Genomic DNA, 57,239 nt, shown 5'->3' on the forward strand with positions numbered 1-57,239 from the left:
GACTTTTGGCACGCTGTTGAGTTCTCAAGGAACGGAAGCTTCCTTCAGACCGTTTCACCGGCCCTCCGGGCTTTCCCTTCGTCGTGTCTCCGACTTTAGCAGAAGCTATTCGGTCGGAATTACCAACCCCGTTCCGAGCACACACGTTTCCGCGGGTCTCGTCGAGGCGGTTGTGCCAACGTACTGGACTCCCCCGCTCGGAGCAAATCGACCGCGGCCGTTCCGGTCGCGGTGACAGTCACGGTGGCTGAGGGTGGCCGGATGGCAGACTTCCGATCGGGAAGGGTCATCATGTGGTCGCTTCCGCTCGGGCGGAATCCATACTTGACATGACTTAGGCTGCTCTCGCGGCCTCGCCGTCCGGTGACAGGCAGTGACGGCGTCTTGAGCTCCGCATATAGGAGGCTTCCCATGACGACCGTTTCTTCTCCGCTGGCCGGACGGGCCATCGGGCTCGCGGCAGTGCCCGACCCCGTGTTCTCCGGCGCCATGGTGGGACCGGGTACGGCCATCGACCCCGTGCGCGAGTCGACGGTGGCGGTGTCCCCGGTGGACGGAGTCGTTGTTTCTCTGCACCCGCACGCGTTCGTCGTCGTGGACGACGAAGGGCACGGAGTGCTGACGCACCTCGGCATCGACACCGTTCAGCTCAATGGCGAGGGATTCGAGTTGCTGGTGTCCAAGGGCGACACCGTCAGCCGCGGCCAGGAGGTCGTCCGGTGGAATCCGGCGGCCGTCGAGGAGGCCGGGAAGTCGCCGGTGTGCCCCGTGGTCGCGCTCGAGGCCACGGTGGAAGCGCTCGGCGAGGTCGCGGAGAGCGGCGAGATCGAAGCGGGCGGCACTCTCTTCACCTGGAAGTAGTCCCGCTCTCCGCCAGGAGTCAAGCCAGCGGGGGCACGCAACCTAAGCGGCGGCGTCATCGACCCGCCGCATCGACCGGAGACGGGTGAGATGGAGACAACGCTGCGAGGCGTCGGTGTCAGCCACGGTGTGGCGATCGGCGAGGTACGGCACATGGGCACCGCTGTTCTGGAGCCGCCCGCCAAGCAGATCCCGGCGGACGACGCTCCGCGCGAGCAGGGTCGGGCGCGGCAGGCCGTCGAGGCGGTGGCCGCCGATCTGACCGCGCGTGGTCATCTCGCGGGCGGCGAGGCGCAGGCGGTGCTTGAGGCGCAGGCGCTGATGGCGCAGGACCCGGAGCTGCTGGCCGACGCCGAGCGCCGGATCGCGGTGGGGAGTACGGCCGAGCGCGCGGTGTACGACGCTTTCGCCTCCTACCGGGCGCTGTTGGCGGGCGCTGGTGAGTATCTGGCCGGTCGGGTCGCGGATCTGGACGACGTGCGGAACCGGATCGTCGCGCGGCTGCTGGGTGTGCCGATGCCAGGTGTGCCGGACAGCGACGAGCCGTATGTGCTGATCGCGCGTGATCTGGCGCCTGCGGACACGGCGCTGCTCGACCCTGCGTTGGTGCTCGGTTTCGTCACCGAGGAGGGCGGGCCGACCAGTCACAGCGCGATTCTGGCGCGGGCGCTCGGGGTGCCGGCCGTGGTGGCGCTGCCGGGTGCGGGTGAGCTGGCCGAGGGAACGCTGATCGCGGTCGACGGCAGCACCGGTGAGGTGTTCGTCGAGCCGGACGAGGAGAAACGGACCGCGCTGTCCGAGGCGGCCGCGGCCCGGAAGGCGGCGCTGTCGGCGTCGTCGGGTCCTGGTGCGACGTCGGACGGGCACAAGGTGCCGTTGCTGGCGAATGTCGGCGGCCCGGCCGATGTGCCCGCGGCGGTGGCGGCGGGGGCGGAAGGCGTGGGTCTGTTCCGTACGGAGTTCCTGTTCCTGGACGACTCCTCGAAGGCTCCGACGGAGGACAAGCAGGTTCAGGCGTACCGCCAGGTGCTCGAGGCGTTCCCCGAGGGCCGGGTGGTGGTGCGCGTGCTCGACGCGGGCGCCGACAAGCCGCTGGAGTTCCTGACGCCCGCGGACGAGCCCAACCCGGCGCTGGGTGTGCGGGGGCTGCGATCGCTGCTCGACCACCCGGAGGTGCTGCGGACGCAGCTCACCGCGCTGGCGAAGGCGTCGGAGGGGCTTCCGGTGTATCTGGAGGTCATGGCGCCGATGGTGGCGGACCGTCAGGACGCGAAGGCGTTCGCGGACGCGTGCCGTGCGGCGGGGCTGCGGGCGAAGTTCGGTGCGATGGTGGAGATTCCGTCGGCGGCGCTGCGGGCGCGGTCGATTCTCCAGGAGGTCGAGTTCCTGTCGCTCGGCACCAATGACCTGGCGCAGTACACCTTCGCGGCGGACCGGCAGGTCGGTGCGGTGTCGCGGCTTCAGGACCCGTGGCAGCCCGCGCTGCTCGACCTGGTGGCGGCGTCCGCGGACGCGGCTCGGGCCGAGGGCAAGAGCTGTGGTGTGTGCGGTGAGGCGGCGGCGGATCCGCTGCTCGCGTGTGTGCTGACGGGTCTGGGTGTCACCAGCCTTTCGATGGGTGCGGCGTCGATTCCTTATGTGCGGGCGACGTTGGCGAAGTACACGCTGGCGCAGTGCGAGCGTGCGGCTGCCGCCGCTCGGGCGACCGACAGCGCCGATGATGCGCGGCGGGCGGCGCAGGGCGTGCTGTCCGGCGAGTGAGCCGACGGCGGCGGCGGCGGTCGGGTTGGTTGGCGGAGGGCGTTCCACCCGTGCGGGGTGGGGCGCCCTCCGCCGTTTTGTCATCGGCCCGGTGTTCCGCGCCAGCCGGTCCCGTACTGCGGCCTCTCCCTCATGTGAGGGGTCCGAAGGGACCCGTCGGGCCGATGTGGTCGACGGGCGGTGGCGGCAGGGGGAGTCCCGCGCGGTAGGCGACGCCGTGCTCGGGCGGTACGGGGTCGCCGGTGGCGGCGTCGGTGCAGTAGGCGTTGAAGACCTCCGCTTCGGTGAGCGGGTGGAGGTGGCCGTCGCGCAGGGACCAGCCGCGTACAGTGTCGGGCCGTTCGTCGTCGTGGGTGGTGCGCAGGACGACGCCTCCGGTCCGGCCGGTGGCGGTGCTGGCGGCCATGACGGTGCAGAGCACGAGGGCGTCGTTCTCCGCGAGTTCGATCGTGTCGTCGGTGTCGGCGTGTACGTGGACGGCGGCGAGCAGTGGGCCGTCGTCGGCGGGGAGGCTGCACACGACGTGGTGGGTGCCGGGGCCGACGGTCTCGATGAGGCGCAGCAGGGTGTCGGAGGCGCGGTCGAAGGCGCAGTGGGCGAGGTCCTGTCCGCAGTCGGGGCAGGTGCCGGCCCGGGTGAGGGCGTCGGTGGCGCTCTCCCAGGTGGCGCGGCGGTCGGCTTCGTGGGCGAGTTGGGCGCGCAGCAGGGTGAGGGACTGGCGGGTGTAGGCGACGGAGGGGCCCGCGGCGGTCGCCTCCGCGGTGTAGTGGGTGCGGGTGGTGGCGCTGTCCGGGGGCTGGCGGGTGGTGGTGCAGTAGTCGGCGTAGGCGTCGGGGTCGAAGAGTGTGACGGCGATGTGGTGGCCCTGGGCGTGCAGGTGGCGGAGGAAGGCGTCGACGGCGTGCAGATACTGTGCGTAGTTTTCGAAGGCGAAGCTGCGGTGGTCGGTCAGGGCCGCGAAGTCCTGGTCGTCCAGGAGCAGGGCGACGACGGTGGGGGCTTCGCGGCGCAGCGCCCTGCGGTGGGCCGCGCGGTGCCGGGGCGGGCGTTGTGCCTGGTCGGCGCGGGCGTGGCGGTTCTTGCGGTGGGTGGTGCGGTTCTTGGTGCTGGACATGCTTCCCCCTCGGTGTGGCACCGGGGTCCCGATGACCCCTAGTGCTCACTCACCGTAACCGGGGGCACTGACAACGGCGGTTCTGCGGCGGTCGGGTGCGGTCGGTCGAGGCGGCGCAGGACCAGGCGGCGTTGCAGGAGCGCGGCGGCGGCGAGTACGGCGCCGAGCGCGATCCAGCCGGTCGGTCCTGTGGCGATGACGACGGAGGTCATGAGCAGCGGGCCGACGCAGCGTGAGGTGGACTGGGCGAGGCCGTGCACGCCGACGTAGCTGCCCTGTGCGTCGTCGGGTGCGAGGGCGACGGACAGTTCCCAGGAGATGGCGGACTGGATCATCTCGACGACGGTGAAGGCGATGGCGGCGGCGAGGATCGCGGCGGTCGCGGCCCATCGCGTGTGGACGACGGCGACGGCCGTGGCGGCTCCGGAGAGCAGGAACCATACGGCGACCCGGCGCAGGGAGTCGGCGGCGACGCGTGGGGTCCTGCCGTGCCGGGAGAGCCGGACCTGGAAGGCGACCACGATGACGGTGTTGACGACGAAGATGGCGGCTGCGAGGCCGTGCGGAGCGTCGGTGCGGGTGATGATCCACAGCGGCATGCCGACGCTGAGCGCGCAGCCGTACAGGAACATCGCCGAGTCGAGGGCGGCGTAGAGGAGGTAACCGCGGTCCCGCCAGGGGTTCGAGGGGGCGCCGACTTCGCGGTGCGGTACGGGAGTTGTGGCCGTGGTGGCGGTCGGGGCGGTGTGGGCGGCGACGGTTCTGCTGGCCGAGGGGGGTTCGGCGCAGCGGGCGACCAGGGCGGCGACGAGGACGAAGGACAGGGCGTCGCCGAGGAGCAGGCCGCGGTAGACCGCGCTGGTGCCGATGGCCAGGGCGGCGGAGGCGCCGAGGCCGCCGACGGTGTAGCCGACGTTGACGACGGTGCGCTGTACGGCCTGGTAGCGGGCGCGGTCGGGTCCCGCGACGCGGGCGGCGAAGAGTTTGGTGAGGACGGAGGCGGAGCGTTCGCCGAAGCTGCCGAGGGCGACCAGGGGCAGCAGTTGCCAGAAGCCGTGGGCGAGCAGGAGCAGCAGGCTGGAGGCGCCGCGCAGGAGTTGGACGGCGAACAGCACGCGGGTGAGCGGCACGCGGTCGGCCAGGCGGCCCGCGACGGGCGCGCCCGCGATGCCGGCGGCGCCGCCGAGGCCGAGCAGCAGTCCGGCCTGGCCGGTGCTGAGTCCGCCGATGAGGACGAAGTAGAGGGCGGTGACGGCGACCCAGAGTCCTGAGCCGGTCTTGTCGATGAGGTTGATCCAGAGCATCCGCCGCCCGTCCGGGCCTCCTGGTATCGGCGGTATCCGCATCGTGTCCGCTCCCCCTCGTCACCGGGTCCGTTCGCCGCTCGTCCGCCACGTACTCGCTTGCCGTGCGGCATTGTATTGGTACATACTCATGTATGTGGCAACACAATATGCGATCAGCGGTGCGACGGCCAGGGAGATTGCCGCGTCGGCCGAACGGGCGGTGACCGAAGGGCGGTTGCGCCCGGGGGACGCGCTGCCGCCGGTGCGGACGCTGGCGGACGGACTCGGCGTCAGTCCGGGGACGGTGGCGGCGGCGTACAAGGAGCTGCGGCGGCGCGGGATCGTGGTGACGCGCGGGCGCGGCGGGACGGTGGTCGCGTCGGCGCCCTCGGTGGCCTCGCGGCGTCCGCCCCGGGTGCCAGAGGGGCTGCGGGATCTGGCGGGCGGCCATCCGGACCCGGCCTTCCTGCCGGATCTGGTGCCGCCGGGACGGCTGTCGCCCGGCGCACGTTCGCACCGCGCCTCGCCCCGGCTGCCGCAGTTGGAGGAGCTGGCGCGGGCGTGGTTCCGCCGGGACGGGGTGCCCGACGGGCAGGTCACCTTCGCGCACGGCGCGCTGGACTGCGTCGCGCGGCTGCTGTCGGTGGAGCTGCGGCCCGGCGACGCGGTGGCCGTCGAGGACCCCGGCTTCCACCATCTGCTCGATCTCGTACCGGCGTTGGGGCTGCGGACGGCCGCGGTGGCGGTGGACGACGAGGGGATGCGGCCGGAAGCGCTGCGGTCGGCGCTGCGGGCCGGCGCGCGGGCGGTGGTGCTGTGTCCGCGCGCGCAGAATCCGTACGGGTCACGGGTGTCGGAGGCGCGCCGCGAGGAGTTGCTCGCGGTGCTGGCGGGGTCGCCCGAGGTGCTGGTCGTCGAGGACGACCACAGCGCGGACACGGCGGGCGGTCCGCTGCACTCGCTGACCACGGCGGGGGCGCGGGGTCCGGGGCGATGGGCGCAGATCCGTACGGTCTCCAAGCATCTGGGCACCGATCTGCGATGGACGGCGATGGCCTGCGACCCGGTCACGCTCGCCCGGCACGACGGCCGGATGCTGCTGACGTCGGGCTGGGTCAGCCATGTGCTCCAGGAGACGGTGGTCCGGCTGATGACCGATCCGGCGACGGCGGAACTGGTCGCCGCGGCGGGGACGGCGTACACCGAGCGCCGCGAGGCGCTGATCGCGGCGCTCGCGGAGCACGGGATCACCGGGGCCGGGGTGAGCGGTCTGAATGTGTGGGTGCCGGTGCGCGACGAGGCCGCGGTCGTCAACGGCCTGCGGTCGCAGGGCTGGTGGGTGGCGGGCGGGTCGCGGTTCCGGATCGGTGCGGGTCCGGGCGTACGGATCACCGTCGCGGACCTGCGGGTGCCGGAAGCGGCCGTGCTGGCCGCCGACTTCGGTCGCGTACTCGCCGACTCCGCGAGCACGTACGGGGGTTGAGGCACCGCACCGTGACGGGGGTGGTCAGTGAGGTGCCAGCGGCGCTATTGACGGGGGCGGCGCCGGTCAAGTATCCAGATCCTGGGCGGCATTGGTACAGACCAAATGGGAGTCCGGCATGCGAAGATCCCTCACACTCCTCCTCGCGCTCTTCGGCACGCTCGTCCTGTTCCTCGTTCCGCCCACCTCGGCGGCCGGCGGCGTCGGCGCGGCCTTCGCCAAGACCTCGGACTGGGGCAGCGGCTACCAGGCGCAGTACACGATCACCAACGGCAGCGGTTCCGCGATCAGTTCCTGGAAGGTCGAGTTCGACCTGGCCTCCGGCAGCAGCGTCGGCAGCTACTGGGACGCGCTGCTGACCCAGTCCGCCACGTCCGGCGGCACGCACTACACGTTCACCAACCGCGACTACAACGGGACGCTCGCGCCGGGCGCCTCGGCCGTCTTCGGCTGGGTGGGTTCGGGAACCGCCACCCCGGCCAACTGCAAGCTCAACGGGGCTTCTTGCGACGCGGGCGGCGGTGGCGGCGGTTCCGACACCACGCCTCCGACCGTGCCCGGCGGCGTCACCGTGGGCTCGCCGACCAGCTCCTCGCTGACGGTGAAGTGGAACGCCTCGACCGACAACTCCGGTTCCGTGGCCGGTTACGAGGTCTCACGCAACGGCGGCACGCCGGTCGCCGTGACCGGCACCTCGTACACCGCGACGGGTCTCGCGGCGTCCACCGCGTACTCCTTCCAGGTCCGCGCCAAGGACGCGGCGGGCAACTACTCGGCGTACAGCGCGGCCGTCAGCGGCACCACGAGCGCGACCGGTGGCGGCGGGAATCCGAGCCCCGGCGTGATCCGTACCGCGCCGTACGTGGACATGGGCGCCTGGCCGACGCCGAGTCTCACGGCGATGTCCCAGGCGAGCGGCGTGAAGAGCTTCACGCTCGCCTTCGTCACCTCGGCGGGCTGCAAGGCGTCGTGGTTCAACGCCTATGACCCGCGCCAGGCGTGGGCGAAGGACCAGATCGACGCCATCAGGGCGGCCGGCGGGGACGTGAAGGTCTCCTTCGGCGGCGCGAGCGGCATCGAGCTGGCCCAGGCGTGCGGTTCGGCCAGTGCGCTGGCCACCGAGTACGGCGCCGTCGTCGACGCGTACAACCTGTCCTACGTCGACTTCGACATCGAGGGCTCGGCGGTCGCGGAACCCGCGTCGATCGCCCTGCGCTCACAGGCGTTGGCGCTGCTCCAGCAGTCCCACCCGAGTCTGCGGATCTCGCTGACCCTGCCGGTGCTGCCCAACGGTCTCGACGCGAACGGGCTGAACGTGGTCACCTCCGCGAAGAACGCGGGCGTCAACCTGGACATGGTCAATGTGATGGCCATGGACTACTACCAGAGCGTCGACTACGGCGACGCGGCGGTCCAGGCCGCCAACAGCCTGTTCGGACAGCTCAAGTCCCTCTATCCGACCAAGTCCGACGCGCAGCTCTGGGCGATGGTCGGCGTGACGCCGATGCTCGGCCAGAACGACGACGGACACGTCTACGACCAGGCCGACGCCCGTCAGCTCGTCGCCTTCGCGCAGAGCAAGCACCTGGGCATGCTCTCGTTCTGGGAGGAGGGCCGGGACGCCAACGCGTGCACCGGCGCCACCTACAAGTGCACCAACATCTCGCAGACGCCGTACGAGTTCTCGAAGATCTTCGCGGCGTACACCGGATGACGGCGACGCGGACGTGACCGTCGGCACCTGAAGTGACCTTCTACGAGCGGCCCTTCGCGCGTTCGGCGGCGAGCCGCTCGTAGAAGCGCAGCACCCCGAGGTCGTCCACCGAGCCCGGGTTGACGGCCTTGTCGAGCGCGGTGCCCTGGAGGAGCCGTTTGACGGGGACCTCGATGCGCTTGCCGGTGAGGGTGTGGGGGACGCCGGGGACGGCGATGACCTCGTCGGGTACGTGGCGCGGCGAGAGCTGGGCGCGGATCGCGGTGCGGATCCGGTCGCGCAGCGCGTCGTTCAGTTCCGCGCCGTCGGCGAGCTGCACGAACAGCGGCATCCAGTAGCCGCCGTCGGGCTGTTCGATCCCGATGACCAACGACTCGCGGATCTCCGGCAGGCGTTCGACGACCTCGTAGATGTCGGAGGAACCCATGCGGACGCCCTGGCGGTTGAGGGTGGAGTCGGAGCGGCCGTGGATGACGACGGTGCCGCGCGCGGTGAGGGTGATCCAGTCGCCGTGCCGCCACACGCCGGGGAACATCTCGAAGTAGCTCTCGCGGTAGCGGGCGCCGTCCGGGTCGTTCCAGAACCTGATGGGCATGGACGGCATGGGGTTGGTGACGACCAGCTCGCCGACCTCGTCGACGACCGGGCGGCCCTGCGCGTCCCACGCCTGCAAGTCGGTCCCCAGGCAGGGCGCTTGGAGCTCACCGATGTGCACGGGGAGGGTGGGGACACCGCCCGCGAAGCAACTGCACACATCGGTGCCGCCGCTGACCGACGCGATCCACAGGTCTTCCTTGACCTCGTCGTGCAGCCAGCGGAATCCGTCGGGCGGCAGCGGCGAGCCGGTGGTGGCCACGCACTTGACGGCCGACAGGTCGACGTCGCGGCCGGGGTGGATGTCCGCCTTGCGGCAGGCGATCACATACGCGGCGGAGGTGCCGAAGACGGTGGTGCCGGTCTGTTCCGCCACCCGCCACTGGGCGGCGACGTCGGGGTAGCCGGGGCTGCCGTCGTAGAGCACGACGGTGGAACCGGCCAGGAGCCCGGAGACCAGGAAATTCCACATCATCCAGCCGGTGGAGGTGTACCAGAAGAAGCGGTCGTCCGGGCCGAGGTCAAGGTGGAGGCCGGTCTGCTTGAGGTGTTCGAGCAGGATGCCGCCCTGGGACTGCACGATGGCCTTGGGCAGTCCCGTCGTGCCGGAGGAGTAGAGCACCCACAGCGGGTGGTCGAAGGGCACGGCCTCGTACGCGGGCGCGGTGTCGTCGGCGGTCAGGTCCGCCCAGTCCAGGGCGCCTTCGGGGGCGGGCGTGCCGAGCAGCGGGATGTGCACGGTCGCGCGCAACGAGGGCAGCCCGGCGCGCAGTTCGGTGACGACGTCGGTCCGTTCGTGCCGCTTGCCGCCGTAGCGGTAGCCGTCCACGGTGAACAGCACGACGGGCTCGACCTGTTGGAAGCGGTCGAGGACGCTGCGGGCACCGAAGTCCGGGGCGCAGGAGGTCCATACGCCGCCGACGGCCGCGGTGGCGAGCAGCGCGACGACGGCCTGCGGGATGTTGGGGAGGTAGCCGCTGACGCGGTCGCCGGGGGTGACGCCGAGGCGGCGCAGGGCCGCGGCGAGCGAGGCGACCTGGCGGCTGAGTTCGGCCCAGCTCACCGTGCCGGTCTCGTGGCTCTCGTCCAGGTGCAGCAGGGCGGGGGTGTCCGCGCGGGCCGGGTCGAGGGCCGGGCGCAGCGCGTGCTCCGCGTAGTTGAGGGTCCCGCCGGGGAACCAGCGGGCGCCGGGCATCGAGGCGTCGGCGAGCACCGTCTCGTACGGGGTGCTGAAGCGGACGTCGTACCACTCGGTGATCGCGCGCCAGAAGGCGTCGGGGTCGCGGACCGACCAGGCGTGCAGCGCGTGGTAGCTCGCGGCGGGGTCGCCGGGCACGGTTGCCGGGGCGCCGTACCGCTCGGCCGTCCAGTCCTGGAACCGGGTCACCTGCGCGCGGGCGATCCGCTCGGGTCCCGGCGTCCACAGGGGCTCCGGGCTGTCGGCGGGCTCGGGCGTGGTGCTCATATGGGCGGCTCCCCGGACGGTACGCGTCGTCGCGTATCTGCGGCTGGTCCCCTGCGGGCGGAATGTCCCGCCCCGGGCCTGGGCAGGACGATGCCATGTGATCGTCTTCGGCGCCAGGGCGGGGTGGCCCACGGGTCGCGCGGCGGGGGTCGGCGGGGGCTCTGACGAGGGGTTCCGAGGGGGTGGTCCGGGCGGCGGGGCGGCGACAGGGCGGCTCTGTTTCCGGCTCCCGCCGGGGTTCCCGCCAAGATCCCTGGGAAGATCACTCACCGGGCCCGCGCGGGCCCGGCCCCGCCGCCGGGAGGGCACGGGCGCGCGGGGTGCGGTCCGGGTCGGCGGCGCCGGCGACCGGCGCGGGTCGCGCACCGCCCCCTCCAGGTGAACGGTGGCTGAACGAGCGGCGCGACCGGCGGTTTCGATGGAAGGGTGGGGGCATGGACGCTCGGGACCTGCTGCGGTCGGTGCGGACGGCGGGTTCCGCCGAGGGCCGGCGTGCCACACGCTCGGCCTGGCGGCGGCAGCGCACGGACGCGCGGGATCTGCCGCGGCGCGGCGCCGAGCGCGCCCGGGTGCCGGGCGCCGCACAGGAGGTGGAGCCGCTGCCCGGCGGCGGCCGGGTGCGGTTCGCGCGCTCGGTGCTGCGGGTAAGGGTGGCGATCGGCGGCGCTGTCTTCTGCGGCTGGGACGGCGCGGATCCCGACCCGTCGTACGCGCTGGCCGGCGGGCGGCCCGAGGCGGATCTGCGGGCGATCCTCGAACCGGACAAGGACGGCTGGAGGGTGGTGTCCGAGCGCGTCACCGTCCTGGTGTCGCGGCACGGCGCGGTGGAGATCCGCACGCCCGGCGGCGTGCTGCTGCGCAGGGAGCTGCCGCCGCGCTGGTGGGAGCCGACCGGCGGTGAGCCGGGGGTGGGCGCGCGCTGGGTGCAGCGCTCGGAGACCCCGGCCGACGCGCGGGTATACGGGCTCGGCGGCCGGGCCGTGGGACCGCGGCTGCCCGCGGGCGGCTACCGGCTGTGGAACACCGACCCCGACGGCTCCTTCGAGCCGGGCGACGACCCGCTGTACATCACCATGCCGGTGCAGCTCGTGGTCGCCGACGCGGGCTGCCACCTGGTCTTCCACGACAACACGTGGGACGGCAGGGTGACGCTGCGGGACGGTGAGGAGGGCGCGGGCTCGGGCCACGACCGGCCGGGCGGCTGCGAGCTGCGGATGGACGGCGGGCCGCTGCGCTACTGGGTGATCACCGGTACACCGTCACGGGTGCTCAACGGCTGGACGGCGCTGACCGGCAGACCCGCGCTGCCGCCGAGCTGGGCGCTGGGCCACCACCACTCGCGCTGGGGCTTCGGCAGCGAGCGGGAGGTGCGGCGGGTCGTGGCGGGCTACCGCGAGCGGGAACTGCCCCTGTCGGTGCTGCATCTGGACATCGACCACTTCGACGGCCACCAGGTCTTCACCGTCGACAAGGGCCGGTTTCCCGATCTGCCCGGTCTGGCCGCGGAGTTGGCCGAGTCCGGGATCCGGATGGTGTCGATCGTGGACCCGGCGGTGAAGGCGGAGCCCGGTGTGGCGGTCTACGACAGCGGCACCGAGGAAGGCGCGTTCGTGCGGGACGCGCGGGGCCGGGAGGTCAACGGCGTGGTCTGGCCGGGCGATGCGGCCTTCCCCGACTTCACCGACCCCCAGGTGCGGGCGTGGTGGGGCCGGTTGTACGCCGAGCGCCTCGATCAGGGCTTCTCCGGGGTCTGGCACGACATGAACGAGCCGGTGTCCTTCGTGTCCTTCGGCGAGAACACCCTGCCGCGCTCGGCGCGGCACTCTTTGGAGGGCCGAGGCGGCGACCACCGCGAGGCGCACAATGTGTACGGCCTGACGATGGCCCGCGCGGGCTACGAGGGGCTGCGCGAACTGCGCCCCGAGCAGCGCCCGTTCCTCTTCTCTCGCTCCGGCTGGGCGGGCATGCAGCGGTACGGCGGCACCTGGTCGGGCGATGTGGCGACCGGCTGGCCGGGGCTGCGCGCGTCCCTGTCGCTGGTCCTCGGGCTCGGCCTGTGCGGGGTGCCGTACTCGGGCCCCGATGTGGGCGGCTTCACCGGTTCGCCGTCGCCGGAGCTGTATCTGCGCTGGTTCCAACTCGCCGCGTATCTGCCGTTCTTCCGCACCCATTCGGCGATCGACGCGGGGCGGCGCGAGCCGTGGGAGTTCGGCCCCGAGGTGCTGGAGCACGCGCGGGCCGCGCTGACCGAGCGGGTGCGGCTGCTGCCGTATCTGGAGTCGCTGGCGCACGTCGCGCACCGCACCGGCGCCCCGTACGTCCGCCCGCTGTGGTGGAACGCGCCGGGTGACCGGGCGTTGCGCGAGTGCGGTGACGCTTTCCTCCTGGGCGACGCGCTGTTGGTGGCTCCGGTGCTCGAACCGGGTTCGCTGACGCGGGCGATACGGCTGCCGCGCGGCCTGTGGTACGACACCGCGACCGGTACCGCGCACCGCGGGCCCGGTCAGGTGCTGCTCGACGCGCCGCTGGGCCGGATTCCGGTACTGGCGCGGGCGGGTGCGATCGTGCCGGTGGCCGGGGCGGACGGCGAGGTCGAACTGGAGGTGTGGGCACCGCGACTCGGCCGTACCGGGAGCGGTGTCGTCTTCAGCGGCGACCCGGAGGGCTGGGGCACGGCGCGGATAGAACGGTTCACCTCTCGGTGGGCGGACGGCGAGGTCGTGGTGGAGCGGGACGGCGCGGACGCCGGGGAGCCGGTCGGCTACCGAGTGCGGGTGCGCGGCACGGCGTCGTAGGGGCCGACCGGTTACCGGGTGTGCGGCGGCGTGTCGTAAGCGCCGTCGAACCAGCGGCGGGCGGCCAGGGTGTGCAGGGGGAAGCCCAACTCGGCCGGGCGCGGCAGGATCTGGTGCCCGTCGGTCTCGTCGGTCGGTACGGACGGCGGCAGTTCGGCCGCGTCGCGCTCCGGCAGCAGGCCGAACAGCAGCAGATATCCGCCGTCCTCGTCGGTGAGCGCGTCGGCGAGGGTGACGTCCGCCGCCGAGGCGCGGATGCCGGTCTCCTCCGACAACTCCCGGACGACGGCCTGTTCCCAGCTCTCGCCGAAGTCGATGAAGCCGCCGGGCAGGGCGAGTCGGCCCAGGCGCGGCTCGATCGTCCGGCGGATCACGACGAGCCCCGTGCCGTCGGTGTGCCGTACCGGGAGCAGGACGACGGCGACGGGCAGCGGGTTGCGGTAGCTGACGGCCCCGCAGTTTCCGCAGGTGCGCGGCCATCCGGGGTCGGCGCCGAAGGGGGCGCCGCATGACGAGCAGTGAGAGTCCTTGGCCACGGCGGGACCCTATCGGACAGCGGTCGGGCGGGTGGGGTGCCGGGCCGCTTCAGAGGCGGCCTTGCGGGTCGGGCCGGCTTCGGGGCCGCGGGGCGGCTTGCGCAGGACCTGGCGGGTCGGGGACGAGGACTCCAGCAGGACGGGGGCGCCCAGGGCCGCGCCGATCGCGTCCGACCAGCGGCGCGGGTCGCGTCCGGGCGTGTCCCACAGGGCCGGGCGGGCGCGCTGGAGGCGCGCGGTGAGGGCGGCCTGGCGGGCCAGGTCGCCGGGCGGACCCGGCGCGAGGCGTTCGACGAGGGTGCCGTCGATGCCGTAGGCGCGGCAGATGCGCAGGCCGCGGGCGCGGGCGGGCGCGTCGAGGTGGGTGACGGCGAGGGCGTCCACTCCCCCGCAGACCTCCACGGCGTACGCGTGCGCGACGGCGTCGAAGTGGCCGGTGCGGAAGGCGCCTTGCCAGCGGCCGTGGCCGTTGTGCGGCTCGGGCAGCAGCGGTGTCAGCTCCGGGTCCTCGGTGACGAGCGGGCCCGGCCCGTGCCGGGTGGTGTAGGTGCGCACGACGCCCAGCCGCCGTGCCTCGCCCGGTGTACCCGCCTCGGCCAGCAGCGTCTCGGCGTTGGCGAAGGTGGTGGTGGACCAGGTGGTGTACGGGTGGAAGCCGTGCCATTCGTCCAGCAGGACGCCCTGGGCGCCCTCGAAGACCACCGGGCCCCGTCGCAGGAGGTCGTGCAGCGCGGCCCCGTCGGTCAGGGTGACCGTACGGGCGAAGGCGGCGAGGACTTCCGCGCAGTCCTCGACCGGCGGCGCGGGAAGCGGGCCCAACTCGTCCGCCAACCGGTCGCGCAGCAGGCGCAGTTGGCGCAGCAGCCGAGGGCGTGACGCGCAGTCGCCGACGGTCGGCGCGTCACCGGGGTGGGCGAGCGCGTACGCGGCGGCCTCGCCCACGCCCATCCCGCAGGAGCCGTGCCGGTCGGCGCCGCGCGCCTGCTCCCGCAGCCGGTTGGCGGCGGCGTGGTACGGGGTGGCGATCGGCGCCGCGCGGTCGACGGACAGCAGGGCGTACGGGTCGGGGACGCCGACCGTGCGCAGGTGGTCGGCCTCGGCGGCCAGCGCGAGCGGGTCGACGGTCATGAACCGCGACAGGTGGGTGCGGACCCCGCGCAGCGTGCCGGAGCCGAACTGCGCGAAGGTGTGGTGGCGGCCGTCTGCGGTGACGACGTTGTGCGCGGCCTGGGCGCCGCCGTTGAACCGGACGACCGCCTGGACCGTACCGTCCTGGCAGAGCCGGTCCACGGCGGCGCCCTTGCCCGCGTCCCCGAATCCGAGGTCGACGACGATGGTGTGCACTACAGCCTCGTGGTGGTGGCGGGACCCGCGTCGCCGTCGGTGAGGGGCGCGTCGGAGACGGCGAGGGCGCTGCCGCGGGCCGCGCCGTCCCTGCCGCGGTCGAGTCCGGCGAGCGCCCTGCTGACGCTGTCGCCCGCCGCCGAGCCGACGTCGGCCAGGTCGGCCAGGCCCGCGGCGAGGTCGATCGCCTCCTCGCCGAGGCCGACGGTCAGCGCGATGGTCTCGCAGACCGCGTCGAGGTCGTCCAGCTCGATGACGTTCTGGCCGAGCAACTTCCGCCAGATGCCGAGCACTTCGGTATTGCCGACGTAGGAGGAGCCCGCCGGGAGGATGTAGTGGACGTGGTAGGTGCGCTGGAGTTCGGTGACGATGTCGGTGATCGGGATGTCCTGCGGGATGCGCTCGCCGAGGACGTCCCACACCTCGCGCGCCTTGACCTTGCCGTACGGCATCTCGTCGCCGATCAGGAACAGGTAGCCGCGCCGCCCGCGCTTCTCGTGGCAGTCCAGCGCGGTGTGCCGGGCCATGGTGTAGAGCGCGAGTTCGTACGACTCGCTCATCTGGCCGCCGCCCCCGCCCTCCAGGAGGATGTTGCCGAGGTCGTCGTCCATCCGGTTGTCGGACTCGAACTGCCCGATCTGGAGGGGCACCCGGTCGCAGGTGGCGTCGCCGACCGCGCCGAACATCACCTGCGGGTGCTCGGTGTAGCCCTTGCGCAGCAGCAGGCCGAACAGCTCGGGGAGCTTGGTCTGGAGCACCTGCGGCACGGTGCGCATCGAGCCGGTGACGTCGAAGAGCACGGCGATGGCGAGCGAGGTGGGGTGTTCCGCGGAGTCGCGGCTCTCCCGCAGGGTGATGTTCTTGGGGTCGAGTGACGGGTGGGCCGCCCAACTGCTGCGCGGGGACGAGCCGGTGACGTGGTCGCTGTAGGCGAAGGCGCCGGAGCCGGACGCGGCGCGGTAGCGCGCGGCGGCGTCGTAGACATTGGTGGACCAGCTTCCGCTGCCCATGGTGGTTCCCCCTTGTGTCGTGGTGGTGGTGTCGCGGTTGTCAGATGTGCGGCATGGCGAACGGGCGGAAGGTGCGCGGCCCGTAGAGCCGTTCCAGCAGGTCGTCCAGCTCGCCGAGGAGCTGCCAGGCGTCCTGCGGGCGTGCGTTCTGCGAGGGCAGTACGCACGCGCGCAGGAAGGCGCGCATCGGCGCCGGTGCCCGGTCGCCCATGAGCTGCCGCACGCAGAGCGCGGCGAGGTGGATGTCGGTGGCCGGGGAGGCCGGTCGGCGCTCCGGGACCTCGGGCGGATAGGCGTCCCTGTGCCGGTCGACGAGGACCGGCACATGGGTGTCGAAGGCGGTCGCGTAGCACCAGTCGACCAGGACCAGGCCGTGCAACTCGGGGTGGATGAGGACGTGTTCGGGGAAGACGGCGCCGTGCACCAGCCGGGCGCGGTGGGCCCAGCCGAGCGCGGTCAGCAGGCGGCGCCACATCCAGGCCGCGTCGCGCGGGTCGAGGCCGCCGGGGTGGGCGGCGGCGACCTCGGCGAGCGTGTGGAAGCCGGTGAGCGGTACGAGCGCGTTGACGTGCCGCTCGACGCCGTCGGTGTCGCGGTGCCGGAAGCTCTCGATCAGTTGCGGGGCGTACGCGCGGTGCCGCCGTTCGCCGACGGTGTCGAGGCGGCGCAGCACGTCGGCCTCGTGCTCCAACAGGTCGTTGTCGCGGGGCCGTTGCGGGATCTTCAGTAGGGCCTCGCGCCGGTCGCCGTTCTCGTCGTAGTGGGCGGTCCGCAGGACGGCGAGGTCGCCGGTGGCCAGGACCGGGCCGAGGACGTAGCGGCGGTCCGCGGTGGTGACGGTGGGAGCGGTGGCCCTTTCGTCGGTGTGGTGGTGGCGGGCGGACAGCCGGGCGAAGGCCGCGGCGGCCTCCGCGGTGCGGCCGGGTGGTGCGGCGTCGGGGTGCAGCAGCCGGGCGAGCCGCCGGTAGCGGCGGACCGCGTCGTGGGCGTCGGCCGGGAAGTCGGCGTCGAGGGCGGCGAGGGCGTCCTCGAAGGTGCGTATGTGTGCGCCCGCCGGGTCGTTGCCGGTGTCGCCGAGGGGTCCGCGACTCGCGCCACGCGTCGGGCCGTTGGTCCGGTCACCGGCCGGGTCACCGAGCGGATTCGTGGTGGCGGTCATCGGACGTCGTCCTCCCGGTCGGGGCGGAGCAGCGCCGGGTGCAGCAACCGGGCATCGCCTGCCCGGTAGAGACGGGCGCGCGGACCGCCCTTGCTGCCGGGGCGGCTGTCGGTCTCGCCGGTGGACTCCACAAAGCCCGGCACGGAGAGCACTTTGCGGTGGAAGTTGCCCGCGTGCAGCGGCGCGCCCCACACCGTCTCGTAGACCGCGCGCAATTCGCTGATGGTGAAGGTCTCGCCGAGGAAAGCCGTGGCCAGCGGGGTGTACTCGATCTTTCCGCGGGCGCGTTCCAGACCGTCCGCGAGGATGCGGTCGTGGTCGAAGGCGAGCCGGGGAGCGCTCCCGTGAGAAGCGGGCCGGCGGCCGGTACCACCCCCGTAGATTCCGGTCCGCCGACCCTGCTCGAAGGGACGCGGCGGCGCCGCGTCCGGTTGCCCTTTCGGGAGGATTGCTTCGACGGGGATCCAGGCGGCGCCCGCGGCGTCGCTTCCCGGCGTGGCATCGGGCAGTCCCGGCGCGAAGGCGAGGTACGCGATCGAGACCACGTGCATGCGCGGGTCGCGGTCGGGGACGCCGTAGGAGCCGAGCTGTTCCAGGTGGACCCGGCCGAGCGCCGTGGCGTCCAGGCCGGTCTCCTCGGCCAACTCCCGCGCCGCCGCCTCGTCCAGGGACTCGCGTCCCGCGCGGACGAATCCGCCCGGCAGTGCCCGCTCCCCCGCGAACGGCGGTCCGCCCCGCTCGACGGCCAGTACGTGCAGCCGGTCGGCGCGCAGGGTCAGCGCGACGATGTCGACGGTCACGGCGATCGGGTCGAAGGCGCGCGGATCGTAGGAGTCGAGGAAGTCCCGCTCCCGCCGCGCCGCCGACTCCCCCGCCGACTCCGGCGTGTTCACCGCGTCCGTCATGATCGCCCCCGTCTCGCGCCGAACCCACCCCGCATGTTGTTCTCAGGGTGAGTCATTCTCACTACGAGAAGACCATAGCACCGACCCCTGACACCGTCCAGCGGCGGCGCTACTCTGCGGTAATGACGAAGCAGACGTTCAGCACTTTCGAGGAGTTCTGGCCGTACTACGTGGCGATGCACTCGAAGGCCGCCACCCGCTGGGTGCACCTGGCGGGCACGCTCACCGGCCTCGCGGTCACCGGGTACGGCCTGGCGCGGGGCCGCAAGCGGTACGCGGCGGCGCTGCCGCTGATCGGGTACGGAACGGCGTGGCCCGCCCACTTCCTGATCGAGAAGAACAATCCGGCGACCTTCGGGCACCCGGCGTGGTCGCTGCGCGGCGACGTCAAGATGATCACCACCATGCTCGCCGGACGGGACGCCGAACTGGCCGAGACGGCGGACAAGTGGCTGGCGGAGCAGGGCGGCACGGGCGACGACGCCTGACACCGCCTCACGCCGGCCCTTCCGGCCCGCCGACTTCGCGCGGTCCGGCGCTGTTCCGCCGGCGGGCCGCCCGTGGCACACTTCTGACGATCCGTCAGATGACGAGCCGGGGAGGCCGCGTGGAGCAGCACAGGCGCACACCGCCGGTGGTCGAGGGCTGGTTCACCGAGGGGACGGGAACCGACTTCCGGCTGCTCGGCACCCGATGCCGCGACTGCGGAAGCGTGTTCTTCCCCCGTGAGGACTCCTTCTGCCGCAACCCCGCTTGCGCGGGTACCGACTTGGACGAGTTCCCGCTCTCCAGGACCGGGCACGTCTGGTCGTACACCGACGCCCGCTACCGGACGCCGCCGCCGTATCCCTCGGACCCCGGGCGCGCGTGGCAGCCGTACACCCTGGTCGCCGTCGAGCTGGCGGACGAGCGGATGGTCGTGCTGGGACAGGCGGCGCCCGGGGTGACCCCGGCCGATCTCGCGGTCGGGATGCCGGTCGAGCTGGTGCCCGGGGTGCTCGGGGAGACGGCAGCCGACAGTACGGGCGGCGCCGGCAACGGGCGCGGCACCTGGAACTGGCGGCCCGTGGGCGGTGCCCGATGACCGCCGACATCGCGGTGCTCGGCGCCGGCATGCACCCCTGGGGCAAGTGGGGGCGGCCGTTCACCGAGTACGGGGTCGCCGCCGCCCGCGCGGCCCTCGCGGACGCGGGCCTCGACTGGCGCGAGGTGCGGTCGGTGGTGGGCGCCGACACCGTACGCGGCGGCTATCCCGGATACGTCGCGGGCGCGACCTTCGCGCGGGCGCTCGGCTGGCAGGGCGCCCGCGTCACCAGCGTCTACGCCGCGTGCGCCTCCGGGGCGCAGGCCATCGCGACGGCCCGCGCGCAGATCCTGGCGGGCCTCACCGACGTGGCGCTCGTGGTCGGCGCCGACTCCGCGCCCAAGGGCTTCTTCGCCCCCGCGGGCGGCGAGCGGCCCGACGACCCCGACTGGCTGCGCTTCCGGGTCCTCGGCGCCACCAACCCCGGCTACTTCGGGCTGTACGCGCGCCGCAGGATGGCCGTGCACGGTGACACGCTCGACGACTTCGCACAGGTGAAGGTCAAGAACTCCCGTGCGGGCGCGGCCAATCCACTGGCCCGCTACCGCGAGCCGGTCAGCGCCGAAGAGGTCGCGGCCTCCGCGGTCGTCGCCGATCCGCTGCGGCTGCTGGACATCTGCGCCACCTCGGACGGCGGCGCCGCGCTCGTGCTGTCGAGCATGGACTTCGCCCGGCGGCACACCTCCGCCCCGGTACGGATCCGCGCGGTCTCCACCGTGACGCCCCAATACCCGCGCACCGTACCGGACTTGCCGGACATCGCGAGTGACTCCGCCGTCGCCGTGCCCCCGCCCGGACGGGAGCCGCGCGCCTCGATCGCGGCGGCGGCGTACGAGGAAGCCGGGATCGCGCCGGGAGACCTCGACCTGGCGGAGGTCTACGACCTCTCGACCGCCCTGGAACTCCAGTGGTACGAGGATCTGGGCCTGTGCGCGACGGGTGAGGGCGCCAAGCTGCTGCGGTCGGGGGCGACCGCGCTGGGCGGCGCCATCCCGGTCAACACCAGCGGCGGCCTGGCGTCCTTCGGCGAGGCCGTACCCGCCCAGGCCATCGCGCAGGTCTGCGAGCTGGTCCGCCAGATCCGCGGCCGGGCGGAAGGGCGGCAGGTCGCGGGAGCGCGGCTCGGAATCACCGCCAACCAGGGGCTGTTCGGGCACGGCTCCGCGGTGGTCGTGGTGAAGTGACCGGGCACCGGGGGGCGCGTAGCGGATCGTACGGGCCGGGCGGACGCGCACCGGGCCGCACGGGTTGGTCGGACGCGCGCCGGGCCGTACGGGCCAGGCGGACGCGTACCGGGCCGGACCGTACCGACGCGTGTCGGGTCACACGGTGGGGATCGGTCCCGGCTCCGCCGTGAAGTGACGTGATCGGTCAGGCTTCTTGACGCTCCGTCACCCCTGGAGAACACTTCCGGTGGCGCGGAGCCGGTCGGCGGGAGGGGCACCGGCCACCGGCGGTCCGCGCCGCCGCCCGTTCCCGACACGGTCCCGCGCGGACCGGGCAAGGGAGACCGACATGAGCGACCAGCCCGTGAGCTACGTAGCCGCCATCGACCAGGGCACCACATCCACCCGGTGCGTCGTCTTCGACAGCGGCGGCCGGATCGTCGCCGCCGACCGGCGCGACCACCGGCAGATCCTCCCCAGGCCCGGCTGGGTGGAGCACGACGCGACCGAGATCTGGGCGAAGACGCAGGCCGTGGCGGCGGGCGCGCTCGCCAGGGCCGGGCTGCGCCCCGACCAGCTCAGCGCCCTCGGGATCGCCAACTGGAGGGCTCGATCGCCGTCACCGGGGCACTCGTCCACTGGCTGCGCGACCAACTCGGCCTCATCCGCAGCGTGGACGAGATCGAGCCGCTGGCCGCGAGCGTGCCCGACAACGGCGGCGCCTACGTCGTGCCGGCCTTCTCCGGGCTGTTCGCGCCCTATTGGCGGTCCGACGCGCGCGGTGTGATCACCGGGCTCACCGGCTTCGTCACCAAGGCGCACCTGGCGCGGGCCGTGCTGGAGGCCACGAGTTGGCAGACCCGCGAGGTGGTCGACGCGATGCAGGAGGACTCCGGGGTACGCATCGCCGAACTGCGCGTGGACGGCGGCATGACCGTCAACAGCCTGCTGATGCAGCATCAGGCTGACGTGCTGGGCGTGCCGGTGGTCCGGCCGGTCGTCGCCGAGACCACCAGCCTCGGCGCGGCCTACGCGGCGGGTCTGGCGACCGGCGTGTGGGACGGCCTCGACACGCTCAGGGCGCAGTGGGAGCGCGACACCGAGTGGAGGCCGCGCATGGCCGAGCCGCGACGTGAACTCGGTTACCGGCGTTGGAAGATGGCCGTCGAGCGGAGCTTCGGCTGGCTGGAGGAGGACGGCGAGGACGGCTCCGCCGGATAGCGTCCGGCTCTGAACGGCGGCCGGTTGGCCGTCTCGCAGAAGAACCGGACTCAGGCGGCGGCCGGGCTGCGGAAGCGTCCGAGGCGGCGTCCGGTCTGCGGAAGCGTCCGGCCCCAGGCAGCCGCCGGGCTCAGGTGGCGGCGGGCTCCTTGCGCCCCGTCGCCATCTGCGCCGCGTGTTCCACCACGGTGATCAGGACGTTCTTCGCCGAGTCCCGCTCGCGCGCGTCGCACATCACCACCGGCACCGAGGCGTCCAGGTCGAGGGCGTCGCGCACGATGTCCGGCGCGTGCAGCTCAGCGCCGTCGAAGCAGTTGACGGCGACCGTGAAGGGGATGCCGCGCCGCTCGAAGTAGTCGACGGCCGCGAAGCAGTCCTCCAGGCGGCGGGTGTCGGCGAGCACGACCGCGCCGAGCGCGCCCTGCGCCAACTCGTCCCACAGGAACCAGAACCGGTCCTGTCCTGGCGTGCCGAACAGATACAGCACCAGGTTGTCCCTGAGCGTGATCCGCCCGAAGTCCATGGCGACGGTGGTGGTGCGCTTGCCCTCCACGCCCTCGATGTCGTCCACCGGGCGGCCCGCCTCGCTGAGCGACTCCTCGGTGCGCAGCGGCCTGATCTCGCTGACCGCGCCCACCAGCGTGGTCTTGCCCACGCCGAAGCCGCCCGCCACCAGCAGCTTGAGCGCCACCGGCTCGTCGGCGGACGGCTTGCGGCGGCGATCCGATCGCGCGAAAGCCATGTTGTGTCTACTTCCCTGCCGGCGTTGTCAGTTGTACGTCGATCTGTACGTCGGTTGCGCTTCGTCGTACGTCTGCGGAGAGCCTAGTCCTGTTCGAACATGACCGGCACGCCGCAGTGGATCACGATCCGCTACAGCGCGCGCAGCCCGTTGATGACCTCGCGCAGGATGTTCTCGTCCACCAACTCGGCCGGTGGGACCGGCTGGTGGAGTTGTACGTGCGACGCCTCCAGCAGGTCCCCGACCAGGACGCGGACCACCCCGACCGGCAGGTCGAGGTCGGCGGCCAGCTCCGCGACGGAGACGGCCTGGACCTGACAGCGTTCGACGATGTCGAGGTGCTCGGGTGACAGCGTGTGGTCGTCCTGCGCGCCTCCGTCGTCCCCGGCCTCGGTCTCCGTGATCACCAGGGCGATCAGGTCGATCTTCGTCTCAGCGGCGTTGCTGGTGCGGCCCCTTGTCATCGCATAGGGCCGCACCACCGGTCCTGCCGCGTCGTCGTACCACCGGTCCGAATCAGAAGTCATGACACCCGTCACCCCGTTGTCAGATCATCCGGTCAGCCGCTGAGTGCCGCGCCGCCGTCGTTCCGAGCCGCGGTGCCCAGGTGGGCACCGACCCGCTTGACCAGTAGCGCCATCTCGTACGCGACCTGGCCGACATCGGACTCGGCCGCGCTGAGTACGGCCAGGCAGCTTCCGTCGCCCGCCGCCGTCACGAAGAGGAAGGCGTCGTCCAGTTCGACCATGGTCTGCCGGACGCGTCCGGCCTCGAAGTGCCGCCCAACGCCCTTGGCGAGGCTGTGGAAGCCGGATGCGACGGCGGCGAGGTGCTCGGAGTCCTCGCGGGTCAGTCCGTCCGACGCGCCGATGGCCAGGCCGTCGCCGGAGAGGACCAGGGCCTTGCGGATGCTGGCCACGCGCGAGACCAGATCGTCAAGGAGCCAGCTCAGCTCGCGTGTCGGGCTCGATGGTGCGGTCATCGACCGTTCCCCTCAGGTGTCGTTCTCGGTGCGGATGCCGACGGGTCGTCTTGCGTGCCGTCGTTCTCGGTCACTTCCCGGCCGCGCTGCCAGCCGCGCTGGAGTGCCGCCATCCGGTCGCGGACCTCGTCCGCCGACCGCTCGCGGCCGGCGCCCTCGCCGGTCGCGCCGCCGCTGTCGTGGGCAGTGGTCTCCACCCTCAACTGCGGCGCCAGATTGGCCTGCCTGACCCGGCGGGGCAGTGCGCTGCCGCTCGCGCCGGACGCGGTCGTCTTCTTCGCGGCCGTCAAAGGCGGGGATCCGGACGGGGGTTCGGGCGTGGGTTCGGACGCGGGCCGAGACGGGGACCGGCGCGCGGGCAGCGGCTGGGGCTCCGCCGGAGCCGGTGCCTGCGCCGGGGTCTGCGCCTGCGGCTGGCCCTGTGGGTACAGCTCGCCGCGGGCCTGCGCCTGCGCCACGGCCCGCTCCGCGGCCTGTTCCAGCGCTCCCCGGTCGGCCTGCGAGGTCTGCGCGGAGGGTCCGCCGACCGGTCGGCCGCGGTCGGAGACCAGTACGGGCGCGGTGCGGCGGCGGCGCGGCAACGGCAGCGGCCCGTCGAGTTCCGGGTCGCCCGTCTCGCCGACCGGCGCGCCGACGGGTTCGTCCGCCGGGTGCGCCTCGTGCTCCTTCTGCGTCTCGCCGCCGATGCCGTCCAGGCCCCACTGCCGGAAGGTGTGCTCGGTGTCGGAGGGCACCCGCGCCGGGCGGGACTCGGTGAGGTCGCCGATCTTGGTCGCGCCGGTGTCGTCGCCGGTCTCGGTGAGCAGATTCGCCGGGATGAGGACGACGGCGGTGGTGCCGCCGTACGGGGACTGCCGCAGCGAGACCCTGACGCCCTGGCGCTGCGCGAGGCGGCTGACCACGAACAGGCCGAGCCGGTCGGTGTCCGACAGTTCGAATTCCGGGGTCTCGGCCAGCCGGAGGTTGGACTCCAGCAGCGCGTCGGGCGTCAGGCCGAGGCCGCGGTCGTCGATCTCCAGCACGAAGCCGTTGGCGACCGGCTCGCCGTGCAGCCGTACCGCGGTGTGCGGCGGCGAGAACACGGCGGCGTTCTCGATGAGTTCGGCGAGCAGGTGGGTGAGGTCGCCGACCGCGGAGCCGGTGACGGCCAGCCGGGGCAGACGCCGTACCTCGATCCGCTCGTAGTCCTCGACCTCGGCGACGGCGGCGCGGACCACGTCCATGAGCTGGACGGGCTTGCGCCACTGCCGGGAGGGGGCGACACCGGAGAGGATGACCAGGCCCTCGGCGTGCCGCCGCATGCGGGTGGTCATGTGGTCGAGGCGGAAGAGGTCGGCCAGTTCCTCGGCGTTCTCGGTGCGGCGCTCCATCGCGTCCAGCAAGGTGAGCTGACGGTGCAGCAGGACCTGGCTGCGGCGGGCGAGGTTGACGAAGACCTCGGAGACGCCCTTGCGCATGTCGGCCTGGCGGACGGCGGCCTCGACGGCGGCCCGCTGGAGGGTGTTGAGCGCCTTGCCGACCTGTCCGATCTCGTCGTCGGAGTACTGGAGGCGCGGCACCTCGGTCTCGACGTCGACCTGTTCGCCCGCGGCCAGCCGCCGCATGACGCGGGGCAGCCGGGTGCCGGAGACCTCCTGGGCCTCGCGGCGCAGCCCGGACAGGTCGCGGATCAGGCTGCGGCCGATCCGTACCGACACGATCAGCGAGGCGATCACCGCGACCAGACCGAGGACACCGATGACGGCGGCTTCGACGACCAGCGTGGTGGACAGCGGCCTGGCCTGCTTGCTGAACTTCGCGATGGCGTCGCCGTCGAGCTTGCCGAGGTCGGTCATCACGGTGGCGGCGGTCGCGGGCCACGCCTTCTGGGCGGCCACGACCGGCGCCTCCTCCACGCCCGCGACGATGATCGCGTTCTCGGCGGCCCGCAGCGCCTTGCCGCTGGCGCTCTGCCAGTACGTGTCGAAGGGCGCGCGCGCCTCGTCGGTGAGGGTCTTGAGGTCGACGGCGTAGTAGTTGCGCTGCTCGGCGACCGCGAAGGTGAAGGAGCGCAGTTCGTCCTTGCTGGTGTGGCCGGTGCTGATCGCGGCGGCCATCAGCGCGTCCTCGCGGCTGACCTCCTCCTGCGCCCGGTAGAGGCCGATCACCGCGCGCCGCTGGCTGTCCAGCGTGACGTCGCTGAGCGGGAGGTACTCCTCGAAGAGGTCGAAGGTGGGATCGACCAGCGAGTTGTACGCCTGGTAGGCGTCGTCGCGGGTGATCCGCTGGTTGTCGATCCGCTGGCGGAGCGAGGTGAGGCCCTCGACGGTGTTGAGGAGGTCGTCGAGGCGGTCGCGGGACCGCGCGTTGAGGTCGTCGCGGACGCCGGACGCGTCGATGGTCGTCCGCATCTTGGCGATGGACGCGTCGGTGGCGTGTTCCTGCTTGTCGTAGGCGATCCGCGCCTCGGAGTCACGGGTGTTGGCCAGAAAGACCAGAGCGACCCTGCGCTCCTGCTGAAGGTTCCGAACCGCGTCGTCGGCGGGATAGCCGACATTGTCGACTATTCGCTGGATGTCCGGCCGTCCGAACACCTCGCGCCCGGTGATGGTGGCGGCGAAGGCCCAGATGAGGGTGAGGGACACCAGTGGGATCAGCAGCAGCGCCACGATCTTCCGGCGGATCGTCGTACCGCGAAAGCGCATGGCCTCCCCAACGTCTTCCCCGGTATGGGGATCGTCTGTCGCGTTTAAACGGCGTGAGCCTACTACTGCCGATGCGGTAACTCGAAAGCCAGTGCGTAGGGTTGGGCAGGTCTGGCCGGATACGTACCCCGGAATGCATCGTGAAGATTCGGGGCAGGCACCTTGTATGGACTTCGAACAAGGGCGGGTGTGGACCGAGGACCCGGTCGGCACTCCCCGAATGCCCGATCCGGTACGAGCGGCGGCGGTGCGGGCGGTGCTGATCGTGGCCGTCGCGCTGATCCTCGCGGTGATGGCCGTACTGCTGGCCGCCGGACACTCCTGGCTGTCGGCGCCCGCGCTGATCTCCGCCGTCTTCACCAGCGTCGTCGCCACGTGGGCGGTGTTGGACGTGTGGGTGACGCGACAGGTGTGGAACCAGCGCAACGGGGTGCTCTCCAGCCCGAGCAGCGCGGCCCGTGCCCTGCGCAGGGAGCGGCGCAGAAGGCACCGTGCGGCGCGGTCGGCCGCGCGCGGCAGGCCGACGCGGCGGGTGCACATACCGCGTCATCTGCCCTGGCACCTCGGGGTCTGACTCCGGCCGCTCGCGGTCTGCCGTCGGTACCTGGTGGTCGGGCGACGGTCCGGGAGCTGATCGCGGTCATTACCAGCGGCGGCCGGTAGCAGCGGCGGCCACCGCCGGCGGCGGTCCGGACTAGCCTCTGTCCGGCTGGAGTTCCCTGCCCGGTCCGGGCACGGCGGCGCGCGCGGACCCGGAAACGGGCACGTCCGATTCCCCGTCTCCCCCGTCCCGCTCCGGCTCGGGCGGCCGTCGGTACATCCGGGTGGCGGTGATCTCGCCGTGCACCTGCTCGCCCTGCGGGTCGGGGACCGGAAGTCCCGGCCGCAGGTGCTCCTCGACGCTGATGTATTTCAGGCCCGCCCGCAGATCCGCGTCATTGCGGAGCCTGACCACCAGCGGGAATTCGGCGAGTGCCGTGGTGTCGAACAGTCCCGTGGTGTAAATGAGCTGTACGCCCAAGGCGTCGGCCACCGCGCGCTGCAATTCCAGGAGATAGGTGGCGTTGGCGCGACCGATGGGATTGTCGAGGAACAAGGTGCCCGCGTGCCGCTGCTTGTCCCGGCCCCGGTCGTTGCTGCGCAGCGCGGCCATCGTGCAATAGAGGGCGATGGCGGCGGTGAGGAGCTGCCCGCCGGAGAACACATCGCCCATCTGTCCGACCGGCACCCGCTCGGCGCGCAGCACCGCGTCCGGTTTGAGGATCTCCACGGCGATGCCGCGCGGTTCGAGCGCGGACCCGACGCCGCGCAGCAGCAGGGACATCCCGTCCCGCCGCAGGTCCGAATTCTTGCGTACGGCGGCCCTGGTGGCCTCGTCGATGACCTCGCCGAGGCGTTCGGTGAGAACGGACTGGTCCGGGTCCTCGAAGCGGATCCGCAGGAACTCCTGGCCCGACCATTCGCCGAGCCCTTCCGGCAGCCGTGACAGGCGCTGCGCCGAGCGCAGGGTGGCGAGCGAGGACTCGACCAGGCCGCGCAGCCGGTCCACGATGCTGTCGCGGTTGCGCTCCAGCTGGGTCAGCTCGTCGGTCAGCACGCGCAGCCGCGGGGCGAAGGCGGTCGCCCAGGCGGCGGCGTGCTCGGGCAGCGCGGCGGCGGGCAGTTCCCTGATCTGCTGGCGCGCGGGCGTCCTGACCTGCTCGTAGCGCACCGCGTTGGCGTGCCGGACCAGGACGTCGGAGGCTTCGCGGAGCTGGGTCTCCGCGGTGGACAGGTCGGCCGCGCAGCCGCGCAGACCGCGCCGGGCCTCCGCCGCGGCCTGCCGGGCCTCCTCGGTGCTGCCGGGGTACGGCTCCGGCTCGTCCTCGTCCTGCTGTCCCGGCGCGTTGTCCCGCAGCAGGTCGCGCAGCATCGCGGCGATCTCGTCGAAGCCGCCCGCCGCGTCCTCGGCGGCGCGGTGGGCGTGGACCATGTCCGTGTGGGCGGCCCTCGCCTGCTCCAACGCGTCGGTGCGGGAGGCCAGTTCGGCGTTGGCGGCGCGCAGCAGCTCCTGCGCGTGCTCGGCGTCGCGCGGCGCCAGTCCGTCGGGCAGGTCGGTGTGCCGGTCGCCGTCCGCGGGCGCGAGCCGTTCCGCCTCGCCGCGCAGCCGCCCCAACTGCTCGCTGGCGGCGGAGGCGCGCGACTCCAGGGTCTGTACGAGCTGTTCCGCGCGGGCCGCCGCGGCCTGCCGTGAGGGGCCGTCGGCGCCGTCCGGGCCTTCGAGCAACTGGGCGGCGCGGCTGCGGACCTTGTTGGTGAGCCGGTCCAGTTCGACCAGGGCCGCGTTCTCGGTGCTCTCCGCGCGGGCCTGCTCGGCGCGCAGGTCGGCGCCCACACCGACCTTCTCGTACACCTGGGAGGCCGAGTGGTACGCCTCGCGGAGCGCGGGCAGCGACTCGGTGGCCGCGGGGGCCTGCGCCCGGTCCTGCGCGCTCTCGTCGGGGGCTCCGGCGATCTCGGACCGCTCGGCGCGCAGGACGCGTGCGGTGCGGCGGGCGTCGTCGGAGGCGCGCTGGGCGGCGCGGCGGTCCTCGTCCGCGGCGCGGGCCTGCGCCAGGCAGGTCTCGGCGCGGGTCTCCGCCTCGGCCGCGTCGGCGGCCAACTCCCGTGCCCTGCGCTGCCAGTTGGCGCGCTCGCGGAGCCGGTGGGCGAGACCGGCGAGCGCGTCGGCGCGGCGCCGGGCCTGCTCGGCGGCGGCGCGGCGGGCGTCGTTGTCCCGCGCGCTCTCGGCGGCGGCGGCCTCGGCCTCCGCGCGTTCGGCGCGCAGCGCGGCCAGCTCCGCGCGGGCCTGCTCCGCGCTCTGCCGCGCGGCGGTGACCTCCGCCTCCAGCTCGGCGAGGCGGTCCGGCGGGCAGGAGGCGCGCCACGAGGCGAGGCGGGCCGACAGCGTCCGGTCGTGCGCGAGCCGGGCCGCGAGCGTCCTGATGTCCTCCTCGCGGGCGGTGGCGCGGGCCCGCAGCTCCTGGCGTTCGCCGTCGGCGGCCAGTTCGTCGTGCATCGCCGGGTTCGGCGGGACCAGGAACACGTCCTGGTCCGCGCTGCCCGCCGCCGTCGCGGGCGGCGGCGCGAGCAGCGCCGCCGCGGTGCCGACCGCGACCGTCGAGCGCGGCAGCAGCGCGGCCTGCGCCAGCACGTCCCTGGCCCGCTGGTACGAGCCGGGTTCCGTGACCACGACGCCGTCGACCAGCTCGGGGCGGGAGGCCAGCACGACCGCGTGGTCCACCGGGTCCACGGCCTGTGCGAGGTAGCGCCAGCCGGGCAGCGCCGGAATGCCGTGCTCCCCCAGGAATTCGACGGTCGCCAGGACGTCGGGGCCCGGCGGCAGCAGGCCGCCGTCGCCGAGCGCGGCGAGGATGCGCGCGTCGTCGGCCGCCGCGGTCCGCAGCTCGAAGAGTTTGCGCTCGGCGGAGGCGACGGCGCTGTCCAGCAGTTCCCGCAGCGGCTCGGCGAAGCCGTCGAGCTCCGCGGCGGTGAGGGGTCCGTCCGCGGACGGGCGCGTGGCGGCGGGGCGGAGGGGCGACGCGCCCGCGCCGTCCCGGTCGGAGGCTCCCGAGCCCTGGCCGGTGCGGCCCGCGGCCGTATCCGCGGCGCCGGAGCCCGTACGGCCGTGCCGTCCTGCCGAACCCTCCCGGGCGTCACGGCCCGTACCGCCGTGCGGCCCGGTCGCGCTGTCACCGGCCGAGGTGTCGGAGGTTCTGCCGGAGCGGGCGCCGACCGGGTGTCCGGCGTCCTGGCCCGCCGCGGAATCCGTGCCGTCGCGCGGGCCCGGCACGCTCAGCAGGGCGGCCAGGCGGGGGTCGGCGGCGAGCGCGGTGGCCGCCACGGTCGCGGCGGTTCTGGCGGCTTCCGCGGTGGTGAGGGCGTCAGCGGCGCGGGCGGCGGCCAGGTCGGCGCGGGCCTCGGCGGAGGCGGCCTCGCGGGCGCGGGCGGCGGCGCTGTGGGCGGTGTCGGTGGCGGAACGGGCCAGGGCCGCCGCGGTCTGTTCCGCGTCGGAGGCGGCGAGGGCCGCGCGGGCCGGGTCGGCGTCGGGTGCGGTGTCGTCGAGCCAGCCCGCGCTGACCGCCTCCGCGGTCTCCTGCTCGACCTCGGCGAGCCGCTGCCCGAGGTGTCCGCTCTCGCTGCGGGCGCGCTGCGCCTCGGTGGCGGCGGCGGTCGCGTCGCGGTGCGCGGCCTCGGACTCCGCCTGGAGCGCGGCGGACCGCTCCTCCTCGGCGTCGGCCTGCTGCTCGGCGCGTGCGGCGGCGGCGTGCAGGGCGCGTACGAGATCGGCGGCGGCGCGGGTGCGGGCGGCCAGCGCCGGGGCCGCGTCGCGTTCGGCCTCGCGGATCGCGGCGGTGACGCGGGCCAGCCGGTCGCCCGCGGCGCGCTGCCGCAGTACGGTCTCGGCCGCCTGCCAGGCGGCGTGCAGCGTACGGGCGTCGCCCAGCTCGCGGCGGAGTCCCGCGGCGCTCTTGTCCGCGGCGGCCAGCGCCAACGAGGCGTGCCGGTAGGCAAGTTCGGCGGCGATCAGGGCGCTGCCGCCGCGGGCCTGGTCGGCGTCGGTGACGCTGTGCGCGGCGCGCGCCATGTGCTCGGCCAGTTCGGTGGTCCTGCCGCGCTCCTGCTGGGCGCGGGCGGACAGGCGACGGGCGAGGGCGCGGGTGCGGCGCTCGGACTGGGCGTGGACGCCGCGGGCCTGGTCGCGGGTGGCGGCGGCCTCCACGATCCGCTCCAGCAGGTCGAGCGAGCCCGCGGTGAAGTCGCGTTCCGCGGTGAGTTCAGCGCGGCGGCCGAGCTTGTTGGCGAAGCCGTGCACGAGGTCGGCGAGGCCGTCGGTGTCACGGGTGTCGGTGACGGCGCGCAGCAGGAGGTCGGTGAAGTCGGAGTCCTTCTTGACGGCGAACAGGCCCGCGGCCTCGCCCTCGTCGGCGTTCATCTCCCGCTGGTAGCGGAAGAGTTCGGGGTCGAGGCCGAGGTCGCCGAGGTGTTCGTTCCACCGGTCGTGGATCTCCTCCCACACCACTTCCAGGTGCGGGTACGCCTTGCCAGCCTCGGTGACCGCGTCCCGGAAGCCCTTCATGGTGCGGCGCCTGCCGCGCGCGCCGGACATGCCCTCGACCGGCGGCCGGACGCTGGCGGCCTCGGCGACGGGCAGCGAGTCCAGGCTGAGGCCGGGTCCCGGCCGGAACGAATACCACGCCTCGGCGAATTTCCGCGGGTCGGTGGAGACCTGGCGGCCTCGCCACTCGCTGACCTTGCCGACCACGACCAGCTCGCCTGTGACGGTGTGCTGCCACTCCAGGGCGACGTGGCCGCAGTCCTCGGCCAGCAGGAATTTCCGCAGGACGCCGGAGCTGGCGCCGCCCAGGGTGTTGCGGTGGCCGGGCAGCATCACCGAGAAAATCAGCTTGAGCAGGACCGACTTGCCGCCGCCGTTCTCCAGGAAGAGCACGCCCGCGGGCGCCGGGCGGCGCGGCGGTCCTGCGGGCTCGTCGGCGAAGAACTCGCCCTGCGCGGGGGCGGGTTGCGGCACCGGCTCGCCGACGCCCCGCAGGTCCAGGACGGTGTCGGCGTAGCGCGCGCCCGCGGGCCCGATGGAGTAGAGGCGGAGTCGGGAAAGCTCGTACATGCGGCGGACTCTCGTGGCTCGTGGTTCAGGTCGGAAGTCGACTGGAGGTCGGGGGCGAGTGGGAGGCGGGGCGGGTGGGAGGCGGGGCGGGTGGGAGGCGGGCCCCGGTCAGGTGTGGGCGTGGAACGGCAGACCGGCGTCCGCGGCCAGGTCGAGGCCGCTGTCGTCGGCGGCGGCGGGGACGAGGCTGGCGCTGCCGTCGCCGACCGGGACGATGCCGAGGTCGAGCAGTTCGGCCATGGCGGCGCTGCCCGCCATGTCGCGGACCTGCAACTGGTAGCGGGCGGTGGTGCGGTAGGTGCCTCCCGACTCGTCCCCGGTGCGCTGGAGGAAGCCGGAGTCGACGAGGAAGGCGACGGCCTTGCCGATGATGCCGGTGGTGGAACTGGCCAGTCTGCGGGCGTCCTTGGTGGCGCCGGTCGCGCTGCGCCGGGTGTAGACCCGCCAGGCGGCTTCCAGTCCCGGTGCGTCGCTGGCCGGGTCGGTGTTCTCACCGGTCTCGTCGGCCTGTTCCTCCAGGCGGCGGCAGGCCTGGCGGATGAAGGCGTCGATGCCGTTGACGGTGATCCGGCCGATGTAGCCGTCGTCGGCGAGGTCCTCGGGGCGCGGGAAGGCGAGCGCCGCCGCGGCGAGGTGGGCCAGGCCGTGCAGGAAGCGGTCACCGGAGTCGGAGGCGGCGCGGCGGGCGTAGTCGCCCATCCGGACGGCGAACACCGAGTCCTCGCCCGCCGCCAGGGCCATTCCGGCGCGGGGCGAGACCTCCAGCACGATCAGGCCGAGTCCGGCCGCGACCGCGTCGGCCAGGCGCGCGAAGGCGGGGTCCTCGCGGTGGCGGCGGATCAGTTCCGCGTACTCCGCGTCGCGGGCGGGCAGCAGCTTGGGCTGGAGCCCGAAGCCCACGAGGCGGGCGGCGTCCGCCGCGTCGCCGGGCGTCACTCCCCCGGTGCGCGCCGGTCCGGTGCTCCCGGCCTCGTACGCCGCGGCCTCGGGCGTGTCCGCCGCCGTCTCCCGGTACTCGCTCACTTCTCGCTCTCCTCGGTCCAGGCGATGACGCCGGTCAGCACCGTCGCGTCCGCCGTACGTGGTCGCCCGCCGCCGGGTCGGAAACGGCGGGCGGGCGCCGTGCCGGGCCTCACGCGGGCTCCGCGCGCGCGGCCGTCATCGCCGCCGCGTCCAGCCGCGCGGTGCCGACGATGAGGTCGGCGCCGCCGAATTCGTGGTCGTCCAGCGGCGTGCCGTCGTCCACCGCGAAGAGCAGGCGCTGTTCGCCCTGGCGGTAGGCGGTGCCGACCGGCGGGGAGGCGGCGTGGATCGCCAGCAGGGCCAGCAGATAGGGCAGTTCGGGGTCGCGGCGGCGGGCGTCGGCCAGGAGCCCCGACAGGCGGCGGGGCGCGTCGTGGGGCAGGTCGAGCAGATCGAGCGCGGATTCGAGCTGTTCCTCGCTGAACCGGCTGTCGTCCGGGGTGGCGACCAGGTCGGGCTCCGGCATCTCCGCGCCCAGGTGCTCCCGCTCCAGCGGCGGGGTGAGCAGCAGTTCGACCAGGTCGGTGACGCGTACGGCGGACGGGGTGCGCAGGCCCGCGCCGCGGGCGAAGAACGCGTCGGTGACCCGCGACGCGCGCTCGACCGGGATCGGCAGCAGGGGCGCGACGAGCTGCCCGTACAGGTCGAGTCCGGCGCGCGCGGGGGGCGCGGCGAACGCCTGCCGGTCCTGCTCGGCGCGGAACAGCGGTCCGGCCTCCAGCAGCCTGGACTGGAGCTGGGTGTGGCGCCGGATGCAGTCCTTGACGATGTCGACCAGTTCGGCGGCGCGGCGCTTGTGCTCCGGCTCCTCCGCCTCGTCGCGCGCCTTGCGGATGTTGGTGAGGATCGCGTTCTCGTGCCGGTAGCGGTCGGCGACGTGGTCGAGGGCCTCGGCGATCATGTCGGGGACGGTCCGCAGCCAGTCGACCGCCCGGACGTTGCGCCGGGTGGCCTCCAGGGTGCGGCGCAGCGTCTCCGCGTACTGCACGGTGCGGTACCTGGCCTGTTCCGCGGCGAGTTGGGCGTCGGCGAGCCTGCCGCGGCTGATCAGCACCTCCAGCTTGACCTCGGCGGCGATCTGCGCGCTGGTGACGTCGGTGTCGAGCGCGCCGACCAGGACGTTGACCGCCTCGTCGGTGGTGCGCAGGTAGACGCTGCCGCCGGGGCCCGGCACTTCCTCGATCAGCTTGAAGTCGTAGTCCCGCCGCACATATCCGCCGTCGGCGCCGAACGTGCCGTAGACGGCGCGGAATCCGCGGTCGGCGCTGCCGACGTTGATCAGATTCTCCAGCACCCAGCGGGCGACGCGCTCGTGCTCGGCCTGGCCGCGGACGGGGGCCTGCGCGGCGACGCGGGGCAGCAGTCTGGCCACTATCTGGTCGTGGTCCGCGCCGGTGTCGAAGTCCATGTTGAGCGTGACCAGGTCGATCGCGGCCAGCGCGATCTCCGCCATCGCGTACACCGAGTACTCGCCCGCGAGGTTGGCCTTGCGGGTGTCGAGGTCGTGCAGCGGCGCCGTGCAGGCGAGCGCCTTGAGCCTGCGGGCCAGGCCCTCGTCGGCGGCCGGGCCCGGGGCGGGCCGGGCGGCGCCCGGCAGCGAGTACGGGATCGTGGTGGTCACGCCCCACACATTAGGCGGTGGCACCGACAACGAACGAAACGGCACGGATCGCCACGGGGCGGGCACCCGGCGCGTCGGCCCGCGGGAGTGCCATGATCGGTCCCGCGACAGGTACGGCACGGGCACGGAAGACTCGCGGGCGGCGCGCGGAGCACCTTCGGCGCCGTTCGTAGGCGGATACGAGGATACGAGGACGGGCTGATCATCATGGCGGACGCGGTCACCGGGGCGGCACCCGGCACGGCTCCTCGGACACCTCCCGGCGCGGCACCCGACACCGACCCCGGCGCGGTCATCGATCTCAACGCCGACCTCGGCGAGGGCTTCGGCCGCTGGCGGCTGACCGACGACGAGGCGCTGCTGTCCGTCGTCACCAGCGCGAATGTCGCGTGCGGCTTCCACGCGGGCGACCCGTCGACGATGTGGCGGGTGTGCGAACTGGCGGCGGAGCGGGGCGTACGGATCGGCGCGCAGGTCTCCTACCGCGACCTCGCCGGTTTCGGCCGGCGCTCGATGGACGTGCCTCCGGAGGAACTGGCCGCCGAAGTCGCCTATCAGATCGGCGCGTTGGAGGTCTTCGCCCGCGCGACGGGCACCACGGTGGCGTACGTCAAGCCGCACGGCGCCCTCTACAACCGGGCGGTGCACGACGCCGAGCAGGCGGTGGCCGTCGTCGCGGGCGTGCGGCTCGCGGGGGAACTGCCCGTACTCGGCCTGCCCGGCTCGCAGTTGCTGCTCGCGGCGGCCCGCGAAGGGCTGCCCACGGTCCACGAGGCGTTCGCCGACCGCGCCTACACCTCGGGCGGCACGCTGGTCCCGCGCCGCGAGCCGGGCGCGGTCCTGGAGTCGGAGGACGAGGTGGTGGCCCGCTCGGTGGGCATCGCCCGCGACGGGCGGGTGACGGCGATCACCGGCGAGAGGGTGCCGGTCGCGGCGCGGTCCTTGTGCGTGCACGGCGACACACCGGGCGCGGCCCGGCTGGCGGCCCGCGTCCGGGAGTCGCTGGAGGCGTCGGGTCTGCGGATCGCGGCCTTCGCGTGAGCCGGGCGGGTTCCGGGCCGGGTTCCGGGGCGGGCACGGGGCCACGGGTGCTGCGCGCCGGGGCGGACGCCGTACTGGTGGAGTCCGCGACCGGCGAGGAGACGGAGGCGCTGCACGCCGAGTTGCTGCGCAGGCGGGCGGCCGGGGAACTGGCCGGGGTGACGGAGATCGTGCCCGCCGCCCGTACCGTGCTGGTGTGCGGGCTCGCCGATCCGCGGGCCTTCGCCGCCGAGGTGGCCGCGTGGGACGTGCCCGCGGTGCCGCGTGGGCGGGGCGCGGCCGTGGAGATCGCGGTGCGCTTCGACGGGCCCGACCTCGCGGAGGTGGCCGGGCTGTGGCAGGTCTCCCCCGAGGAGGTGGCAGGGACTGTGACCTCGACGCCCTTCCGTGTGGCCTTCTGCGGCTTCGCGCCCGGCTTCGGCTATCTGACCGGACTGCCCGAGCACCTGCGCGTACCGCGCCGGGCCGAGCCCCGTACCGCCGTACCGCCCGGCTCCTTCGCGCTGGCCGGACCGTACGCGGGGGTGTATCCGCGCTCCTCGCCCGGCGGTTGGCAACTGGTCGGCACGACGGACGCCGTGCTCTGGGACCCCGAGCGGGAGCCCGCGGCGCTGCTGAGCCCCGGCACCGAGGTGCGGTTCACGGAGGTGCGGGGGTGAGGGAAACGGCGTCAGGGCAGGCCGAGTTGGCCGTCGTACGGGCGGGGGCGCTCACCACCGTGCAGGACCTCGGGCGGCCGGGCCACGCGCATCTGGGGGTGCCGCGGTCCGGCGCGCTGGACGGTCCGGCGCTGCGGGCGGCGAACCGGCTGGTCGGCAATCCGGCGGAGGCCGCCGGTCTGGAGACGACGGTCGACGGCTGCGCGCTGCGGGCCTCGCACGCGGTGCTGGTGGCGGTGACGGGCGCGCCGTGCGCGGTGCGGGTCGACGGGCGTCCCGCGGCGTGGGGCGCGCCGGTACGGGTGCCCGGCGGGGCGGTGCTCGACGTGGGGCGGGCGGAGCCGGGGCTGCGCAGCTATCTGGCGGTGTCCGGCGGTGTGGCCGTACGGCCGGTGCTGGGCAGCAGGTCGACGGACCTGCTGTCGGGGCTCGGTCCCGCGCCGCTCGCGAGGGGTGACGTGCTGCCTGTCGGCGGCCGGTCCGGGGACGTCATCAGGGGCTCCGACGTGAGCTCTGATGGAGACTCCATCAGCCTCTTCGGCGAGGGCGATGTGGTGGCATTGCCCGGTCCCGGAGCCGAGTTGGTCCTTCCGTTGGCGCGCGGGCCGCGTGACGACTGGTTCGCGCCGGACGCCTTCCGTACGTTGTTCGGCGGCGGTTACACCGTCTCACCCGCGTCCAACCGGATCGGGCTGCGCACGCGGGGCCCGGCGCTGCGCCGGGCCCGCGGCGGTGAACTGCCCAGTGAGGGCATGGTGCTCGGCGCTGTGCAGGTGCCTCCGGACGGCTGTCCTGTGGTCTTTCTCGCCGACCATCCGACCACCGGCGGCTATCCGGTCATCGGCGTGGTCCCCGAGGGTTCGCTGCCGGCCGCCGCCCAGTCACCGCCGGGGACGCCGGTCCGCTTCGTGCCGCTCAGCACGCGCTGACCCGGCGCCGGTGGGCGCGGCGGGGTATACGGCCGCGCCGCCGGGCCCGGCGGGACCTTGAGCGCGGCGAGCGCCGCGACCGTGGCGCGCCGCGCGTCCTCCTCCAACACCGCTGTGCCGCCCTGCCGGTGGTGGCGCAGTTCGGTGCCCGCCAGCCGGATCAGGTCGGGCAGCAGGTCGGTGCAGCGGTCGGCGATCCAGCGCGTGCCGCGGGTGGCCATCCACCACGCGGCGGCCCGGCGGCCGGGCGGCGCGCCGTCCGGCTCGGGGCGGGGCGCGGGCCCCTGGGCGAGGCCCGCGGCGGTGAGCAGGGCGTGGAAGTCGCGGGCGAGCAGCCGGTGTCCGGTCTCGCTGGGGTGCAGCCGGTCGGCGCTCAGCGCTCCCGGCATGGTCGCCCAGTGGCGCTCCGCGGCGTGGAGGTGGTGCGCGCCGTGGTGTGCGGACAGGGCGTGCACGGTGTCGTTGAGCGCGCGCATCCTGCGGCCCAGCGGCCGGGCCAGCGGCCACGGCAGCCCGAGCACGGTTCCGGGGTCCGGCAGGCACGCGGTGAGCACGTCGCAGCCCTCGGCGCGCAACGCGCCCATCACGACGTGCAGTTCGGCGGCCACCGCCTGGATGTCGAAGCCGCCGCGCAGCGTGTCGTTCCCGCCGACCAGCACGGACGCGAGGTCCGGCCGGTGCCGCAGCGCCGCTTCGAGCTGCGGACCCGCCACGTCGCCCGAACGGGCCCCGCTCCGGGCGAGGTTGAGCGTCCGGGTGTCGTACGGGGCCGCCGCGAGCCCGTCGGCGAGCAGCGCCGCCCAGCCGCGCCACCCGCCGTCGGGCAGCGGGTCGCCGACCCCTTCGCTGAGCGAGTCGCCGAGTACGGCGAAGCGCACGGCGCCGGTCACGGCCTGACCCCGTCGGACTCCGGTGCGGTCCGGCGGCGCGCGGACGGCGCGGCGGCGCCGACGGCGGCCCGGTGCGCGGTGAGGAAGGCGTTGACGGCGGCGGGCCAGGTGTACAGCTCGGCGCGGGTGCGGGCCATGGCGCGGCGCCCCTCCTCGGGCGCGGCCAGGATTCGCTGTACGGCGGCGGCGTACTCGGCGGGTGTGTCGGCGCAGCCGCCCGCCGGTCCGATGAGGGTGGGCAGCGCGGAGCGGGAGCTGGCCACCACGGGGGTGCCGCACGCGAGGGCTTCGAGGGCGGCCAGACCGAAGGTCTCGACGGGTCCCGGTGCCAGTGCCACGTCGGCGGTGGCGAGCAGTGCGGCGAGGTCGGCGCGCCGCGGCACATGGCCGAGGAAGGTGACCGGCAGCCGGGCGGCCCTGGCCTGGGCGGTGAGCCGGGGCCGCAGGGGTCCCTCGCCCGCGACCACCAGCGCCGCGTCGACGCCGGAGCCGCGCAGGTGGGCCAGGGTCTCCAGCGCCATGCCCGGCCGCTTCTCGGGCGAGAGCCGCGAGCAGAGCACGAGCAGGACGGCGGCGCCGTGCCCGTGCGTCTCGCGCAGCCGCGGGTTCCGGGCACCGGGGTGGCAGCCTTCGAGGTCGACGCCGAGCGGGGCGCGTACGACGTTGCGGGCGCCGATCCGCTCGAATTCGGCGGCGGCCCAGGCCGTGGTGCACACCACACGCGTGTAGGCCAGCGCGGTACGGCGGTTGAGGGTGTCGGCGGCGCGGCGGGCGGGTCCCGAGGGCAGGCCCCAGGTGCCGAGCACACCGTCGGCGCTCTCGTGGGACACCATCAGGGAGGGGACGCGGTGCCGCCTGGCCCACTCCCCCGTCCAGCGCAGGGTGGTGCGGTCGGAGACCTCGATCCGGTCGGGGGCGAGCGAGGCGAGTACGGCCTCCACGGGGGCGCGGCGGGCCAGTACGCGGTAGCCGCCGGTGCCGGGGATCTCAGGGCCCGGCAGGGTGATCACCCGCCCCTGCGGGGTGAGTTCGTCGGAGGCGGTGGCGCCGGGGACGATCAGCACGGGTTCGTGGCCCGCCGCCGCGTAGCCCTCGCCGAGGTGGCGCAGCGCGGTGCGCAGGCCGCCGGAGACGGGCGTGACGAAGTTGGCGAGCCGCACGATGCGCAGGGCGGACTCGGGGTCGCGGTCGAGGGGGTGCGGGGCGGTGCGGGCGCCGCCGTCGGGTGATTCGAGGTCGTCCTGGCCGTACATGACGTCGTCCCTGCCGTCGGTGGGGTCGGTGCCGAAGTCTGTGATGGTGCCGCCGGTTCGCGCGCCGCTCGCCGTACCGGCCGTTCGCGTACCGGTGGTCATGCGGTCGCCCGCGCCGCTCATGCCGTCGCCGTTGACGCCGCCGCTCATGTCGGTGGTCATGCCGCTGCCGCCTCGCGCTCGCCGAGCACCTGGTCGTAGTGGCCGAGGAGTTGGTCGCCGACGGCCTCCCACGTACGGTCGGCGACCGCTGTGCGAGCCGCGCTCCCGTAGCGCTCGCGCAGCCCGTCGTCGCCGAGCAGGAACTGGACGGCCGAGCGGACGGCCGCCGGGTCGAGCGGCGGCACCAGCAGGCCGGTGCGGCCGTGCTGGACGAGGTCGAGGGGGCCGCCGGCCGCCGGGGCGACGACGGGGACTCCACTGGCCATCGCCTCCTGCACGGTCTGGCAGAAGGTCTCGAACGGCCCTGTGTGGCAGAAGACGTCGAAGGAGGCGTGGATGCGGGCGAGTTCGGTGCCGGTCCTGCGGCCCATGAAGACCGTGCCCGGCAGGGCGGTGCGCAGGCTCGGCGCGCTGGGGCCGTCGCCGACGACGACCACGCGCACACCGGGCAGTTCGCAGAGTCCGGCGAGCAGTTCGACGTGCTTCTCCGGCGCGAGCCTGCCGACGTATCCGACGATCAGCTCGCCGTTCGGGGCCAGTTCGCGGCGCAGCGCCCCGTCGCGGCGCGCGGGGTGGAAGCGGTCGGAGTCGACGCCGCGCGGCCACAAGTGGACGCGCGGCACGCCCTGTTCCGCCAGCGCGCTGACGGACGCGGAGGAGGGGGCCAGGGTGCGGGCAGCGGCGGAGTGCACCGCGCGGATCCGGCGCCAGGCGGCGGACTCGCCCGCGTTCAGATACGTCCTGGCGTATCCGGCGAGGTCGGTCTGGTAGACGGCGACGGCGGGGATACGCAACCGAGTGGCGGCGGCCAGGCCGCGCGCGCCGAGCACGAAGGGACTGGCCAGGTGGACCAGCTCCGTCCGGTGCGCGGCGATGGCGGCGGCGGTACGGCGGCCCGGCAGCGCGACCCGCACCTGCGGGTAGCCGGGCAGGGGGAGGGAGGGGACGCGGATGACGGGACAGGGGTCGGGACCGGGGTCCTGGTCGGCCGGGCCCGCGGGCGCGACCACGAGCGGTTCGTGGCCGCGCCGGGCGAGGTGCTCGGCCGTGCGCAGGGCGCAGTGGGCCACTCCGTTGACGTCGGGTGGGAAGGACTCTGTGACGATGGCGACACGCATACCGTGGTTGTCGCCGCATTGAGCGTTGTCAGGGCCACGTGGATCTTTCCCGAAGTGGAACGCCCCATGAGCGTTAGGGCCCGCCCGGCGGATCATGGGCGGTCCGGGTGCCGAAGGGGCCGTTCGTGATCCGCCGGACACGCCCTGAGACCCGCGCCGGGTTCTCCGTGGTCCGCCCGCGGGCCGGCCGCCTACCTGGACGTACCGCCGGAACTGAGCCGGCCGCGTACGGCGGTCTGCACTTCGGCCTCTTCCGCGGGGTCCGCCGCCAGTCTGCGCAGCTGCGCCAGGACCCTCACGTCACCGGACGTCGCGCGGTGCGCGGCCAGCTCGCGGGTGCTCTCCTCGCAGTCCCACAGGCACTCGACGGCGAAACCGGCGGCGAAACCGGGGTCGGTGACGGCGAGCGCGACGGCGGCGGTGCCGCGGAGCTGGGAGGACGACGTCTCCCGGTAGATGTGCCGCAGGACGGGTGCGGCCAGGCAGGCGGAGAGCCGGCCGACTCCCTCGACGAGCGCGTCGAGCCCTTCGGCGTCCGCGCCGCCGGTCTGTACGGTCCTGCGCAGCGCGCCCAGCACGTGCTCGGCGTCCTGCGGTCCGCCGTGGCGGGCGAGCAGCCGGGCGGCGGCGGAGCCGAGCGGGTCGGTGCGGGCGGCCCAGACGCGGGCGCGGGCCATCGCCTCGTCGTCCCTGAGCCGTTCCAGGGATTCGAGGGCGGCGCGTACGACAAGGTCGTCGGTGGAGACCGCGGCCGTCTCGATCAGGTCCAGGCGCCGGGGGTCGCAGCGGTCGGTGAGGTGGCGCAGCGCGGCGGCGCGGGCGGCTGAGGGGCCGTGCAGGGCCGCTTCCAGCAGTTCCGCGTGGTCCTCGGGGCCCGCGACGGCGGCCAGGCAGCGGGCGGCGGGCTGGTCGCGTTCGAGGCGGGGGTGGCGGGTCAGTCCCTGCTGCGCCCATTCGAGGACGGCGGTGACGCTCCAGCCGGGGGTCGGGCCCGCGGAGCGCATCTGGCGCTGCCAGCGGTCGAACGAGACCTGTTCCGCGGCCTTGGCCACGCGGGTCGCGGTGGCCGGTTGCGAGGCGTCTTCGGCCCAGAGCTGCCACGGGCGGGGTTCGTAGGCCTCGCGGACGGCGCGGGCCAGTTCCGCGTCGCCTTCGGGGGTGTGCGGGAAGCGGGCGACGACGGCGGGACCCAGCGCGCGCAGTCCCGCCTCGTCGTCGCGGACCGCCAGCTCGTCGAGCGCCCATTCCCAGCAGCCGCCGGTGGCCGCGTACCGCCGCAGCAGGTGCAGCGCGTCGCGGCGGCCGTATCCGGCGAGGTGGCCGAGGACGGACAGGGCGAGGCCGCAGCGGTGCTCGTCCGGGGCGACCAGGTCGTCCGGGTGGAAGAGGTGGTGTTCGATCCCGTCGAGCGGGCTCTCCAGGTCCGAGTAGAGGCGCGCGTAATACAAGGAGCGCGACTCGACCCGCCAGTCGAGCCGGGGATCGCGCAGCACGCACTGCTCCAAAGCGGCGAGGGCTTCCGTCCGCGGCGCCGCCAGGGCATGCAGGGGCCCGTCTCCGCGTCCTCGCTGGAGGAGGCCGAGAAGGGATCCACTGGGCGCTATGTCTGGGTCGAACATGAGGTCAGCATCCGGTGCGGGGGGTTCCATGGCAACGGGATTTCCGCTACCGGTGCCCGGCATCCTTACCGGCCGTCGTCGGTTTCATGCCGGACGGGAACGGGGGATTCCGTGGGGACGGGCGGCGGAAGCCTACCGACTCGGGGTGTGCCGTGTCGCTTCCGGGCGGCGGGCGGGTGTCGAACGGGTGGCGCGGGAACGGCCGGTGGGGTGGCGCGGAGGGTGGCGTTATGCCGCTGGGCTGGTGGCATATGCCAGAAGCACCACCGTATCGGGTATCGCGGAAACCCTTACGGCCGATCGCTCCCTGTGCAACAGTCGTTACCGGTCCTTCCGTCCGCGACGGCCGTTCAGCGCCTGCCAGCAGACACGTTCGGAGTGTGTCATGCCGTTCCCCACGCACGCGGAGCACAACTCCGCGCAGCCACCGGATCCCGGTGCGGTGGACGCCCTGATCTCTCAGGCGCGTCGCCTCAGGACCCAGGTGGATTCGGTGCTGCGCGAGAGCGCCGCCGCCGCCGAGGACCCCCAGTTGCGCTGGCAGCGCGCCCTGTGCGATCTGGCCGTGCACCAGCTCGACGACGTGGACACCCACCTCGGCCAGCTCAGGGACGGCCTGGACACCGGGTATCCGGGCGGCGACCCGCTGACCGCCGACCTGCTGGTGGACCTGCCGTCGCAGACGTCCCTGCCGCCGGGGCCCGACGCGGTCAGCGCGCTGGGCCGGGCGGGCAGCGCGGAGTGGGACCTGCTCACCGATGACGCGCAGTGGTCGGACGAGCTGTACCGGATCTTCGGCCGGGAGTCCGCCGACGGTCCGCTGACCCTGGACGAGCTGCCCTCGTGGCTGTTCTCCGAGGACCAGCAGATCCTCACCGAGATGGTGACCGGCTGCCTGGTCGACGGCCGTCCGATCGACGGCGAATTCCGTATCGTGCGCGCGGACGGGTCCGTGCGTACGGTGCACATGGTCGGCGAGCCGGTACTCGGCGCCGACGGGGACACCGTGTCCATGTGGGCGGTGTTGCGGGACGTCAGCGACCTGCGGCGCAGCCAGCGCACGCTCCGGGAGACCCGTGACTCCCTCCAGCGGCAGCGGCAGATCGCGCAGACCGAGCGTCGGCTGGCGGTTGAGCTGCAGGAGGCCGTGCTGCCGCCCTGGCGCGGCACCCTGCGGTTCCCGCAGGACGGGGGGCCCACCACGATGGACCTGGCAGCGCATTATCTGCCGTCCGGCACCAGCGCCCTCATCGGCGGCGACTGGTACGACGCGATGCAGTTGCCCGACGGGTCCTCCTTACTCACGGTCGGCGACCTCACCGGACACGGGGTGGCCGCCACGTCCGGTATGGCGATGCTGCTGGGCGCGCTGCGCGGCATGGCCGTCGCGGGCCTCCAGCCCGGCCCCCTGATGGGCTGGCTCAACGAACTGCTCGACACCTCGGCGCAGCCCGCGCTCGGCAGCGCCCTGTGCTGCCGGTACGAGCCGTCGACCCGGCTGCTGCGCTGGGCCCAGGCGGGCCACCCCGCCCCGCTGCTGTTCCGCGACGGAGCGGGGCGGGTGCTCGAATCCCCCGAGGGCGTCCTGCTCGGAGCGACCTCCGGTGCCCTGTACGGGCAGGCCGACGAGCAACTGGCCGCCGGTGATCTGCTGGTGCTGCACACCGACGGCCTCGTGCCGCGCCGTTCCGCGCTGGACACCGACACCGAGAGCGGCTCGGGACGACTCCTGGCGATGGCACCGCTGTTCGCCCGCGCCCGGACCGCACAGGACTGCGTGCGGATCGTCGCCGAGGAGTTCGGCACCCCGGAGCGCGAGGACGACGCCTGTGTGCTGATCGCCAGGATCGCCTGAGCCTTCTTTCCTGCTTCCTTTCCCGTGGACACGTTCCGCGGACAGGTCGCGCGCACGAATTCCATACGGCATTCCGTACGGGCATTCCGCGCGTGCGCTCCGCGGGTGAATCGCGGTCTTCTTTTTCGAGACCCTCGAGAGCCCGGCAGGGATCTCATCCGTGCTGTCGTACGAGCTGTCCGACCCGTTCGGCGGCAGGCCGGCCGGCCGCTGTTACACGGAGCGGGTCTTCCCGGTGGTTCCCTTCCCCTTGGATTTCGGCAGTGCCGTCTCGATCTCGGTGCGCAGATCCTGGATCTTGGTGTAGCCGGAATACCGGCCGGTGAGCCGGTACATCTCGCGCAGCCGGTCCCAGGTGCGATGCGAGGAGGTCTCCCCGATGGTGAGCAGCGCCATCCGGGCGTAGCGGTCGGCCTCCTCCGGGTCGTCGGCGATGAAGCAGGCCGACGCCAGCGACAGATAGTCGAAGATCATCGACCGCTCGTGGCCGCCGCCCCGCAGCACCAGCGCCTTCTTGGCGTGGAGTTGCGCCTCGGCCGCGGCCGACGGGTCGTGGTCGGCCAGGGTGCGGAAGGCGAGCGCCTGCATCCCGTGCAGGTCGGCCTCGTCGAAATTCTGCATCCAACTGGGCGCGGGTACATCGCCCTTGTCGGACACGAACAGGTCCTCGGCCTCGCCGAGGGTCCGCCGCATCGCCTGGCCACGGCCCATGGACGCCTGCGCCCACGCCTCGATGGTGCGCAGCATGGCGCGGGTGCGCGGCAGCGCGGACTCGCCGGAACCGGACTTGGCGAGCTTCATCAGGTCCAGCGCGTCGTCCGGCCGCCCCAGGTGCACCATCTGGCGGGCGGCCCTGGACAGCGCCTCGCCGGCCCTGGGCCGGTCGCCGCCCTCCCGCGCGGCGTGTGCGGCGATCACGAAGTACTTCTGGGCGGTGGGTTCCAGGCCCACGTCGTGCGACATCCAGCCCGCCAGCACCGCGAGGTTGGCGGCCACGCCCCACAACCGGCGCTGGAGATGCGCGGGGTGGGCGTAGGAGAGCATGCCGCCCACCTCGTTGAGCTGGCCGACCACGGCCTTGCGCTGGAGGCCGCCGCCTCGTGAGGCGTCCCAGGCGCGGAACACCTCGACCGAGCGTTCCAGCGACTCGATCTCCTGGGAGCCGACCGGTACCGCCTCGTACTGGTCGTAGGCGGCGGGGTCGGCGTCGAGCGGATCGTCGAGGACTGGCGCGTCGGCCGCGAGGGCCGGGTCGGTGTGCAGCCAGTCGTGCATGGCGGTGCTGAGTACGGAACCGGTGGCGAGCGCGGCGCCCGCGCCCACCAGACCGCGTCGGTTGAGCATGAGGTCCATTCCCGTGAATTCGGTGAGGACCGCGGCGGTTCGTTCCGGCGGCCACGGGAGGCCGTCTCCGGTCTGTCTTTTTCCCGTCTTCCGGCGCCGGTCGAACCCGAGATCCTCGATGGTCACGACACGGCCGAGACGCTCGGTGAACAGCGCGGCCAACACCTTCGGCACGGGATCGCGCGGCGACTCACCGGTCTCGATCCAACGGCGTACGCGCGATGTGTCGGTCGACAGCTGCGGATGGCCCATGGCCGCCGCCTGCCGGTTGACCAACCGTGCGAGTTCGCCCTTGGACCAGCCGGTGAGGCCGAACAGGTCCGCGAGTCGGGTGTTGGCTTCATTGCCCACGTCAAGCCCCCAGGTTCCTCGGCTGAATTGACACTATTCCCCCTGACAATGGCCTCGCGACTATTCGCCAGGGTTCGCCAGGGTCCGCTACGTGGTGTGCCACCCGCGGGCGGGTGTCAGGTAGGAACGCGCCACCCCGGTCCGTCTCCGCATTCCCCAGGGTGCGGTACCGGACCGGCCGTGGCGCCCCTGAACCGTTGGCACACGAAGGGATCTGCTTCTCCTCATGTATTCGGCATCGTCCTCCGTGTCCGCACCGCCCCGGCCGTCGTACCCCGCCGTCGCGGAATCCGCCCTCCGCCCCCGCCAGGCCACCGCCGTACGGCGCGTCGGCCGGCCCGCGGGCAGCTCCCATCCGCTCAGCGGGAGACTCGACTTGACCGGCCCACAGGGCGCCCAGTTGCGCACCGCCGTCGCCGCCGTGCAGCGCATCTGCCCCGAGTTCGCCCCGGTCCAGCTCCTGCGCCGCGGCGGCCGTACCGCGCTGCTGATCGGCACCTCGGGGCGCGCTCCGGCCGTCGCGAAGTGTCTGCTCGACCAGTCCCCCGCCTGGGCGGAGCGTTTCCGCCAGGAGATAGCGGCCTACCGCACGTTCGTCCGGCACCGGCCGCCGGTCCGGGTGCCGCGGCTGATCGCCGCGGACCCCGAGAGCTGTGTGCTGGTGATGGAGCGGATGCCCGGACGGGTGGTGTCGCCGCAGCGGCACCCGGTGCAGCCGCCGACCAAGGGCGATGTGCGGGCGGCGCTCTCGGCGTACTCGCGCGTCAACATGTGGCGCCCGCCCGCCGGTTCCTTCGACGCGCCGATCGACTATCCCGTCCGCATCAACCGCTACCACGAGTTGGGGCTGCTGACCGACCGGGACATGGGCGACCTCCAGCAGCTTCTGCACGGACTGGCCCATGTGCAGGGGCAGTTCTGCCACGGCGACGCGCAGTTGTCGAATGTGCTGCTGTCGCCCGCGGGTCCCTCGCTGGTCGACTGGGAGCACTCGGGCTGGTATCTGCCGGGGTACGACCTGGCGGTGCTGTGGTCGGTGCTCGGCGACGACCCGGCGGCGCGGCGGCAGATCAGCCAGCAGGCGCAGGCGCAGGGTCCGGCGGCGCGGGACTCCTTCCTGGTCAATCTGATGCTGGTGCTGACCCGGGAGATCCGCACCTACGAGACGGCCGTCCAGCGCACGATGCGGGCCGTGGGACCCGTGGCGCCCGGCGCGGCCGAGGCGGGCGAGGAGCAGCGGCTGCTGCTGCGCCGCCTGCACGACGACTGCGGCATGGCCCGCAGGGCGGTGCGCGCCGCGGTCGGCACCCGGTAGGAGCGGACCGGACGGGTACACCGTGACCGCGGCCGGCCACGAGTTCCGCGCGCCGTCCCGCGCGCCCCACTGGTCCACACCACTGACGAGGAGCAGGCCAGCACGCCGCAGCGGGGAAACTTCCCAAATACGCCGCTGACGTGCGAAGACGGCCTCGTGTCCGGATGCCTGACGGATGGTTGACGGATGTTCCGGCAGCCGATACCTCTGTGGTGCCGATCGTTCGGCATCTCTTGGAGGAGGCTGCTTTGCGAGGATCCGCTCCCCCGTCCGACAGACGCCGTGGACGGCGCGCGCTGCGTATGGCCACGGCCGCCGCGGCTGCCGCCGCTCTGCTCCCGGTGTTCGGTGTCGCCCACGCGGCCGAGCCCGGCCCGAGTGCCGCGGGCTCGCTGCAACAGGCGTTCACGGACGCCGCCAAGGCGTACCACGTGCCGCAGAGCGTGCTGCTGGGCGTGTCGTATCTGGAGTCCCGCTGGGACGGCCACCAGGGCATGCCGAGTGTGACCGGCGGCTACGGGCCGATGCATCTGACCGACACCCGTACCGCCCTCGCGGACTTCCCGAGCAAGGGCATGGGGGACGGCGCGGACGACGGGCGCGGGGACGACACCCGGCCGATGATCAGTACGGCGACCGCGCAGGCGCCCGATCTGGCCGCGCTGCCCGCCTCGTACACCACGCTGGACCGCGCGGCGACGCTGACCGGGCTGTCGGCCGGTGCGCTGCGCGAGGACGCGGCGACGAATGTGGCGGGCGGCGCGGCGCTGCTCGCCGACACCCAGAAGTCGCTGGGCGAGCCGCTGAGTTCGGATCCCGCGGACTGGTACGCGGCGGTCGCCCGCTACTCCGGCGCCGACGACACGGCGACGGCCGCGGCCTTCGCCGACGACGTCTTCGACGTCCTGAAGCAGGGGCAGACACGGACCACCGACGCCGGGCAGCGGGTCACGCTGGCCGCGGCTCCCGCGGTGAGGCCCGCGGCGGGCCAGGCCGCCAGGATCGGCCTGAAGCAGGTCAACGCGGCGGGGACGGAGTGCCCGAGCGGCCTGGGCTGCGAGTGGATCCCGGCACCGTACGAGGACACCGGCGGCGGGGACTACGGCAACTACGACAAGGCCGACCGGCCGAACACCGAGAAGATCGACACGATCGTCATCCACGACACCGAGGGCTACTGGGACACCGCCCTCCAGCTCGTCCAGGACCCGACGTATCTGGCCTGGCACTACACCGTGCGCTCCTCCGACGGGCACATCGCCCAGCACCTGAACACCAAGGACGTCGGCTGGCACGCGGGCAACTGGTACACCAACTCCAAGTCCGTCGGCATCGAGCACGAGGGCTTCCTGACCGATCCGGGCACCTGGTACACGGAGTCGATGTACCGCACGTCCGCGCGGCTGGTGAAGTACCTGGCGGCGAAGTACCACATCCCGCTGGACCGGCAGCACATCCTCGGGCACGACAATGTGCCGGGCCCGACGGCCTCGTACATCTCGGGGATGCACACCGACCCGGGTCCGTACTGGGACTGGGGTCACTACATGGCGCTGATGGGCGCCCCCCTGCGCGCGACCGCCGGCGCCTGGGGCGGCGTGGTCACCATCGCCCCCGACTACGACACCAACCAGCCGGTCTACACCGGCTGTGTGACGGCCGCGGCGGTCTGTCCCGCGCACGGCTCCGACGCGGTCCGGCTGTACACGGCGCCGAGCGAGGACGCGCCGCTGGTCAAGGACATCGGGCTGCACGGCGCGACCGGCGCGAGCACCACGGGCGTCAACGACGTGGGCGCGCGGGCCTCCGCGGGCCAGCAGTTCGCGGTGGCCGAGCGGCAGGGCGACTGGACGGCGGTGTGGTACCTCGGCCAGAAGGCGTGGTTCCACAACCCGGCGTCGCGGCCGACGGCCGTCAACTCGATCGGCCTGGTGATCACCCCGAAGAAGGGGCTGGCGAGCATCCCGGTCTACGGCCGCGCGTACCCGGAGGCGGCGGCGTATCCGGCGGACGTGCCGGTGCAGGGCATCTTCCCGATGCCGTACGCGATCCCGGCCGGACAGCGGTACGTGGTCGGCAATGTGGTGCCGGGCGAGTACTTCTACTCGACCTCCTTCGACACCAGCAACCAGAAGGTGGTGCGCGGGAAGCAGCTCTACTACGAGATCCAGCTCGGCCACCGGGTGGAGTACGTGATGGCCTCCGACGTGACCTTGCTGCCGTCGGTGCTGGGCGCTCCGCGCTGAGTCCGCCGGGCCCGCGGCGGCGGGCCCGAGGGTAGCGGGGGAAGGGCGGCACCGGGAATCCGGTGCCGCCCTTCGCCGTGTCCTGTCGCGCCCGTGTCGCCAAGCGTGCGTGTGCCGAAGCGTGCGCGTGCCGAAGCGTGCGCGTGCCGAAGCGTGCGTGTCCTGGGCGTCCTGTCGCGTCCGCGTCCTGAGCGTCCGCCCCGCGGAAGGTGTGTGTGTACGCCGGGTCTCAGCCCGCCTGGAACATCTCCGCGGGCAGCGGCTTCAGAAGCTGGTACAGATCGTCGGTGATCGGCCGGTCCCAGGTGGCGATGGTGACCTGGACGCCGTCGCTGCGGTCGAACTGGGCGCAGGCGACCCGCGACTCGGAGATCTTGATCCGGCGCACGATCAGCAGGCTGTCGCCGTGCATCACGGGGGTGTCCTCGATCCCGGTGACCTCGGCCGGTTCGTCGTTGCCGAGTGCCGCGAGGAGCTGGGCCACCTCGAAGGGCACCTGGCCGTCGTCCAGCTCGCGGGCGGGCGAGCCGACCGGGAGGTTGCCGATCAGCATCGCGGGGCCGCGTCCGCCGAACAGGTCGTAGCGCAGATAGATGCCCTGGCAACTGCCGTCGGGGCCGGGCAGCAGCCCGGCGCCGAGGTCACCGGGCCAGTCCCCCGGGTCCATCGCGAGGACATCGAAGTCCGGCCCGGTGGGCGTGGCTGCGCTACGGCGGCGGAGGAAGGACATGCCGCCATCGTACGGGTAGCGACCGCCGCCGGGGACCGGGCCCGCGCCCCTTCCGTGCCCTGGTCGCGTGCCGCCCCGGCCGGTGCGATCCCGTACGGCGGGCCGCCCCCGGGCCGCTCCCCCGGCCGTCAGCGGCCGTAGGCGTCGTCGTCCGGCGGCGCGGGCGCCGCGGGGATTTTGCGCAGTGCTTCCGGCAGCCCGGTGGGGTCGGTGCCGAGCTTGCGGTAGACGGCGTTCAGGGTGCGGACGACGTCGCGCTCGCCGGTGCCGAGGGCGGCGGCGATCCGGCGGTGGTCCTCGCCCTGTGCGGCGCGCAGGGCGGCGGCGTGCTCGCGGGCGGTGAGGGCGTCGGAGTCGGCCGAGTGCGGGTGCCGCGGGCGCAGCCCGGCCAGCTCCAGCTCCTGGCCGGCCCGGTCGGCCAGTCCGTCCGCGCCGCACGTCCGGGCGGTGTCGAGTCCGCGGTGGAGCTGTTCCGCGGCCCGCTCTGGCTGTCCCGCCCGGCGCAGCGCGGCGCCGTGGGCGACGAGCGAGCAGGCGAGCTGATGAGCGGAGGGCGACTCCTCCAGCCGGTCGACGGACTCCTCGAGCAGCTTCAGCCCGTCCGGGCCGCCGGTGACCTCGGCGGCGACCCGCAGCGCGTGGCCGACGGCGGAGGCGGCGCCGAACTGGCGGGCGCGGGCGACGGCGTCCAGCGCGGTCGCCCTGGCCCGGTCGGGGGTGTCGTGCGCCTCGGCGAGCGCGAGGTGCAGTTGCCAGGGGCTCCAGGCGGGGTTGCGCATCCCGCGCGGGTCGAGCCTGCCGCCGACGCCGGTCAGTTCGGCGACGGCTTCTTTGTACCGCCCCTGGGCGAGCAGCAGTTCGCCGTGCACGGCCTGGGCGTCGGGGAAGGTGACGGCCGCGGGGAACGGCTCCCGGAAGTCGTACGCGGCGGCGAGCGCGACGGCTTCCTCGGTCCGGCCGCGGGCCAGCAGGATCTCGATGAGGACGGCCACCGAGTACCACTGGACGGGGGTGCCGCGGCCGACCCGCTCGGCCAGCCGCAGCCCGTCGCGGGCGAAGTCCTCGGCCTCCGCGAGCCGCCCGCGGCGGTAGCGCAGGTAGCCGAGCAGCAGATACCCGAAGGACAGGTGGGCGCCGCGCCAGCCGTGCCGCTCGAAGCCCGCGATGCCGGTGGTGAACAGCTCCTCGGCGCGGCCCGGCTGGTCGGCGTACATGTAGGTCATGGCGACCAGGACGGGGACCTCGAAGCCCCAGCCCTCGTTGGCCCAGGGCAGGCCGCCGTCCAGGGCGCGGCCCGCGTGGCGCAGGACGGTGGTCGTGGGCTCGCCGCGCAAGGTGGCGTCCCAGGCGCGCAGGCCGATGATGTACCGCTCGGTGAGGTCGCGGCCGGTGAGCCGGTCGGCGAGCCTGGCCAGCCGCCGGGAGCGGCTGGGCGAGTCGGGTTCGTCGGCGCGGAAGGCGTCCCACATGAACTGTTCCGCCTGCATCCGCAGCCTGGTGCGGGCGCCGGTGGCGGTACGGGCGGCGTGCGCGACGACGTCGGCGGCCTCGCCGAGCCGGTCGCTGTGGGCGAGGGACTGGGAGAGCCGGAAGACGATCCCGTCGCGCAGTTCGGGGTCGGTGATCGGCTCTTCGAGCGCGGCCCGCAGGTGGTTGACGGTGACCGAGGGCTCCAGGAGCTGGGAGGCGGAGCCCAGTTCGTAGAGCACGGCGGCCCGGTCCTCGGGCGGCGGGGGTTCGCGCAGGGCGCGGCCCAGGTACGCGCGGGCCGCCTCGGGGGCGCCCGCGCGCAGCGTCTCCCGTGCGGCGGCGCGCAGTTGGGCGACCACCCAGGGGTCGCCCTCGGGGTGGGTCTCCAGCAGGTGGCGGGCCGCGGCGGCCGGGCCGAGGCCCTCGTCGACCACCGACCAGGCGGCCTGGCCGTGCAGGGCGACGCGTACGGCGTCCGGGATCGCCCGGTAGACGGCGGTGGCGATCAGCGGGTGGACGAACTCCAGGGTGCCGCTGCCGGTGACGATACGGGCGTCGCGCAGCCGGTCGGCGCAGTCGGCGGCCTCCTCGCGGCCGAGTCCCGCGACGGTGGCGGCCAGCGTCGGGGAGATCTCCGTGCCGAGGACGGCGGCGGCCCAGGCGAGGCGGACGGTGGAGGGGCCCAGGCGTTCGAGCCGGGCGATCAGACCGCTGCCCTTGGCCGCGGCGGCCAGGTCGCGCAGCAGGTGGGCGCTGGACTCGTCGGGGCGCAGCCCCCGGTCGCGGACCTTCTCGGCCAACTCGACGGCTTCGAAGGGGTTTCCGGCGGTGACCGCCCAGCACTCGCGGCAGAACGCCTCGTCGGCGTGCGCGCCGACCGACTCCCTGATCAGGTGGCGGATGGCGGTCGCGGTGAGCGGTTCGAGGCCGATCGGGCGGTGTCCCGCCCGGCCGGGCAGGCCGCGGAACGACTCGGCGCCCGGCGGGAGTTCGTCCGGCCGGTAGGCGACGACGATGAGCAGCGCCAGTTCGTCGGCGCGCGGCGCGAAGGCGGCGAGCCAGTTGAGCGACTGCGGGTCGGCCCAGTGCGCGTCGTCCAACACCAGCACGACGGGCGCGCGTTGGACGGCGATGTGGGTGAGGACCCAGTCAAGGCCGTCGCGCAGACCCTGCGGGTCGGGGGCGGCGCCTTCCGCCGTGCACAGTCCGAGGGCCGGGCCGACGATGCCGTACCAACTGCCGAGCCTGGCGCGGATTTCCGTCTCCGGGGCTCCGACGAGCTGGGGTTGCAGCAGTTGCCGCGCGACGTGGAAGGCGACCTGCTGCTCCTGGTCGCCGCCGCGTGCGGACAGTACGGTGCAGCCGCGTTCCGCGGCCCTGCGGCGTACTTCGGTGAGCAGTGTGGTCTTGCCGAGGCCGGCGGACGCGGCGAAGGCGATGAGCCCGCCGTGCCGTTCGGCGGGGCGCGCGGCGGTGCCCGCGTCGTCGTCGGCGCCTAAGCCGGTGAGATCGCTCAACGCCTCGTCCACGGCGACGAGTTCGGCGTCTCGTTCGAGCAGCGCGCGCCGGTTGCGCGAGTGGCGCTGCGACATGGTCAACCCCCCTGCCTGCCGGTGGTGTGCGCCCGGCGCACGACATGCGGGGACGTGCAGGACGGACAGCCGACCGGTGGCCTCACAGCGTACGCCGTCGGCTCCGCTGTGTAAGGGGGACGGCCGTGCCGGTTCGCCACTGGCAGGGGACGTGACCGGCACGGCGGGAGCGGCGGCGACCTGGGAGATCTTCCCGCCGCCCAGCACGGGCGAGACTGCCACGCGAGACGGTCGTCCCACCAGGCACCGCAGTCCCCGCACCGCACTGGAGCACCCGTGCGCCCCATGTGCGCCCCCCTTACCCGCCGTAACGCGCCGTCTCGTCCGCGGGTCCTGCCGTACGCCCCTCGTGCGCGCGTCAGCCCCCGCGGGATGTCGGCGCCTCTCGCTCATCGGCTCGCCGCGCGCCTCAATCCGACGCAGGCCCCAACTCGACGCGGGCCTCAACTCGTCCCGCGCCTCAGCTCGCCCCGCGCTTCAGCTCGACGCGGGCCTCGACTCGAGCGGGCCTCGACTCGGCGCGCACACCGGCTCGATCCGCGCGTCACCCCCTCGCTCCGGTCAACTCCCCTGCCCGGCCCGCTCCTCGCGCTGCCGCGCGTGATGGCGGGCGACGCGGGCGCGGTTGCCGCAGGACGGTTTGCACCACTCCTGGCGGGCGTGCTCCTTGACGAAGTAGCGGACGCAGCGCGGGGCGGGGCAGGCGCGCAGCAGCGCGCGCTCGGGTCCGGCGAGGAAGGCGATGGCGGCGCGGGCGAGGGCGGCGGCCAGCCGGTCGGCCGGAGCCGCGTCGGCGGACACGGTGTGAGCCGCCGCGGGTTCCGCGCCGTCCGGCCAGTCCAGGCGCGGGGCGACGGGGACCAGGGCGGACGCGGTGTTCAGCCGGTCGAGCGCCTGCCGGGCCGACGGCAGTCGTCCGGCGTCCGCGCGGCTGGGCGGACCGGGCAGCACGGCGCGGGCGAAGAGCGCGCGGACCGCCGTACGCACCTCGACGACGGAGGTGCGCGCGGCCTCGTCGGCGGTGAACCGCGCCGCCGAGCCCGGCACTTCACCGAGAACGCCGCTGAGCGCGTCGGCGTGCTCGCGCACCCACCGGGTCAGTCCGGCGGGGTCCGCGAGGTCGTCGGCGACGCCGCCGTGGCCGTCGTGCCGGATGGTGACGGCGAGGTCGAGCGCGAGATGATCACCGGTCATGCCCTAATGCTATCGTCGCCATAAGCCATTAACGACTGAGGGGGTACCTGTGTCCGACCTCCGCGAGATCCTGCGCGGTCTCGATGTGTTCGACGGCGACCTGCCGCCTTTCGACATCGCGGAACTGCCCGCGGATCCGCATGAGTTGTTCATCGAGTGGCTGCTGGCGGCCGTCGCGGCCGGGGTCCGCGAGCCGCACGCCATGACGGTCTCCACGCTGGGCGCCGACGGCGACCCCGCCGCCCGCGTGCTCATCGTCAAGAACGTGTCGGCGGCGGGCTGGGAGTTCGCCTCCGACACCGGCAGCCGCAAGGGCCGCGAACTGGCCGCCCACCCCGCGGCGGCGCTCACCTTCTACTGGTCGCCGCTCGCCCGCCAGGTGCGGATTCGCGGCCGGGTCGAGACCGCGGGCCCCGAGGCGAGCGCGGCGGACTTCCTGGCGCGCTCCCCCGGCGCCCGCGCCGAAGCGCTGCTCGGCCGCCAGAGCGCACCCCTGACCGACCTCGCCACGCGCGACGCGGCCGTGCGGGAGGCCGCGGGGCGGATCGAGCGCGACCCGGACCTGGTGGCCCCCGGCTGGGCGCTCCACACGCTGCGCGCGGACAGCGTCGAGTTCTGGCAGGGCGACCGCGACCGCAGACACACCAGAGTCAACTACGTCCGCACCGAAGGTGGTTGGGAGCGAGGTCTGCTGTGGCCGTGACCGGACCCACGACCGGCCCGACGGCCGGAGGACCCGCGCTCGCGGCCGTGCTCGACGCGGGGCAGACCCGGCTGCGCACGCTGCTCGACGGTCTCGACGACGACGCCGTCCGCGCCCCCAGCGCGCTGCCCGGCTGGACCCGCGGCCATGTCCTGACGCATATCGAGGGCGTCGGCCTCGCGCTGGCCCGGCAGGCGCGCTACGCGCTGCGCGGCAAGCTGATCGAGGTGTACGACGGCGGTCGCAGCGGCCGGGACGCGGCCATCGAGGCCGGGCACGGCCGCTCCGCACCGGTGCTGACCGCCGCGCTCGGCGACGCGCTGGACGAGATCGAGGCGTCCTGGGCCGCGGTCGGCCCGGACGACTGGGACCGGCCGGTGAGCTACCGCGACGGCACGGTGACCACGGCGGGGCTCGCCTGGTGGCGCGAGCTGGAGATCCACACGGCGGACGCGCTGCTCGGCCCGACCCCGGCGGACTGGTCCCCCGAGTTGTGTACGCACCTGGTCGACTTCCTGTCCGCGCGGGTGCCGGACGGGATACGGCTCACGCTCGGCACGCCGGGGGACGCGGCGGACGACACCTGGTCGTTCACGCGGGGCCAGGGCACACCCGTGCTCGTACGGGGTCGGCTGACCGACCTGGCGGCCTGGCTGGCCGGACGGGTGCCGCCGCGGGCGCTGACCGGCGATCCGCTGCCGACGCTGGGCAGTTGGCCGTAGCGGGCCCGCTGACCACGGTGACCCGCGGCGGGCGGCGGAAGCCTCCCGGCCGCGGGTGGGCGGCGGCCGATGCCGTCCGCCCGTGCTGGGCTCAGGTGAGGTCGAACTCGCCGTCCCGCGCGCCCAGCACGAAGGCGCGCCACTCGGCGGGGGTGAAGATCAGGGCGGGCCCGTCGGGGTTGCGCCCGTCCCGCATCGCGATGTAGCCCTCGACAAAGGCGATCTGTACGTCGCCGGTGCCCTGGCTGCTGGAAAGCCACTCCGCGTCCGTCAAGTCGACCTGCGGCTTCTTCCCGTTGGCCAACGGCTGTCCGATGGTGCTTTCGGCCACGTCCGCTCTCCTCCTACGTCGTCGTCCGTCCTCCAGCCTATCCACCGGATCCGGAGCCCGCACAAGTCCGCGGAAACCACCCGGCGCACGGTGTACTTCAGGTAGTGGGGGGCTCGCTGCCCACCACCCACATGGAGAAGAACTGCGACCCGCCGCCGTAGGCGTGTCCCAGGGCCCGCCTGGCGCCGGGGACCTGGTGCTCCCCGGCCTCGCCGCGTACCTGAAGGGCCGCCTCGGCGAAGCGGATCATGCCGGACGCGCCGATCGGGTTGGTGGACAGCACGCCGCCCGAGGGGTTGACCGGCAGGTCGCCGCCCAGCTCCGTGACGCCGGACTCGGTGAGTTTCCAGCCCTCGCCCTCGTCGGCGAAGCCCAGATTCTCCAGCCACATCGGCTCGTACCAGGAGAAGGGCACGTACATCTCGACGGCGTCGATCTCGCGGCGCGGCGCGGTGATCCCGGCCTGCCGGAAGACGTCGGCCGCGCAGTCCCGGCCGGCCCGCGGGCTGACGTAGTCCTTGCCCGCGAACATCGTGGGTTCGCTGCGCATGGCGCCGCCGTGCATCCAGGCGGCCGGTCGCGGCGCCCGGTCCGCGCCCGCGGTGTCGGTGAGCACCATCGCGCAGGCGCCGTCGGAGGACGGGCAGGTCTCGGAGTAGCGGATCGGGTCCCAGAGCATCGGCGAGGAGCGCACCTTCTCCAGGGTGATGTCGGTCTCGTGCAGGTGCGCGTAGGGGTTGAGCAGGGCGTTGCGGCGGTCCTTGTAGGCGACCAGCGAGCCGACGGCGGCGGGCGCTCCGGTACGGCGCATGTAGGCGCGCACGTGCGGTGCGAAGAAGCCGCCCGCGCCCGCCAGCAGCGGCTGCTGGAAGGGGATCGGCAGCGACAGGCCCCACATGGCGTTGGACTCCGACTGCTTCTCGAACGCGACGGTCAGCACGGTGCGGTGGACACGTGCGGCGACCAGTCCTGCGGCGACCAGCGCGGTGGAGCCGCCGACCGAACCCGCGGTGTGCACCCGCAGCATCGGTTTGCCGACCGCGCCGAGCGCGTCGGCCAGATACAGCTCCGGCATCATGACGCCCTCGAAGAAGTCGGGCGCCTTGCCGATCACGACGGCGTCGACGTCCGCCCAGTCCAGTTCGGCGTCGTCGAGCGCGCGGCGGGCGGCCTCGCGGACGAGTCCCGCGATGGACACGTCGTGGCGCGCGGCGACGTGTTTGGTCTGGCCGACGCCGACGACGGCCACGGGCTCCTTGGGCATGGGTTACTCCCCTTCCAGGACGGCCACGAGATTCTGCTGGAGGCAGGGGCCCGAGGTGGCGTGGGCCAGTGCGCGGTCCGAGTCGCCGCGGTGGATACGGGCCGCCGCCTCGCCGAGCCTGATCAGCCCGGCGGCCATCATCGGATTGGCGGCGAGCGGCCCGCCGGAGGGGTTGACGGCCACGTCGGGGCCGAGCCGCAGCGCCCTGCGCAGGACGACCTCCTGCGAGGTGAAGGGCGCGTGCAGCTCCGCGG

Annotated in this window: 43 protein-coding genes and 1 pseudogene (1 of these 44 running past the window's edge); 18 read left to right on the forward strand and 26 right to left on the reverse strand. The window is 73.7% G+C overall.

The window, feature by feature from the left end; all coding sequences use genetic code 11:
• The first annotated feature begins 411 nt into the window (after nt 1-411).
• On the forward strand, nt 412-861 hold the full coding sequence (locus tag ACFZAM_RS27385) for a PTS glucose transporter subunit IIA (RefSeq protein WP_355344104.1): 450 nt from the start codon (nt 412-414) through the stop codon (nt 859-861).
• A 90-nt stretch (nt 862-951) separates the two neighbouring features.
• Nucleotides 952-2,622, forward strand: a complete 1,671-nt coding sequence (ptsP, locus tag ACFZAM_RS27390) for a phosphoenolpyruvate--protein phosphotransferase (protein ID WP_391050064.1) — start codon at nt 952-954, stop codon at nt 2,620-2,622.
• Nucleotides 2,623-2,752: 130 nt separating this feature from the next.
• Here ptsP and ACFZAM_RS27395 read toward each other — a convergent pair whose 3' ends face one another.
• Nucleotides 2,753-3,736: a hypothetical protein gene (locus tag ACFZAM_RS27395; RefSeq protein WP_391050066.1), complete on the reverse strand. Its 984-nt coding sequence runs from the start codon at nt 3,734-3,736 to the stop codon at nt 2,753-2,755.
• Between the two features lie 38 nt (nt 3,737-3,774).
• Nucleotides 3,775-5,082: an MFS transporter gene (locus ACFZAM_RS27400; RefSeq protein WP_391050068.1), complete on the reverse strand. Its 1,308-nt coding sequence runs from the start codon at nt 5,080-5,082 to the stop codon at nt 3,775-3,777.
• A gap of 94 nt (nt 5,083-5,176) precedes the next feature.
• Here ACFZAM_RS27400 and ACFZAM_RS27405 point away from each other — a divergent pair, with 94 nt between their 5' ends.
• Together ACFZAM_RS27405 and ACFZAM_RS27410 are read left to right on the forward strand one after the other, a co-directional pair.
• Nucleotides 5,177-6,505 carry an aminotransferase class I/II-fold pyridoxal phosphate-dependent enzyme gene (locus ACFZAM_RS27405; protein WP_391050069.1) on the forward strand — a complete coding sequence of 443 codons (1,329 nt, stop codon included), beginning with the start codon at nt 5,177-5,179 and terminating at the stop codon, nt 6,503-6,505.
• A 118-nt stretch (nt 6,506-6,623) separates the two neighbouring features.
• Nucleotides 6,624-8,219: a cellulose binding domain-containing protein gene (locus tag ACFZAM_RS27410; protein WP_391050071.1), complete on the forward strand. Its 1,596-nt coding sequence runs from the start codon at nt 6,624-6,626 to the stop codon at nt 8,217-8,219.
• Nucleotides 8,220-8,259: 40 nt separating this feature from the next.
• On the opposite strand, the gene ACFZAM_RS27415 is transcribed toward ACFZAM_RS27410, so the two are convergent.
• The gene (locus tag ACFZAM_RS27415) at nt 8,260-10,278 is read right to left on the reverse strand and encodes an acetoacetate--CoA ligase (protein WP_391050072.1); all 2,019 of its coding nucleotides are present in this window, start codon (nt 10,276-10,278) and stop codon (nt 8,260-8,262) included.
• Nucleotides 10,279-10,712: 434 nt separating this feature from the next.
• On the opposite strand from ACFZAM_RS27415, the gene ACFZAM_RS27420 reads away from it, so the two are divergent.
• Entirely contained in the window at nt 10,713-13,073 is a 2,361-nt protein-coding gene (locus ACFZAM_RS27420; protein WP_391050073.1) for a TIM-barrel domain-containing protein, read from the forward strand.
• An 11-nt stretch (nt 13,074-13,084) separates the two neighbouring features.
• Here ACFZAM_RS27420 and ACFZAM_RS27425 read toward each other — a convergent pair whose 3' ends face one another.
• Genes ACFZAM_RS27425 through ACFZAM_RS27445 form a run of 5 tightly spaced genes read right to left on the reverse strand, consistent with a single transcriptional unit; the run spans nt 13,085 to nt 18,027 of the window.
• Nucleotides 13,085-13,609, reverse strand: a complete 525-nt coding sequence (locus tag ACFZAM_RS27425) for an NUDIX domain-containing protein (RefSeq protein ID WP_391050075.1) — start codon at nt 13,607-13,609, stop codon at nt 13,085-13,087.
• A 9-nt stretch (nt 13,610-13,618) separates the two neighbouring features.
• Nucleotides 13,619-14,953 (reverse strand): adenylosuccinate synthetase, encoded by a 1,335-nt coding sequence (locus ACFZAM_RS27430; RefSeq protein WP_391050077.1) that lies wholly within the window; start codon nt 14,951-14,953, stop codon nt 13,619-13,621.
• Nucleotides 14,953-15,963 (reverse strand): hypothetical protein, encoded by a 1,011-nt coding sequence (locus ACFZAM_RS27435; RefSeq protein WP_355344074.1) that lies wholly within the window; start codon nt 15,961-15,963, stop codon nt 14,953-14,955. Before ACFZAM_RS27435 ends, ACFZAM_RS27430 begins: the two co-directional genes overlap by 1 nt.
• A 40-nt stretch (nt 15,964-16,003) precedes the next feature.
• Nucleotides 16,004-17,122: a molecular chaperone DnaJ gene (locus ACFZAM_RS27440; protein ID WP_391050078.1), complete on the reverse strand. Its 1,119-nt coding sequence runs from the start codon at nt 17,120-17,122 to the stop codon at nt 16,004-16,006.
• Complete coding sequence (locus ACFZAM_RS27445; protein ID WP_391050080.1) at nt 17,119-18,027, reverse strand: NUDIX domain-containing protein; 909 nt, start codon at nt 18,025-18,027, stop codon at nt 17,119-17,121. Before ACFZAM_RS27445 ends, ACFZAM_RS27440 begins: the two co-directional genes overlap by 4 nt.
• A gap of 122 nt (nt 18,028-18,149) precedes the next feature.
• On the opposite strand from ACFZAM_RS27445, the gene ACFZAM_RS27450 reads away from it, so the two are divergent.
• The 4 genes and pseudogenes from ACFZAM_RS27450 to ACFZAM_RS27465 all read left to right on the forward strand — a co-directional run bounded on the left by ACFZAM_RS27450 (nt 18,150) and on the right by ACFZAM_RS27465 (nt 21,498).
• A complete protein-coding gene (locus tag ACFZAM_RS27450; RefSeq protein ID WP_391050082.1) occupies nt 18,150-18,515 on the forward strand; it encodes an Mpo1-like protein in 366 nt (121 codons plus the stop codon).
• Between the two features lie 119 nt (nt 18,516-18,634).
• Nucleotides 18,635-19,111 carry a zinc ribbon domain-containing protein gene (locus ACFZAM_RS27455; RefSeq protein WP_391050084.1) on the forward strand — a complete coding sequence of 159 codons (477 nt, stop codon included), beginning with the start codon at nt 18,635-18,637 and terminating at the stop codon, nt 19,109-19,111.
• Nucleotides 19,108-20,295 carry a lipid-transfer protein gene (locus tag ACFZAM_RS27460; protein WP_391050086.1) on the forward strand — a complete coding sequence of 396 codons (1,188 nt, stop codon included), beginning with the start codon at nt 19,108-19,110 and terminating at the stop codon, nt 20,293-20,295. The genes ACFZAM_RS27455 and ACFZAM_RS27460 overlap by 4 nt, the downstream gene beginning before the upstream one ends.
• A gap of 331 nt (nt 20,296-20,626) precedes the next feature.
• Nucleotides 20,627-21,498 (forward strand): annotated as a pseudogene (locus tag ACFZAM_RS27465) (FGGY-family carbohydrate kinase).
• Nucleotides 21,499-21,628: 130 nt separating this feature from the next.
• Here the strand turns inward: ACFZAM_RS27465 and ACFZAM_RS27470 are convergent.
• The 4 genes from ACFZAM_RS27470 to ACFZAM_RS27485 form a co-directional block, all read right to left on the reverse strand.
• Nucleotides 21,629-22,240 (reverse strand): ATP/GTP-binding protein, encoded by a 612-nt coding sequence (locus tag ACFZAM_RS27470; protein ID WP_355344059.1) that lies wholly within the window; start codon nt 22,238-22,240, stop codon nt 21,629-21,631.
• Between the two features lie 131 nt (nt 22,241-22,371).
• Nucleotides 22,372-22,767 carry a DUF742 domain-containing protein gene (locus ACFZAM_RS27475; protein ID WP_355344056.1) on the reverse strand — a complete coding sequence of 132 codons (396 nt, stop codon included), beginning with the start codon at nt 22,765-22,767 and terminating at the stop codon, nt 22,372-22,374.
• A 32-nt stretch (nt 22,768-22,799) separates the two neighbouring features.
• Nucleotides 22,800-23,222 carry a roadblock/LC7 domain-containing protein gene (locus ACFZAM_RS27480; RefSeq protein ID WP_188286155.1) on the reverse strand — a complete coding sequence of 141 codons (423 nt, stop codon included), beginning with the start codon at nt 23,220-23,222 and terminating at the stop codon, nt 22,800-22,802.
• Nucleotides 23,219-25,906 (reverse strand): nitrate- and nitrite sensing domain-containing protein, encoded by a 2,688-nt coding sequence (locus tag ACFZAM_RS27485; protein ID WP_391050089.1) that lies wholly within the window; start codon nt 25,904-25,906, stop codon nt 23,219-23,221. The genes ACFZAM_RS27480 and ACFZAM_RS27485 overlap by 4 nt, the downstream gene beginning before the upstream one ends.
• 166 nt (nt 25,907-26,072) lie before the next feature.
• On the opposite strand from ACFZAM_RS27485, the gene ACFZAM_RS27490 reads away from it, so the two are divergent.
• Nucleotides 26,073-26,480 carry a hypothetical protein gene (locus ACFZAM_RS27490; protein WP_391050091.1) on the forward strand — a complete coding sequence of 136 codons (408 nt, stop codon included), beginning with the start codon at nt 26,073-26,075 and terminating at the stop codon, nt 26,478-26,480.
• Between the two features lie 120 nt (nt 26,481-26,600).
• Here ACFZAM_RS27490 and ACFZAM_RS27495 read toward each other — a convergent pair whose 3' ends face one another.
• The 3 genes from ACFZAM_RS27495 to ACFZAM_RS27505 form a co-directional block, all read right to left on the reverse strand.
• Nucleotides 26,601-31,553: a hypothetical protein gene (locus ACFZAM_RS27495; protein WP_391050092.1), complete on the reverse strand. Its 4,953-nt coding sequence runs from the start codon at nt 31,551-31,553 to the stop codon at nt 26,601-26,603.
• 108 nt (nt 31,554-31,661) lie between these two features.
• Complete coding sequence (locus tag ACFZAM_RS27500; RefSeq protein WP_355344044.1) at nt 31,662-32,576, reverse strand: hypothetical protein; 915 nt, start codon at nt 32,574-32,576, stop codon at nt 31,662-31,664.
• 109 nt (nt 32,577-32,685) lie between these two features.
• Nucleotides 32,686-34,197 carry a hypothetical protein gene (locus ACFZAM_RS27505; RefSeq protein ID WP_355344041.1) on the reverse strand — a complete coding sequence of 504 codons (1,512 nt, stop codon included), beginning with the start codon at nt 34,195-34,197 and terminating at the stop codon, nt 32,686-32,688.
• 207 nt (nt 34,198-34,404) lie between these two features.
• Between ACFZAM_RS27505 and ACFZAM_RS27510 the strand changes: the two genes are divergently transcribed.
• Genes ACFZAM_RS27510 through ACFZAM_RS27520 form a run of 3 tightly spaced genes read left to right on the forward strand, consistent with a single transcriptional unit; the run spans nt 34,405 to nt 36,826 of the window.
• The gene (locus tag ACFZAM_RS27510; RefSeq protein WP_391050095.1) at nt 34,405-35,238 is read left to right on the forward strand and encodes a 5-oxoprolinase subunit PxpA; all 834 of its coding nucleotides are present in this window, start codon (nt 34,405-34,407) and stop codon (nt 35,236-35,238) included.
• A 47-nt stretch (nt 35,239-35,285) separates the two neighbouring features.
• Nucleotides 35,286-35,897, forward strand: coding sequence for a carboxyltransferase domain-containing protein (locus ACFZAM_RS27515; RefSeq protein ID WP_391050097.1), 612 nt, complete (start codon nt 35,286-35,288; stop codon nt 35,895-35,897).
• Nucleotides 35,894-36,826 carry a 5-oxoprolinase/urea amidolyase family protein gene (locus tag ACFZAM_RS27520; protein WP_391050098.1) on the forward strand — a complete coding sequence of 311 codons (933 nt, stop codon included), beginning with the start codon at nt 35,894-35,896 and terminating at the stop codon, nt 36,824-36,826. Before ACFZAM_RS27515 ends, ACFZAM_RS27520 begins: the two co-directional genes overlap by 4 nt.
• Here the strand turns inward: ACFZAM_RS27520 and ACFZAM_RS27525 are convergent.
• From ACFZAM_RS27525 to ACFZAM_RS27540, 4 genes are all read right to left on the reverse strand, one after another.
• Nucleotides 36,727-37,716, reverse strand: coding sequence for a GDSL-type esterase/lipase family protein (locus ACFZAM_RS27525; protein WP_391050100.1), 990 nt, complete (start codon nt 37,714-37,716; stop codon nt 36,727-36,729). The two genes, ACFZAM_RS27520 and ACFZAM_RS27525, sit on opposite strands and share 100 nt — an antisense overlap.
• Nucleotides 37,713-39,131: a glycosyltransferase gene (locus ACFZAM_RS27530; RefSeq protein WP_391050102.1), complete on the reverse strand. Its 1,419-nt coding sequence runs from the start codon at nt 39,129-39,131 to the stop codon at nt 37,713-37,715. The genes ACFZAM_RS27525 and ACFZAM_RS27530 overlap by 4 nt, the downstream gene beginning before the upstream one ends.
• Nucleotides 39,128-40,249 carry a glycosyltransferase gene (locus tag ACFZAM_RS27535; protein ID WP_391050103.1) on the reverse strand — a complete coding sequence of 374 codons (1,122 nt, stop codon included), beginning with the start codon at nt 40,247-40,249 and terminating at the stop codon, nt 39,128-39,130. Before ACFZAM_RS27535 ends, ACFZAM_RS27530 begins: the two co-directional genes overlap by 4 nt.
• A gap of 191 nt (nt 40,250-40,440) precedes the next feature.
• A complete protein-coding gene (locus ACFZAM_RS27540; protein ID WP_391050105.1) occupies nt 40,441-41,868 on the reverse strand; it encodes a HEAT repeat domain-containing protein in 1,428 nt (475 codons plus the stop codon).
• Nucleotides 41,869-42,253: 385 nt separating this feature from the next.
• On the opposite strand from ACFZAM_RS27540, the gene ACFZAM_RS27545 reads away from it, so the two are divergent.
• Nucleotides 42,254-43,723 carry a SpoIIE family protein phosphatase gene (locus ACFZAM_RS27545; RefSeq protein ID WP_391050107.1) on the forward strand — a complete coding sequence of 490 codons (1,470 nt, stop codon included), beginning with the start codon at nt 42,254-42,256 and terminating at the stop codon, nt 43,721-43,723.
• 213 nt (nt 43,724-43,936) lie between these two features.
• Here ACFZAM_RS27545 and ACFZAM_RS27550 read toward each other — a convergent pair whose 3' ends face one another.
• A complete protein-coding gene (locus tag ACFZAM_RS27550; RefSeq protein WP_391050109.1) occupies nt 43,937-45,418 on the reverse strand; it encodes a hypothetical protein in 1,482 nt (493 codons plus the stop codon).
• Nucleotides 45,419-45,644: 226 nt separating this feature from the next.
• On the opposite strand from ACFZAM_RS27550, the gene ACFZAM_RS27555 reads away from it, so the two are divergent.
• Together ACFZAM_RS27555 and ACFZAM_RS27560 are read left to right on the forward strand one after the other, a co-directional pair.
• Entirely contained in the window at nt 45,645-46,733 is a 1,089-nt protein-coding gene (locus ACFZAM_RS27555; protein WP_355344012.1) for an aminoglycoside phosphotransferase family protein, read from the forward strand.
• A gap of 302 nt (nt 46,734-47,035) precedes the next feature.
• Nucleotides 47,036-48,979 carry an N-acetylmuramoyl-L-alanine amidase gene (locus tag ACFZAM_RS27560; RefSeq protein ID WP_391050110.1) on the forward strand — a complete coding sequence of 648 codons (1,944 nt, stop codon included), beginning with the start codon at nt 47,036-47,038 and terminating at the stop codon, nt 48,977-48,979.
• A gap of 229 nt (nt 48,980-49,208) precedes the next feature.
• On the opposite strand, the gene ACFZAM_RS27565 is transcribed toward ACFZAM_RS27560, so the two are convergent.
• From ACFZAM_RS27565 to ACFZAM_RS27575, 3 genes are all read right to left on the reverse strand, one after another.
• Complete coding sequence (locus ACFZAM_RS27565) at nt 49,209-49,709, reverse strand: hypothetical protein (protein ID WP_355344009.1); 501 nt, start codon at nt 49,707-49,709, stop codon at nt 49,209-49,211.
• Nucleotides 49,710-49,837: 128 nt separating this feature from the next.
• On the reverse strand, nt 49,838-52,771 hold the full coding sequence (locus tag ACFZAM_RS27570; protein WP_391050112.1) for an AAA family ATPase: 2,934 nt from the start codon (nt 52,769-52,771) through the stop codon (nt 49,838-49,840).
• 561 nt (nt 52,772-53,332) lie between these two features.
• The gene (locus tag ACFZAM_RS27575) at nt 53,333-53,965 is read right to left on the reverse strand and encodes an ABATE domain-containing protein (RefSeq protein ID WP_391050113.1); all 633 of its coding nucleotides are present in this window, start codon (nt 53,963-53,965) and stop codon (nt 53,333-53,335) included.
• Between the two features lie 49 nt (nt 53,966-54,014).
• Here ACFZAM_RS27575 and ACFZAM_RS27580 point away from each other — a divergent pair, with 49 nt between their 5' ends.
• On the forward strand, nt 54,015-54,668 hold the full coding sequence (locus tag ACFZAM_RS27580; protein WP_355344000.1) for a pyridoxal 5'-phosphate synthase: 654 nt from the start codon (nt 54,015-54,017) through the stop codon (nt 54,666-54,668).
• Nucleotides 54,665-55,390 carry a maleylpyruvate isomerase family mycothiol-dependent enzyme gene (locus tag ACFZAM_RS27585; RefSeq protein ID WP_391050116.1) on the forward strand — a complete coding sequence of 242 codons (726 nt, stop codon included), beginning with the start codon at nt 54,665-54,667 and terminating at the stop codon, nt 55,388-55,390. Before ACFZAM_RS27580 ends, ACFZAM_RS27585 begins: the two co-directional genes overlap by 4 nt.
• Nucleotides 55,391-55,481: 91 nt before the next feature.
• Here ACFZAM_RS27585 and ACFZAM_RS27590 read toward each other — a convergent pair whose 3' ends face one another.
• The 3 genes from ACFZAM_RS27590 to ACFZAM_RS27600 form a co-directional block, all read right to left on the reverse strand.
• Nucleotides 55,482-55,721: a DUF397 domain-containing protein gene (locus ACFZAM_RS27590; RefSeq protein ID WP_093716245.1), complete on the reverse strand. Its 240-nt coding sequence runs from the start codon at nt 55,719-55,721 to the stop codon at nt 55,482-55,484.
• Between the two features lie 97 nt (nt 55,722-55,818).
• Entirely contained in the window at nt 55,819-56,985 is a 1,167-nt protein-coding gene (locus ACFZAM_RS27595) for a thiolase domain-containing protein (RefSeq protein WP_391050118.1), read from the reverse strand.
• A gap of 3 nt (nt 56,986-56,988) precedes the next feature.
• Nucleotides 56,989-57,239: the final stretch of a thiolase domain-containing protein gene (locus ACFZAM_RS27600; protein WP_391050120.1), read on the reverse strand. The gene runs 793 nt beyond the window's last position; only the last 251 of its 1,044 coding nucleotides appear in the window; its start codon lies beyond the right edge, outside the window; the stop codon is at nt 56,989-56,991.

Origin of the sequence: Streptomyces sp. NPDC008079, from assembly GCF_042957385.1 — a bacterium.
Classification (GTDB): domain Bacteria; phylum Actinomycetota; class Actinomycetes; order Streptomycetales; family Streptomycetaceae; genus Actinacidiphila.

Bases quoted from the DNA above. Each gene is read 5' to 3' on its own strand.
- ACFZAM_RS27485 (WP_391050089.1), bottom strand. From the start codon at position 25,906: ATGCGCTTTCGCGGTACGACGATCCGCCGGAAGATCGTGGCGCTGCTG.
- ACFZAM_RS27490 (WP_391050091.1), top strand. From the start codon at position 26,073: ATGGACTTCGAACAAGGGCGGGTGTGGACCGAGGACCCGGTCGGCACT.
- ACFZAM_RS27395 (WP_391050066.1), bottom strand. From the start codon at position 3,736: ATGTCCAGCACCAAGAACCGCACCACCCACCGCAAGAACCGCCACGCC.
- ptsP (WP_391050064.1), top strand. From the start codon at position 952: ATGGAGACAACGCTGCGAGGCGTCGGTGTCAGCCACGGTGTGGCGATC.
- ACFZAM_RS27445 (WP_391050080.1), bottom strand. From the start codon at position 18,027: ATGACGGACGCGGTGAACACGCCGGAGTCGGCGGGGGAGTCGGCGGCG.
- ACFZAM_RS27470 (WP_355344059.1), bottom strand. From the start codon at position 22,240: ATGGCTTTCGCGCGATCGGATCGCCGCCGCAAGCCGTCCGCCGACGAG.
- ACFZAM_RS27565 (WP_355344009.1), bottom strand. From the start codon at position 49,709: ATGTCCTTCCTCCGCCGCCGTAGCGCAGCCACGCCCACCGGGCCGGAC.
- ACFZAM_RS27435 (WP_355344074.1), bottom strand. From the start codon at position 15,963: ATGGGCAGCGGAAGCTGGTCCACCAATGTCTACGACGCCGCCGCGCGC.
- ACFZAM_RS27480 (WP_188286155.1), bottom strand. From the start codon at position 23,222: ATGACCGCACCATCGAGCCCGACACGCGAGCTGAGCTGGCTCCTTGAC.
- ACFZAM_RS27560 (WP_391050110.1), top strand. From the start codon at position 47,036: ATGGCCACGGCCGCCGCGGCTGCCGCCGCTCTGCTCCCGGTGTTCGGT.
- ACFZAM_RS27440 (WP_391050078.1), bottom strand. From the start codon at position 17,122: ATGACCGCCACCACGAATCCGCTCGGTGACCCGGCCGGTGACCGGACC.
- ACFZAM_RS27530 (WP_391050102.1), bottom strand. From the start codon at position 39,131: ATGACCACCGACATGAGCGGCGGCGTCAACGGCGACGGCATGAGCGGC.
- ACFZAM_RS27450 (WP_391050082.1), top strand. From the start codon at position 18,150: ATGACGAAGCAGACGTTCAGCACTTTCGAGGAGTTCTGGCCGTACTAC.
- ACFZAM_RS27570 (WP_391050112.1), bottom strand. From the start codon at position 52,771: ATGTCGCAGCGCCACTCGCGCAACCGGCGCGCGCTGCTCGAACGAGAC.
- ACFZAM_RS27540 (WP_391050105.1), bottom strand. From the start codon at position 41,868: ATGTTCGACCCAGACATAGCGCCCAGTGGATCCCTTCTCGGCCTCCTC.
- ACFZAM_RS27415 (WP_391050072.1), bottom strand. From the start codon at position 10,278: ATGAGCACCACGCCCGAGCCCGCCGACAGCCCGGAGCCCCTGTGGACG.
- ACFZAM_RS27575 (WP_391050113.1), bottom strand. From the start codon at position 53,965: ATGACCGGTGATCATCTCGCGCTCGACCTCGCCGTCACCATCCGGCAC.
- ACFZAM_RS27545 (WP_391050107.1), top strand. From the start codon at position 42,254: ATGCCGTTCCCCACGCACGCGGAGCACAACTCCGCGCAGCCACCGGAT.
- ACFZAM_RS27555 (WP_355344012.1), top strand. From the start codon at position 45,645: ATGTATTCGGCATCGTCCTCCGTGTCCGCACCGCCCCGGCCGTCGTAC.
- ACFZAM_RS27475 (WP_355344056.1), bottom strand. From the start codon at position 22,767: ATGACTTCTGATTCGGACCGGTGGTACGACGACGCGGCAGGACCGGTG.
- ACFZAM_RS27495 (WP_391050092.1), bottom strand. From the start codon at position 31,553: ATGTACGAGCTTTCCCGACTCCGCCTCTACTCCATCGGGCCCGCGGGC.
- ACFZAM_RS27460 (WP_391050086.1), top strand. From the start codon at position 19,108: ATGACCGCCGACATCGCGGTGCTCGGCGCCGGCATGCACCCCTGGGGC.
- ACFZAM_RS27385 (WP_355344104.1), top strand. From the start codon at position 412: ATGACGACCGTTTCTTCTCCGCTGGCCGGACGGGCCATCGGGCTCGCG.
- ACFZAM_RS27510 (WP_391050095.1), top strand. From the start codon at position 34,405: ATGGCGGACGCGGTCACCGGGGCGGCACCCGGCACGGCTCCTCGGACA.
- ACFZAM_RS27410 (WP_391050071.1), top strand. From the start codon at position 6,624: ATGCGAAGATCCCTCACACTCCTCCTCGCGCTCTTCGGCACGCTCGTC.
- ACFZAM_RS27420 (WP_391050073.1), top strand. From the start codon at position 10,713: ATGGACGCTCGGGACCTGCTGCGGTCGGTGCGGACGGCGGGTTCCGCC.
- ACFZAM_RS27400 (WP_391050068.1), bottom strand. From the start codon at position 5,082: ATGCGGATACCGCCGATACCAGGAGGCCCGGACGGGCGGCGGATGCTC.
- ACFZAM_RS27535 (WP_391050103.1), bottom strand. From the start codon at position 40,249: ATGCGTGTCGCCATCGTCACAGAGTCCTTCCCACCCGACGTCAACGGA.
- ACFZAM_RS27595 (WP_391050118.1), bottom strand. From the start codon at position 56,985: ATGCCCAAGGAGCCCGTGGCCGTCGTCGGCGTCGGCCAGACCAAACAC.